This is a genomic window from Streptomyces albus subsp. albus (assembly GCF_000725885.1).
GTDB lineage: Bacteria > Actinomycetota > Actinomycetes > Streptomycetales > Streptomycetaceae > Streptomyces > Streptomyces albus.
In genome coordinates this window covers 115344-171655 of the sequence record NZ_JODR01000011.1, presented here as the reverse complement: position 1 = coordinate 171655, position 56312 = coordinate 115344, and the positions used below count along the sequence as shown (strand labels likewise).

The 56312-nt window shown below is 71.9% G+C and carries 53 protein-coding genes (2 of these 53 cut by a window edge); 18 read left to right on the top strand and 35 right to left on the bottom strand.

The annotated features are described in order from the left end of the window. On the top strand, positions 1-1633 hold the 3' portion of the coding sequence (locus IO40_RS0114530) for an LCP family protein (protein WP_016472750.1). The gene continues 191 nt to the left of window position 1, outside the view; the window shows 1633 of its 1824 coding nt (coding positions 192-1824); its start codon lies off the left edge, out of view; its stop codon occupies positions 1631-1633. A gap of 69 nt (positions 1634-1702) precedes the next feature. Beyond that, a complete protein-coding gene (locus IO40_RS0114525) occupies positions 1703-3448 on the top strand; it encodes an LCP family protein (protein WP_016472749.1) in 1746 nt (581 codons plus the stop codon). Positions 3449-3673: 225 nt separating this feature from the next. Here the strand turns inward: IO40_RS0114525 and IO40_RS0114520 are convergent, their stop codons facing one another. Next, positions 3674-4735 (bottom strand): glycosyltransferase family 2 protein, encoded by a 1062-nt coding sequence (locus IO40_RS0114520; protein ID WP_016472748.1) that lies wholly within the window; start codon positions 4733-4735, stop codon positions 3674-3676. Positions 4736-4924: 189 nt separating this feature from the next. Here IO40_RS0114520 and IO40_RS0114515 point away from each other — a divergent pair, with 189 nt between their 5' ends. Next, the gene (locus tag IO40_RS0114515; protein WP_234315503.1) at positions 4925-6340 is read left to right on the top strand and encodes an LCP family protein; all 1416 of its coding nucleotides are present in this window, start codon (positions 4925-4927) and stop codon (positions 6338-6340) included. A gap of 60 nt (positions 6341-6400) precedes the next feature. Here the strand turns inward: IO40_RS0114515 and IO40_RS0114510 are convergent, their stop codons facing one another. Continuing rightward, positions 6401-6937 (bottom strand): acyl-CoA thioesterase, encoded by a 537-nt coding sequence (locus tag IO40_RS0114510; RefSeq protein WP_030406370.1) that lies wholly within the window; start codon positions 6935-6937, stop codon positions 6401-6403. Between the two features lie 129 nt (positions 6938-7066). On the opposite strand from IO40_RS0114510, the gene IO40_RS0114505 reads away from it, so the two are divergent. Then, positions 7067-8374, top strand: coding sequence for an LCP family protein (locus IO40_RS0114505; protein WP_016472745.1), 1308 nt, complete (start codon positions 7067-7069; stop codon positions 8372-8374). 99 nt (positions 8375-8473) lie between these two features. Here the strand turns inward: IO40_RS0114505 and IO40_RS0114500 are convergent, their stop codons facing one another. Further along, on the bottom strand, positions 8474-8860 hold the full coding sequence (locus tag IO40_RS0114500) for a VOC family protein (RefSeq protein ID WP_016472744.1): 387 nt from the start codon (positions 8858-8860) through the stop codon (positions 8474-8476). Between the two features lie 99 nt (positions 8861-8959). Between IO40_RS0114500 and IO40_RS0114495 the strand changes: the two genes are divergently transcribed. Beyond that, on the top strand, positions 8960-9505 hold the full coding sequence (locus tag IO40_RS0114495) for a CGNR zinc finger domain-containing protein (protein ID WP_030406371.1): 546 nt from the start codon (positions 8960-8962) through the stop codon (positions 9503-9505). Between the two features lie 155 nt (positions 9506-9660). Here IO40_RS0114495 and IO40_RS0114490 read toward each other — a convergent pair whose 3' ends face one another. Beyond that, positions 9661-11004 carry a UDP-glucose dehydrogenase family protein gene (locus IO40_RS0114490; RefSeq protein WP_030406372.1) on the bottom strand — a complete coding sequence of 448 codons (1344 nt, stop codon included), beginning with the start codon at positions 11002-11004 and terminating at the stop codon, positions 9661-9663. Between the two features lie 160 nt (positions 11005-11164). Between IO40_RS0114490 and IO40_RS0114485 the strand changes: the two genes are divergently transcribed. Beyond that, positions 11165-12337, top strand: a complete 1173-nt coding sequence (locus IO40_RS0114485; RefSeq protein WP_016472741.1) for an acyl-CoA dehydrogenase — start codon at positions 11165-11167, stop codon at positions 12335-12337. Positions 12338-12598: 261 nt separating this feature from the next. Here the strand turns inward: IO40_RS0114485 and IO40_RS0114480 are convergent, their stop codons facing one another. Both IO40_RS0114480 and IO40_RS36970 read right to left on the bottom strand, forming a co-directional pair. Next, a complete protein-coding gene (locus IO40_RS0114480) occupies positions 12599-12880 on the bottom strand; it encodes a hypothetical protein (protein WP_016472740.1) in 282 nt (93 codons plus the stop codon). A 468-nt stretch (positions 12881-13348) separates the two neighbouring features. Beyond that, complete coding sequence (locus tag IO40_RS36970) at positions 13349-13828, bottom strand: ATP-binding protein (protein ID WP_016472738.1); 480 nt, start codon at positions 13826-13828, stop codon at positions 13349-13351. 242 nt (positions 13829-14070) lie between these two features. Between IO40_RS36970 and IO40_RS0114465 the strand changes: the two genes are divergently transcribed. The 3 genes from IO40_RS0114465 to IO40_RS0114455 are packed head-to-tail and all read left to right on the top strand — an operon-like array spanning position 14071 to position 15399. After that, positions 14071-14943 carry a helix-turn-helix domain-containing protein gene (locus tag IO40_RS0114465; RefSeq protein ID WP_031030386.1) on the top strand — a complete coding sequence of 291 codons (873 nt, stop codon included), beginning with the start codon at positions 14071-14073 and terminating at the stop codon, positions 14941-14943. 1 nt (position 14944) lies between these two features. Then, positions 14945-15172, top strand: coding sequence for a DUF397 domain-containing protein (locus IO40_RS0114460; RefSeq protein WP_016472736.1), 228 nt, complete (start codon positions 14945-14947; stop codon positions 15170-15172). Beyond that, the gene (locus IO40_RS0114455; protein WP_016472735.1) at positions 15172-15399 is read left to right on the top strand and encodes a DUF397 domain-containing protein; all 228 of its coding nucleotides are present in this window, start codon (positions 15172-15174) and stop codon (positions 15397-15399) included. The genes IO40_RS0114460 and IO40_RS0114455 overlap by 1 nt, the downstream gene beginning before the upstream one ends. A 201-nt stretch (positions 15400-15600) precedes the next feature. On the opposite strand, the gene IO40_RS0114450 is transcribed toward IO40_RS0114455, so the two are convergent. The 9 genes from IO40_RS0114450 to IO40_RS0114415 all read right to left on the bottom strand — a co-directional run bounded on the left by IO40_RS0114450 (position 15601) and on the right by IO40_RS0114415 (position 24781). Beyond that, entirely contained in the window at positions 15601-15789 is a 189-nt protein-coding gene (locus IO40_RS0114450; protein WP_016472734.1) for a hypothetical protein, read from the bottom strand. Positions 15790-15794: 5 nt separating this feature from the next. Then, positions 15795-15929, bottom strand: coding sequence for a hypothetical protein (locus IO40_RS39420; protein WP_258775798.1), 135 nt, complete (start codon positions 15927-15929; stop codon positions 15795-15797). Between the two features lie 553 nt (positions 15930-16482). Beyond that, entirely contained in the window at positions 16483-17316 is an 834-nt protein-coding gene (locus IO40_RS0114440) for a helix-turn-helix domain-containing protein (RefSeq protein WP_031175524.1), read from the bottom strand. Beyond that, complete coding sequence (locus IO40_RS0114435) at positions 17306-17830, bottom strand: DUF6879 family protein (RefSeq protein WP_030406380.1); 525 nt, start codon at positions 17828-17830, stop codon at positions 17306-17308. Before IO40_RS0114435 ends, IO40_RS0114440 begins: the two co-directional genes overlap by 11 nt. After that, on the bottom strand, positions 17814-18023 hold the full coding sequence (locus IO40_RS35865) for a hypothetical protein (RefSeq protein WP_016472730.1): 210 nt from the start codon (positions 18021-18023) through the stop codon (positions 17814-17816). Before IO40_RS35865 ends, IO40_RS0114435 begins: the two co-directional genes overlap by 17 nt. Positions 18024-18338: 315 nt before the next feature. Then, on the bottom strand, positions 18339-21617 hold the full coding sequence (locus IO40_RS0114430; RefSeq protein WP_031175523.1) for an amidohydrolase family protein: 3279 nt from the start codon (positions 21615-21617) through the stop codon (positions 18339-18341). A gap of 168 nt (positions 21618-21785) precedes the next feature. Beyond that, positions 21786-22985 (bottom strand): dipeptidase, encoded by a 1200-nt coding sequence (locus tag IO40_RS0114425; protein WP_016472728.1) that lies wholly within the window; start codon positions 22983-22985, stop codon positions 21786-21788. Next, complete coding sequence (gene purE, locus IO40_RS0114420) at positions 22982-23530, bottom strand: 5-(carboxyamino)imidazole ribonucleotide mutase (RefSeq protein WP_016472727.1); 549 nt, start codon at positions 23528-23530, stop codon at positions 22982-22984. Before purE ends, IO40_RS0114425 begins: the two co-directional genes overlap by 4 nt. A gap of 108 nt (positions 23531-23638) precedes the next feature. After that, on the bottom strand, positions 23639-24781 hold the full coding sequence (locus tag IO40_RS0114415) for a 5-(carboxyamino)imidazole ribonucleotide synthase (RefSeq protein ID WP_030406381.1): 1143 nt from the start codon (positions 24779-24781) through the stop codon (positions 23639-23641). Between the two features lie 432 nt (positions 24782-25213). Between IO40_RS0114415 and IO40_RS34845 the strand changes: the two genes are divergently transcribed. After that, entirely contained in the window at positions 25214-25855 is a 642-nt protein-coding gene (locus IO40_RS34845; RefSeq protein WP_016472725.1) for a GtrA family protein, read from the top strand. Here IO40_RS34845 and IO40_RS0114405 read toward each other — a convergent pair. Then, positions 25772-27061 carry an ATP-binding protein gene (locus IO40_RS0114405; protein WP_016472724.1) on the bottom strand — a complete coding sequence of 430 codons (1290 nt, stop codon included), beginning with the start codon at positions 27059-27061 and terminating at the stop codon, positions 25772-25774. The two genes, IO40_RS34845 and IO40_RS0114405, sit on opposite strands and share 84 nt — an antisense overlap. Positions 27062-27075: 14 nt before the next feature. Continuing rightward, positions 27076-27756: a response regulator transcription factor gene (locus IO40_RS0114400; RefSeq protein ID WP_016472723.1), complete on the bottom strand. Its 681-nt coding sequence runs from the start codon at positions 27754-27756 to the stop codon at positions 27076-27078. A 325-nt stretch (positions 27757-28081) separates the two neighbouring features. Between IO40_RS0114400 and IO40_RS0114395 the strand changes: the two genes are divergently transcribed. Further along, complete coding sequence (locus tag IO40_RS0114395; protein WP_016472722.1) at positions 28082-29608, top strand: peptide MFS transporter; 1527 nt, start codon at positions 28082-28084, stop codon at positions 29606-29608. Positions 29609-30202: 594 nt separating this feature from the next. On the opposite strand, the gene IO40_RS0114385 is transcribed toward IO40_RS0114395, so the two are convergent. The 5 genes from IO40_RS0114385 to IO40_RS0114365 form a co-directional block, all read right to left on the bottom strand. Then, positions 30203-31201: a neocarzinostatin apoprotein domain-containing protein gene (locus tag IO40_RS0114385; RefSeq protein WP_030406384.1), complete on the bottom strand. Its 999-nt coding sequence runs from the start codon at positions 31199-31201 to the stop codon at positions 30203-30205. Then, positions 31198-32322 carry a COG1470 family protein gene (locus tag IO40_RS0114380; RefSeq protein ID WP_016472720.1) on the bottom strand — a complete coding sequence of 375 codons (1125 nt, stop codon included), beginning with the start codon at positions 32320-32322 and terminating at the stop codon, positions 31198-31200. Before IO40_RS0114380 ends, IO40_RS0114385 begins: the two co-directional genes overlap by 4 nt. Positions 32323-32331: 9 nt before the next feature. Continuing rightward, positions 32332-33114, bottom strand: coding sequence for an LPXTG cell wall anchor domain-containing protein (locus IO40_RS0114375; protein WP_031175519.1), 783 nt, complete (start codon positions 33112-33114; stop codon positions 32332-32334). A 181-nt stretch (positions 33115-33295) separates the two neighbouring features. Further along, entirely contained in the window at positions 33296-33772 is a 477-nt protein-coding gene (locus IO40_RS38775; protein WP_016472718.1) for an ATP-binding protein, read from the bottom strand. Between the two features lie 485 nt (positions 33773-34257). Next, a complete protein-coding gene (locus tag IO40_RS0114365) occupies positions 34258-34656 on the bottom strand; it encodes an STAS domain-containing protein (RefSeq protein WP_030406387.1) in 399 nt (132 codons plus the stop codon). 260 nt (positions 34657-34916) lie between these two features. Here IO40_RS0114365 and IO40_RS0114360 point away from each other — a divergent pair, with 260 nt between their 5' ends. Continuing rightward, positions 34917-35909, top strand: a complete 993-nt coding sequence (locus IO40_RS0114360; protein ID WP_016472716.1) for an RNA polymerase sigma factor SigF — start codon at positions 34917-34919, stop codon at positions 35907-35909. 383 nt (positions 35910-36292) lie between these two features. On the opposite strand, the gene IO40_RS0114355 is transcribed toward IO40_RS0114360, so the two are convergent. The 6 genes from IO40_RS0114355 to hutU form a co-directional block, all read right to left on the bottom strand. Next, the gene (locus tag IO40_RS0114355; RefSeq protein ID WP_031175518.1) at positions 36293-36781 is read right to left on the bottom strand and encodes a MarR family winged helix-turn-helix transcriptional regulator; all 489 of its coding nucleotides are present in this window, start codon (positions 36779-36781) and stop codon (positions 36293-36295) included. Beyond that, the gene (locus IO40_RS0114350; protein ID WP_167344770.1) at positions 36778-38223 is read right to left on the bottom strand and encodes an MFS transporter; all 1446 of its coding nucleotides are present in this window, start codon (positions 38221-38223) and stop codon (positions 36778-36780) included. Before IO40_RS0114350 ends, IO40_RS0114355 begins: the two co-directional genes overlap by 4 nt. A 132-nt stretch (positions 38224-38355) precedes the next feature. Beyond that, positions 38356-39552 carry an imidazolonepropionase gene (hutI, locus tag IO40_RS0114345; protein WP_016472713.1) on the bottom strand — a complete coding sequence of 399 codons (1197 nt, stop codon included), beginning with the start codon at positions 39550-39552 and terminating at the stop codon, positions 38356-38358. Positions 39553-39643: 91 nt separating this feature from the next. Further along, positions 39644-40975 carry a formimidoylglutamate deiminase gene (locus IO40_RS0114340; protein ID WP_031030410.1) on the bottom strand — a complete coding sequence of 444 codons (1332 nt, stop codon included), beginning with the start codon at positions 40973-40975 and terminating at the stop codon, positions 39644-39646. 80 nt (positions 40976-41055) lie between these two features. Continuing rightward, on the bottom strand, positions 41056-42258 hold the full coding sequence (locus IO40_RS0114335) for an allantoate amidohydrolase (protein ID WP_031175516.1): 1203 nt from the start codon (positions 42256-42258) through the stop codon (positions 41056-41058). Between the two features lie 77 nt (positions 42259-42335). Further along, a complete protein-coding gene (gene hutU / locus IO40_RS0114330) occupies positions 42336-44006 on the bottom strand; it encodes a urocanate hydratase (protein WP_016472710.1) in 1671 nt (556 codons plus the stop codon). A gap of 298 nt (positions 44007-44304) precedes the next feature. Between hutU and IO40_RS0114325 the strand changes: the two genes are divergently transcribed. Further along, positions 44305-45018, top strand: a complete 714-nt coding sequence (locus IO40_RS0114325) for a type 1 glutamine amidotransferase domain-containing protein (RefSeq protein ID WP_016472709.1) — start codon at positions 44305-44307, stop codon at positions 45016-45018. A gap of 37 nt (positions 45019-45055) precedes the next feature. Continuing rightward, complete coding sequence (locus tag IO40_RS0114320) at positions 45056-45979, top strand: aldo/keto reductase (RefSeq protein WP_016472708.1); 924 nt, start codon at positions 45056-45058, stop codon at positions 45977-45979. A 108-nt stretch (positions 45980-46087) separates the two neighbouring features. On the opposite strand, the gene IO40_RS0114315 is transcribed toward IO40_RS0114320, so the two are convergent. Next, a complete protein-coding gene (locus IO40_RS0114315) occupies positions 46088-47266 on the bottom strand; it encodes a PP2C family protein-serine/threonine phosphatase (protein ID WP_016472707.1) in 1179 nt (392 codons plus the stop codon). Positions 47267-47555: 289 nt separating this feature from the next. Between IO40_RS0114315 and IO40_RS37645 the strand changes: the two genes are divergently transcribed. Beyond that, positions 47556-47957, top strand: a complete 402-nt coding sequence (locus IO40_RS37645) for a VOC family protein (protein ID WP_016472706.1) — start codon at positions 47556-47558, stop codon at positions 47955-47957. 4 nt (positions 47958-47961) lie between these two features. Then, positions 47962-48978: a maleylpyruvate isomerase N-terminal domain-containing protein gene (locus IO40_RS39805; protein ID WP_418952582.1), complete on the top strand. Its 1017-nt coding sequence runs from the start codon at positions 47962-47964 to the stop codon at positions 48976-48978. Positions 48979-49005: 27 nt separating this feature from the next. Here the strand turns inward: IO40_RS39805 and IO40_RS0114300 are convergent, their stop codons facing one another. The 5 genes from IO40_RS0114300 to IO40_RS0114280 form a co-directional block, all read right to left on the bottom strand. Further along, the gene (locus IO40_RS0114300) at positions 49006-49857 is read right to left on the bottom strand and encodes a MurR/RpiR family transcriptional regulator (RefSeq protein WP_016472704.1); all 852 of its coding nucleotides are present in this window, start codon (positions 49855-49857) and stop codon (positions 49006-49008) included. Positions 49858-50236: 379 nt separating this feature from the next. Beyond that, the gene (locus IO40_RS0114295) at positions 50237-51475 is read right to left on the bottom strand and encodes a Gfo/Idh/MocA family protein (RefSeq protein WP_016472703.1); all 1239 of its coding nucleotides are present in this window, start codon (positions 51473-51475) and stop codon (positions 50237-50239) included. 7 nt (positions 51476-51482) lie between these two features. After that, positions 51483-52346 (bottom strand): carbohydrate ABC transporter permease, encoded by an 864-nt coding sequence (locus tag IO40_RS0114290; RefSeq protein WP_033229420.1) that lies wholly within the window; start codon positions 52344-52346, stop codon positions 51483-51485. Continuing rightward, positions 52339-53340, bottom strand: coding sequence for a carbohydrate ABC transporter permease (locus IO40_RS0114285; RefSeq protein WP_016472701.1), 1002 nt, complete (start codon positions 53338-53340; stop codon positions 52339-52341). Before IO40_RS0114285 ends, IO40_RS0114290 begins: the two co-directional genes overlap by 8 nt. Next, on the bottom strand, positions 53337-54623 hold the full coding sequence (locus IO40_RS0114280) for an ABC transporter substrate-binding protein (protein ID WP_031175514.1): 1287 nt from the start codon (positions 54621-54623) through the stop codon (positions 53337-53339). The genes IO40_RS0114285 and IO40_RS0114280 overlap by 4 nt, the downstream gene beginning before the upstream one ends. A 164-nt stretch (positions 54624-54787) precedes the next feature. On the opposite strand from IO40_RS0114280, the gene IO40_RS0114275 reads away from it, so the two are divergent. After that, complete coding sequence (locus tag IO40_RS0114275) at positions 54788-55213, top strand: hypothetical protein (protein WP_030406399.1); 426 nt, start codon at positions 54788-54790, stop codon at positions 55211-55213. 119 nt (positions 55214-55332) lie between these two features. Here the strand turns inward: IO40_RS0114275 and IO40_RS0114270 are convergent, their stop codons facing one another. Further along, on the bottom strand, positions 55333-55860 hold the full coding sequence (locus IO40_RS0114270; RefSeq protein WP_016472698.1) for a sugar O-acetyltransferase: 528 nt from the start codon (positions 55858-55860) through the stop codon (positions 55333-55335). A 115-nt stretch (positions 55861-55975) separates the two neighbouring features. On the opposite strand from IO40_RS0114270, the gene IO40_RS0114265 reads away from it, so the two are divergent. After that, positions 55976-56312, top strand: the start of a protein-coding gene (locus tag IO40_RS0114265) for a LysR family transcriptional regulator (RefSeq protein ID WP_016472697.1). 593 nt of this gene lie beyond the right edge of the window; 337 of the gene's 930 nt are visible here — the first part of the coding sequence; it begins with the start codon at positions 55976-55978; its stop codon lies beyond the right edge, outside the window.

Here is a 56312-nt window from a genome sequence, read left to right as displayed (position 1 = left end):
TTCCGAGGCCGGTACGTCCGAGGAGGCCGCCTCGGCGGGCCGGCGGTCCGGCTCGGGGGGCCGCTCCGGCGGGCGGAGCCGCTCCGGCGACCGGGCCGGCTCCCGCTCCGCCCGGCGTGCGGAGGCCAAGCTGCCGGCGCAGCGCCGCGCCCGTGCCTCCGAGCGCTCCGCGGCCGACGGCCGGGGCAGCGGCGGACGCGGCCGGCGGAAGGCCAAGCGGCGGCTGTCGAAGAAGCAGAAGACGCTGCGGATCGGCGGTGGCGTCGTCGGCTTCCTCCTGGTGGCGGGCTGTGTCGGCGGCGTCGTGGTCTACCAGCGGCTCAACGGCAACATCAACAAGGTGGACGTCGGCGAGGAGAACCCCGCGGTCAAGAACGGCCCGGTCAACATCCTCGTGATCGGCACCGACGCCCGTGAGGGCAAGGGCAACACCGGTTACGGCGACGCCGGCAGCGTCGGCCACGCGGACACCACGTTCCTCTTCCACGTCTCCGAGGACCGCACCAACGCCACCGCGCTGTCCATTCCGCGCGACATGATCACCGACATCCCCGAGTGCGAGACCACGGACGAGAAGGGCACCAAGCGGGTGGTGCCCGCCGAGCAGGGGGTACGGTTCAACACCAGTCTGGGCCAGGAGAACCGGGACCCCGGCTGCACCTGGCGCACCGTGGAGAAGCTGACCGGTGTGGAGATCGACCACTTCATGATGGCCGACTTCAACGCGGTCAAGGAGCTGTCCACCGCGGTGGGCGGTGTCGAGGTGTGCGCGGGCAAGGACATCAACGACCCCAAGTCGCATCTGAAGCTGAAGGCGGGGCGGCACACGGTCAAGGGCGAGCAGGCGCTCGCGTTCGTCCGTACCCGGCACTCGGTGGGCTTCGGCAGCGACCTGAGCCGGATCAAGCTCCAGCAGCAGTTCCTCTCGTCGATGATCCGCAAGATGAAGTCCGGGGACACGCTCACCAACCCCTCGAAGCTGTTCAAGCTGAGCGACGCGGCCACCAAGGCGCTGACGGTGGACACCGGCATCGGCAGCGTCAAGAAGCTGATGGACCTGGCCAACGACCTCAAGCGGGTCAACACCGACAAGATCACCTTCACCACGGTGCCCGTCGTGGACAACCCGCAGGACCCCGCGACCGTCGTACTGAACAGGGCGAAGGCGGAGCCGTTGTTCGAGATGGTCCGGGAGGACAAGTCCCTGACCAAGACGGACAAGGGCAAGAAGAAGAAATCGGCGAAACCGAAGGGCGAGATGGCGCCCGCCTCCGAGGTGGATGTCTCCGTGCGCAACGGCGGCGGCCCCGCCCAGGCCGCCGCGGCGACGGCCCAGTGGCTGCTGGACGAGGGTGCGGGCAACGCGGCCTCCGGCGGCAACGCACCCGCCCAGGACCGGACGACGTTGCAGTACACCTCCGGCCAGGAAGAGCAGGCGAACCGGCTCGCGCACATGCTGAAGCTGTCGGCGTCGGCGCTCAAGAAGACGGCCGGCACCGGATCGGGAACGAGCATGACGCTGACACTCGGCAAGGACTTCACCGCACCCGGCGAGCCGGTCGACGGTTCCGACAAGGCGCCGCCCGGGGTCGAGAAGGTCAACGCCGGCGACAAGAACGTATGCGCGAAGTGACGTCCACCCCGCCGGCGCGTCCCGCCGGGTGCCGGCCACAGCACGACGTGAGTACCCCGGGGAGGTCCCGTGCGGCAGTACCGTACCGACGGCAGTGAGGGGGCACGGGACGGCGCCCCCAGCGCCGCCGACCGCGGCTGGGACGAGAGCCTGTACGAGGACCGCTCCGACGCGTCGGGGGCGCCCGGCGGCCGGCACGCCGATCCGGCCCGCAGGGGCCACCGTGCCGCGGAACCGGCGAAGCCCGCGCCGTCGTCCTCCGCCCGCACCGCCGAGGCCGCGGGGTCCGGTGGCGCCGGCACACGCGGTGCGCCGCGGGCGAAGCGGCGGCGGCGCGTCCTGCGCTGGTCGGCCACCGTGCTGGCGGTGCTCATACTCGGCACCGCGGGAGCGGGCTATCTCTACTACCAGCACCTGAACGGCAACCTGGACAAGGACGACCTCAACCTCGGCGACAGCAAGCTCGACAAGGCGGACCCCAACGCCGACGGCCAGACGCCGCTGAACATCCTGCTGCTGGGCTCCGACTCGCGCGCGTCCAAGGAGAACATCCGGCTGGGCGGCTCCCGCGCCGACCGGGACCGGCCGCCGCTGGCCGATGTGCAGATGCTGCTGCACGTCTCGGCCGACCGCAGCAACATGTCGGTCCTGTCGATCCCGCGTGACACACGGACGACGATCCCCAAGTGCACCGACCCGGAGGACGGGAAGGTCTATCCGGAGACGGTCGACAAGATCAACACCAGCCTCCAGCACGGCGGTCCGGGCTGCACCGTGGCCACCTGGGAGGAGTTGACGGGCATCCCCGTCGACCACTTCATGATGATCGACTTCTCGGGTGTCGTCTCCATGGCCGACGCGGTGGGCGGCGTCCCCGTGTGCGTGAACCAGAACGTGCACGACCCGAAGTCCAAATTGAAACTCAAGAAGGGCGAATCCGTCATCAAGGGCGAGCAGGCACTCAGCTGGCTGCGGACCCGGCACGGATTCGGGGACGGCACCGACATAGGCCGCGCCAAGGCGCAGCACATGTACATGAACTCGATGGTCCGCCAGCTGAAGGCGGGCACCAAGCTCACGGACCCGGGAAAGCTGCGCCAGCTGGCGGAGGCGGCGACCGAGGCCCTCACGGTGGACAAGGGCATCGGCTCCGTCAAGAAGCTCTACGACCTGGGCAACGACCTCAAGCGCGTCCCGACCAAGCGCATCACCATGGCCACCATGCCCTGGACGTACGGCCCCGGCGGCAGTTACGTGGTGCCGAAGGAGGGTGACGCGCAGCAGATCTTCTCCCTGATGCGCAACGACGTGGCCCTCGACGGCAAGGACAAGAAGAAGGCCGAGGCGAGCAAGTCGGCCCAGCCGACGGAGCCGTCCCGGCCGAAGGCCGAGATCCCCGTGAGCGTGATGAACGGCACCGGCACCGCGCTCCAGCGGCCGGTGACGGGCCGGGCGAGCGTCGTGGCGGGCGAACTGGCCCGCAAGGGCTTCAGCCAGGCGGTGGCCGACCAGACGCCCCAGTCGCAGGCGGACACCACCATCCGCTACGCCCAGGCCGAACAGCGGGGCGACGCACTGGCCGTCGCCAAGGCGCTGGGCATCCCCGAGCGGCTCGTCAAGCACTCCTCGGGCGTCCAGAGGGTGACCCTGGTGATCGGTGCCGACTGGCGGGAGGGCAACGCCTACCCCGCGTCCGGCGGGGGCACGGAGAAAGACGGCGACAAGGAGAGCCACAAGGCGCCGGACAGCGCGGACGCACTGCGGGGCGACGACAAGAAGGCCTGCATGGAGATCAATCCGAACTACACCTGGTGAACAGCCGCCCGGACGGCACAGGGCGGCGGTCACGTTCGTCGGGCCCACCCGGTGACGCGGCCGTGCCGTGCCGGTGACGAGGCCGGACCGTGCCCGGTGACCTCCGGACCCCGCCGGCGGCGGCCGGGAAACGGCCCCGCAAGGTGAGCGGCCACATGTAAGGGGCGCCCTCCCTGGGAGAGGGCGCCCCTTACATGTGGCCGGACGCGGGTCGCCCGCGCGGGGTCACTGTGCCTGTTGCGCGGTCAGTACCGGCTCACGGCGGCTGGCGATGACCTTGCGGGCCAGCTTCTTCGGGCTGGTCAGAAAACCCCAGCCCCAGGACATGTGCATGGTGGCCAGCGCCAGGGGGATCTGCGCCCGGGCCTTGAGCGGCAGCCCCTTGCCGGCGGGCAGCGACCCGGCGACGATCGCCGCCAGATAACCGCCGGGCACCACCAGCCCCCACGGGGTGACGGCCGCCCCCACCACGAGGCCCGCCGCGATGGCGCACACGGCGACCGGCGGCGCCAGGTAGCGCAGATTGATGGAACCGGAGTGGTAGCGGGCCACCACGTGCCGCCAACGTCCGTAGTTCTTGTACTGCTTGGCCAGGGCGCGCACGCTGGGCCGGGGACGGTAGGAGACCCGCAGCTCGGGCGAGAACCAGATGAGCCCGCCCGCCTCGCGGATGCGGTAGTTCAGCTCCCAGTCCTGGGCCCGGATGAACTCCTCGTTGTAGCCGCCCTGTTGTTCCAGCACCTCGCGGCGGAAGACGCCCAGGTACACCGTTTCGGCCTGGCCGGCGGCGCCGCCGGTGTGGAAGGCGGCGTTGCCCACGCCGATCCTGGACGTCATCGCCGCGGCGACCGCGTCCTCCCAGGCGTTCTCCCCCTCCGCGTGCATGATGCCGCCCACGTTGGCCGCGCCGGTCTCCTCCAGGAGCCGCACCGCGGTGGCGATGTAGTCGGCCGAGAGCATGCCGTGCCCGTCCACCCGGACCACCACCGGGTGCCGGGACGCCTTGATCGCGGCGTTCAGTCCGGCCGGGGTGCGGCCCGTGGGGTTGGGCACCGTGTGCACGCGCGGGTCCTCGGCGACCAGCTCGGCGGCGATCTCGTCCGTGCGGTCCGTGGAGGGCCCCAGTGCGATGACGACCTCCAGCTCACCGTCGTACCGCTGCTGGAGGATGTGGTGCACCGCGTTGCGCAAGTGCCGCTCCTCGTTCAGCACCGGCATGATCACGGAAACGGGAGGCGGGGCCGCGCCCGCGGGGGTGTCCGGGGTGGCAGGGTTCTCGCGAGTCACGGCGCTCACGTTACCGCGATCGGGGGAACGGTCCGCACGCCCGCGCCTCAGCGGGCTCCGCCGCGGGAAGGGACGGCGTGTACGCACGATCCGGAGATCGTACCGGCATACAGTGTGGGGACTCTCCGTTGCTCACGCGTCACCGACAGTACCTCTCCTGTTCATTTCTCTCTGCGGAAGGTGGCCACCTTGCCTCGAAGCGCCCCCTCCCCCAGCAAGGGCAGGCCCCGGTGGGGCCTGCGGATCGCCACGGCCACCTCGGTGCTGCTGCTGGCCGCGGGCGGTGTCGGACACGCGATGGTCACGGGGCTGAGCGCGGACGTACGCCGGGTGGACCCCTTCGGAGGGCTGACGGAGCGGCCCGGGGGCGACAACGGCGTCAACTTCCTCGTCGTGGGGACCGACCGCCGCGACGGGCTCTCCAAGGAGCAGAAGAAGCGGTACAACCTGGGCGGCACCGCCTGCGACTGCACCGACACGATGCTGCTCGTCCACCTGTCGGCCGACCGCGACCGGGCCACCGTCGTCAGTCTGCCCCGCGACACGTACACCGAGCTGCCGCCCCACAAGGACCGCGCCACCGGCAAACGGGTACCGGGCCGGCCGGCGAAGCTGAACGCGGCGTACACCGCCGGCGGCCCCGGGCTGACCGTACGCACCGTCGAATCCCTCACCGATGTGCACGTGGACCACTATCTGGAGATCGACTTCACGACCTTCATGAACACCGTCGACGTGCTCGGCGGCGTCCCCGTGTGCACGGAGGAACCGCTCAAGGACAGCTACTCCGGTCTCGACCTGCCCAAGGGCACCACCAAGCTCGACGGCGGCCAGGCCCTCCAGTACGTCCGGGCCCGGCACCTGGACGGCGGCTCCGACCTGAGCCGGATGAAGCGGCAGCAGCGGTTCCTCGCCTCGGTGATCAACCGGGCCACCGACACCGGGGTGCTGATGAACCCGGTGCGCTTCAACAAGGTGGCCTCCACCCTGCTGGAGTCCGTCCGTGCCGACCGGGGCTTCGGCACGGAGCAGATGATGGATCTCGGGAAGGCCATGCGCGGGTTCGAGCCGGCCTCCTCGGAGTTCGCCTCCGTCCCGCTGGCCGACACCGACCACCGGGTGCCGGGCCTCGGCTCGACCGTCACCTGGGACCGCCCCAGGGCCCGGAAGCTCTTCGCGTCGCTCCGCGAGGACCGGCCGCTGTCCGGGCCCGCGGAGCCCTCCAAGGGCGGCCCGCCACAGGTGGAGGTCGATCCGCGGTCCGTCCGGGTGGAGGTCGCCAACGCCACCGGACGCCAGGGGCTGGGCGCCCGTGTCGACCGGGACCTGCACAAGACCGGCTTCGCCACCACCGGCACCGCCCGCAACGCGCCGCACCGCGACGACGGCCGCACCACCGTCACCTACGACCCCGGCTGGGACCGGTCGGCCCGCTCACTGGCCGCCGCCCTGCCCGGCGCCCGCCTGGTGAAGAAGGCCGACCACGGCCCCCGGATGACGGTCACGATCGGCGACCCCGACCAGAAGGTGCGCAAGGTCCTCGCCCCCGACCCGGACAGCCCCACCGAGGCGCCCCTGCGCGGCGACGAGGCCGACTGCGGCTGACCCCGCCGGGGCCGCCGCCGTGCCGGGACAGTGCGCGGGGCAGTCGCTCCCGCAGGGCCGTCACCGCGCGACGCGGCTGGCCCGCAGGTCCCTGATGGCGCGGCGGCGGGCCAGCCGGTGGGTGCGGCGGATCTGCGCCTCCTGGTAGCGGCGCCGGTCCTGCTCCGTCTCCGGTATCACCGGCGGCACCGGCCGGGGCTTGCCGCTCTCGTCGATCGCGGCGAAGACGAGGTACGCCGAGCCGACGTGGGTGGCCGGCGTCGACTCGTTCCAGCGCTCGGCCAGCACTCGGACGCCGATCTCCATGGAGGTCCGCCCCGTCCAGTTGACCTGGGCCTTCACATGAACGAGGTCGCCCACCCTGACCGGCTCCAGGAAGACCATCTCGTCCATGGAGGCGGTCACCGCCGGGCCGCCCGAATGGCGCCCGGCCACGGCGCCCGCCGCGTCGTCGGCCAGTTTCATGATCACGCCGCCGTGCACGGTCCCGTACAGATTCGTCTCGCTCCCCGTCATGATGTGGGACAGGGTCGTGCGGGAGGCGGACGTCGGCTTGCCCGGAAGCTCACTGTGCGCCGTCTGCGGCTGATCGGTCATGCGCCCCACCATATGCGTCAGGGAGAACCCGCTCAGAGCGCGGCATTCTGCATCAGAATCGCTACAGGAAGACCCCGAAGTGGTACCCGCCCTGTGTTCCTCCACCCGAGTGCAGGCACACTGCGATGCATGAATCAGTGGCCCGACGGTTGGACCGACAGCTCGCGGGGCCGGGAGGGTCGTGGCCGCGGCGCGCCCCGCCCCGACCCCACCCGTGTCATGCCGCACACCTCGGCCCCCGGCGTACCCCCGCAGACGCGGGGCCCGGGCCAGGGTTCGCAGCACGGCAGCAACTACGACCCCGGATACGGACGCGGCCAGGGCCGGGACGGTTACGACGCCGGTCACGGACAGCCGCCCGGCGGTTACGACTCCGGCTACAGCGAGGGCCAGGTCTACGGCGGCGGCCGGGGCGGCACCGGTGCCCCGCAGCGCGGCGCGGGGCCGCGCCCGGACTGGCGGCGCCGGTTCAAATGGGGGCTGATCACCCTTGTGGTGGTCGTTCTGGCGTGGTCGGTCGGCACCTATTTCTGGGCCGACTCCAAGCTGCGCCGGGAGGTGGACCTCAGCATCGTCGAGGACCGCCCGGAGGGCGGGGACGGCACCAATTATCTGATCGTCGGCTCGGACAGCCGTGAGGGCATGACCGCCGAGGACCGGAAGGAACTGCACACGGGCGGCCCCACCGATCAGGGCCGGACCGACTCGATCATGATCCTGCACGTCGGCGACAACGGGAACACGATGATCTCCCTGCCGCGCGACTCGGACGTCGAGGTTCCTTCCTACACCGGTTCGGAGTCCGGCAAGCACTACCCGGCCCAGGGCCGCCGTACGAAGATCAACGCGACCTACGCCGAGGACGGTCCCGCGCTGCTCGTCCGCACGGTCGAGCACAACACCGGCCTCAAGATCGACCACTACGCGGAGATCGGCTTCGGCGGCTTCGCGAAGATCGTGGACGCGGTCGGCGGTGTCGAGATGGACATCCCGCGCGACATCAAGGACAACAAGTCCGGCGCCGACTTCAAGAAGGGCAAGCAGACGCTCGACGGCCGCCAGGCCCTCGCCTTCGTCCGCACCCGCTACGCACTGCCCGGCAGCGACCTGGACCGCACCAAGAACCAGCAGAAGTTCCTGTCCGCGCTGGCCAACCAGGCCGCCACCCCCAGCACCGTCCTCAACCCGTTCAAGCTCTACCCGACGATGGGCGCCGGCCTGGACACCCTCAAGGTCGACAAGGACATGAGCCTGTGGAACGTCGCCTCGATGTTCTGGGCCATGAAGGGCGTCTCCGGCGGTGACGGCAAGTCCATGAACATGCCCATCGCCGGCACTGCGCCCAACGGGAACCTCCAGTGGGACAAGGCCAAGGTCAAGCAGCTCGTCGACCAGCTCAACAACGACGAGAAGGTGACCGTCACCTCGGACCGCTGAGGCAGCCGCCGCCCGAGCACCCGCCGTCAGCCACTGTGGCCGGACCCGTCACGGGTCCGGCCACAGGCGTTTGCCCACCCCGCCGGGGCGTCGCTGAGCTCAGCGGTCCACCAGGCACAGACAGAACGGATGGCCCGCCGGGTCGGCGTAGACGCGGAAGCTGCGAGCACCGTCGCCGTCGTCCTGCACCAGGCGCGCGCCCAGCTCCAGCACCTCGCGCTCCGCCTCCTCGATGCGGGCCGGCGGCACGTCCAGGTCCAGATGGAACTGCTGCGAGTGCTCCGCGCTGGGCCACTCGGGCGGTACGAAACCGGGCGCCTCCTGGAAGGCCAGCCGCCGGCGCCCCTCCTCGTCCACCACCTCCGTCCACGAGCTGTCGCTCCTCGCCTCGTCGATCTTCCAGCCGAGCATGCGGGCGTAGAAGTCGGCGAGACGCCGGGTGTCCGGGCAGTCGAGTACGACCACGCCCATCGTGGGGACGGCCATCGTGCATCCTCTCGTCGCGCGTGCGTTACCTCTTGCGAGCGGTAACCGGTAACCGCGTCGGTTACCTCATGATGCGGGTCCGCCGGTAACGTGGCAACAGTGGGAGACAGAAAGGCACCGGAATCACTCCTTCTGGTGCAGGAGTTGGCCAACACCCTGGACATCGAGTCCGGCACCGACCGCCTGCGCACGGCGGACGACCTGGAGCGTTTCAGCCACGACCACGGGTTGACCGCGCTACGGCTCGACAAACACGACCTGGCGGGCCTGCGGGAGCTGCGGGAGGCGCTGCGGGCCGCGTGCCTCGCCCACACGGGTGCACCGGTACCGCCCGAGGCGGCCGAGGCCCTAGCCCGGCACCTGGGCGAAGCGCCGCTCACCTTGCGGATCGGCCCACAGGGCGAGGCCGGGCTGCACCCCGCTCCCGGGCTCACCGGGCTGCCGGCCCTCACCGCCCGGCTCGCCGCGGGTGTCGCAGCCGCGGCGGCCGACGGCACCTGGCAGCGTCTCAAGGCGTGCGAGGCCCACACCTGCCAGTGGGTCTACTACGACCGCAGCCCGGCCGGCCGCAGCCGCTGGTGCAGCATGGCCGTCTGCGGCAGCCGGGCGAAAATGCGCACCTACCGGGCCCGTCGCGCCCCCTGAGCCGGGCCTCCGGGGCGGCGGACGAGTGCAGCAGACGGGGGGCGCCGGACGGTCGGCGCCCGGGCGACGTACCCCGAACGGCCGACGGCGGACGGTAGCCCCCGTACGACGTACGCCGGGCGGCCGGCGCCGGGCGGTTCAGAACACCGGACGGTTCAGAGCGTGGGGCGCCCCAGCGCGCGGAAGGTCCAGCCGGCCTTCCGCCACGGCACCGGGTCCAGCGTGTTGCGCCCGTCCAGGATGTGCCGGGAGGACGCGACGTCACCGAGGGCGGCGGGGTCCAGTTCCTTGAACTCCGCCCACTCCGTCAGGTGCAGCACGACATCGGCGCCGCGGACGGCGTCCAGGGCCGAGTCGGCGTAACCGAGAGTGGGGAAGACGGCACGGGCGTTCTCCATGCCCTTGGGGTCGTACACCGTCACCTGCGCACCCTGGAGGTGCAGCTGGCCGGCGACGTTGAGCGCGGGCGAGTCCCGTACGTCGTCGGAGTCCGGCTTGAACGTGGCGCCCAGCACGGCGATGCGCTTGCCCAGCAGTGCGCCGCCCAGCGCCTCACGCGCCATCTCGACCATCTGCGCGCGCCGCCGCATGTTGATGGAGTCGATCTCCCGCAGGAACGTCAGCGCCTCGGAGGCGCCGAGCTCGCCCGCGCGGGCCATGAACGCGCGCAGGTCCTTGGGCAGGCAGCCACCGCCGAACCCGATCCCGGCGCGGAGGAACTTGCGGCCGATGCGGTCGTCGTGCCCGATGGCCTCGGCGAGCTTCACGACGTCACCGTCGGCGGCCTCGCAGATCTCGGCCATGGCGTTGATGAACGAGATCTTGGTGGCGAGGAAGGAGTTGGCCGCGGTCTTGACCAGTTCCGCCGTGGGGAAGTCCGTGACCAGGAAGGGCGTGCCCTCCGCGACGGGCGTCGCGTACACCTCGCGCAGCAGTGCCTCGCCGCGCGGCCCGGCGACGCCCACCACGATGCGGTCCGGGTGCAGCGTGTCCTGCACCGCGAAGCCCTCACGCAGGAACTCGGGGTTCCACGCCAGTTCGGCCTCGGCACCGGCGGGGGCCAGCTCCGCGATGCGGGCGGCGAGCCGTGCGGCGCTGCCGACGGGGACGGTGGACTTGCCCACCACGAGAGCGGGTCCGTGCAGGTGCGGGGCGAGGGATTCGACGGCACTGTCGACATAGCTCATGTCGCAGCCGTACTCCCCGTGCTTCTGTGGGGTGTTGACGCACACGAAGTGCACGTCACCGAAGGCGCCGATCTCCTCCCAGGAGTCGGTGAAGCGCAGCCGCCCGGAGGAGCCCTCGACGCCGGCGACGTGGGAGCGCAGCAGCTCTTCGAGCCCGGGCTCGAACATGGGGGCGTGGCCCTGTTCCAGCTTGCGCATCTTCTCCGGGACGACGTCCAGCCCCAGCACCTCGAAGCCGAGCTCGGCCATGGCGGCGGCGTGGGTGGCGCCGAGGTAGCCGAGACCGATCACGGTGATCTTGGGCGAGGCCATAGAGGTGCTCCTTGTGACGGCTGAACGCTGCCCGCGAGCATAACGGGGACGCCTTTGTCGTGAACCTCACGTACCCCGGCGGAGGTCGCGGCCACTAAAATTCGGGTTACTTAACGGTAATTAGCAGTGCCCCGGCAGGCTCTCAAAGGAGTGAGACACCTTGGCGTCTGATTTCGACCTCTACCGGCCGTCCGAGGAGCACGAGATGCTCCGCGACTCGGTGCGCGCGCTCGCCGAGGCGAAGATCGCTCCGCATGCCGCAGCGGTGGACGAGGAGTCCCGCTTCCCGCAGGAGGCACTGGACGCGCTCGTCGCCAACGACCTGCACGCCGTGCACGTACCGGAGCAGTACGGCGGCGCGGGCGCCGACGCGCTGGCCACCGTCATCGTCATCGAGGAGGTCGCCCGGGTGTGCGGCTCCTCCTCCCTCATCCCGGCGGTCAACAAACTGGGCTCCCTGCCGGTGATGCTCTCAGGCTCCGAGGAGCTCAAGAAGCGCTACCTGGGCCCGCTGGCCAAGGGCGACGCGATGTTCTCCTACTGCCTGTCCGAGCCGGACGCCGGCTCCGACGCGGGCGGCATGAAGACCCGGGCGGTACGCGACGGCGACCACTGGGTGCTCAACGGCGTCAAGCGCTGGATCACCAACGCCGGGGTCTCGGAGTACTACACGGTGATGGCCGTCACCGACCCCGACAAGCGCACCAAGGGCATCTCCGCGTTCGTCGTGGAGAAGGGCGACGAGGGAGTCTCCTTCGGCGCCCCCGAGAAGAAGCTCGGCATCAAGGGCTCGCCCACCCGCGAGGTGTACCTCGACAACGTGCGCATCCCCGCCGACCGCATGATCGGCGCGGAGGGCACCGGATTCGCCACCGCGATGAAGACCCTCGACCACACCCGCATCACCATCGCGGCCCAGGCCCTCGGCATCGCCCAGGGCGCGCTCGACTACGCCAAGGGCTACGTGGCCGAACGCAAGCAGTTCGGCAAGCCGATCGGCGACTTCCAGGGCGTCCAGTTCATGCTCGCCGACATGGCCATGAAGATCGAGGCCGCCCGCCAGCTCACCTACGCGGCAGCCGCCCGCTCCGAGCGCGTCTTCGAGGGCGGCGACGGCGCCAAGGAGGACCTGACCTTCTTCGGCGCCGCCGCGAAGTGCTACGCCTCCGACGCCGCCATGGAGATCACCACCGACGCGGTGCAACTCCTGGGCGGCTACGGCTACACCCGCGACTACCCGGTGGAACGGATGATGCGCGACGCGAAGATCACCCAGATCTACGAGGGCACGAACCAGGTCCAGCGCATCGTGATGGCACGGAACCTGCCGTAGCAGGGTTTTCGCAGCTCAGCGGCTGGCTCGGGCGGCCATGGGTGCTGTGGCCGGCTTCCGGTCCGTTCGCGGCCGTCCCGTCCCGGGGTGCTCCGAAGTGTTCCCGGGCACCTGCTGGGGAGCCCCTGGGGTGACACTCGACCGGGCACGGCACCGCACTGTCACCTGACCCGCACAAGCACAGCAGCCCCCGGCATCGCGCCGGGGGCTGCTCGCGTGGGTCGGATCAGGCGGCTTCGGCCCGCTCCGTGGGTCCGCCGGTCACCTCTTCAGGTCGATCCACCACTCGTCGTTCTCGTCCAGCCAGCAGGAGTAGCCGGCGTACTCCTTGCCCGGCCCGGAGATGGCCGCGCCGATCTGCTTGCACATCTCCAGGGTGCCGACCTTGTAGGTGTCGTAGTTGTCGTTGGCCGCCTGCGTCGTCGCGGACGAGGCGGTCACCTGCGACACCGTCGTCGCGGCCGTGGCCGCGGTGGTGCCGAGGCCGGCGAAGGCCACGACTCCGGCCACGACGACTGCCGCATTCGAAAACTTCTTGCGCATACAAGTCTCCTCAATGGCGCGGAACACGCACCTGTCACTGAACGGGGCGGAAGGGGCTTCTTCTCGCCGTTGCGCCGGAGTGAGATGCCGGTACCGGCCAGCGAGTTCACGGGCCGTTGCCCCCGAGACCGAACCGTGATCTTCCGGGGCGGTCCGTCAGCCGCTTCTCAGCCTCCTGGAGTTCGCCGGTGCGCCCGCATGGTGGTCCCCTTCACGGTCAGTGGCGCCACGCGTATTTCATCTCCTTGACGGGTCACCGCCCGGCCGAGCCGGGAGAGAGCCGTCCGGCCCCGGGGTCCGGGCACGCAAGTCCCTTCTGTCTCAGTCGCTGGAGGGCGGCCAGGGCGCGGAACTGCCGGTGTTCGTACGCGGTGGCGGGGCGCAGGCGGGTTCGCTCGGCCGTCCAGGACATGCCGCTGGGGCGGCGCAACTTCACCCGGAACCCCTCGACTTCCTCAACGACGGCGATCATCTCCGGCTTGGGGTCGTGGACGAGGACCCCAGGTCGCAGCCATGTGCGGCGCGGCTGACCGCTGTACCGGCGTTCAGGGCGCAATGAAGCCACACCCACTTCCCTCCTGTCGTGAGCGTGTAGCCGATGTCGAAGGCCAGCTCCCGCAACAGCCACAGGCCGCGGCCCGACTCCGCGAGGTGGTCCGGGGTCGTCACACGCGGCGCCTCGTGCGACCGGTCGAAGAGCCGTACGCACAGCACCTCGCCCTCCACCGCGACGACGAGCTGACATTGAGGCTCCGCCACGTGCTTGCACACGTTGCCGAGCAGTTCTGTCACGCCGAGGCGTGCCACATGGACAGCGTCGTGGTCAGCCCCGAGAGCCCGGGCAGCTATGCCGACCTTGTGCCGCCACTCACCGATGTCGTGGCGGGCCGCCAGTAACGGCCATGAGTGTTGGTAGTCGGTACGTGGGGGCTGAGCTGCGACGTTCATGCCTGGAACCTCCAGAGCTGGTCGGCGCACGCTCGGTCGCGCATGCCGAGTGGACCGCGAGTCACGCCTTGAGCGCGCTGCGTCACAGTCGGCATCATTCGGCTCCGCCGGTTCTCCCGTCAAGCCACTGCATGGCAATCTGCCAAACTTCCGCTCGGCAGGGTTACGGCATCCGTGCAACAGGAGAGCTTGAACCCGTCGGCCTGTACTCTCGACCGGGCGGAGAGAGGGGAGTTGGGAACGTGTCCGTCGTCCAAAGCGGTAGTCCGCTCGCGGCCCGACGCAGGCTCGGACAAGAGCTGCGGCTTCTTCGTGACAACGCAGGGAAGACCACCGAAGAGGTTGGTGCGCATCTCAACTGCCACAACTCGAAGATCAGTCGGCTGGAGCTGGGCAAGCGGGCCTGCACCGAGCGGGACTTCGAGGCCCTGATGGACTTCTTCGATGTCGACCGGGAGAAGTACCACGAACTCCGCGAGCTGATGGTCCGAGGCAGGCAGCGCGTACCTCCGTGGTGGCACGCCTACAACGATGTGATCTCTGCGAACTACGCCGAGTTCCTGGCGTACGAGGCGGAAGCAGCGAGCTGCTTCGAGTACCAGCCCATCTTGATCCCGGGCCTGTTGCAGACCGCGGAGTACGCCCACGCTGTGACGGGCGTGAGCTTCACAGCACTCGGTCCGGATCAGGTTGAAGGTCTGGTCGAAGTTCGGATGGGGCGCCAAGCGCGACTTCGTGATGACGCCCCGCTGAACCTCGAAGCCATGGTCACCGAGGCAGCGCTGCGCTTCAACGTCGGTGGTGACGACGTGATGCGGGCGCAGCTGCGCAGGTTGAAGGAAGTTGCCGAGCTGGACAACGTCTCCTTGCGAGTCCTCCCGTTCAGCGCAGGGGAGAAGGCCGCTACCACCGGCGCGTTCACTCTATTCAGCAGCGGGAAGGATGCGGACATAGACGCCGCCTTCACCGAGTCCGCTGACAACACGTCCCATTTTCGGGACGACAAGCTCGCGTTGAGGCAGCTCAGTCGCCTCTTCCGAAACCTGACGAGCGCAGCGATGACCGAAGAGGCTAGCATCGAGTTGGTTGACCGTATCGAGAAAGAGCGGGATTGAAATGAGCATCATGACCGACCTGTACGCGGCCGACCTCTCCGGCGCGACGTGGCGCAAGAGCAGCTACACAGCCGGCAACGGCCAGTGCGTCGAGGTCGCCGACATCCCGAACACGGACGGCACCGCTGTCCGCGACTCCAAGAACCCTCACCTCCCCGCCGCGCGGGTCTCTCGCGCAGCCTGGCAGCTCTTCGTGTCCGCCGCAGCCCGGGGCGAGTTCGAATCCTGATGGAAGCACGCCAGAAGGCTGACCTGTACGGACTCGACCTCAGCAACGTCGTCTGGAAGAGCGCGCCGGGCAGCGATCCGGACAACCGGATCGAGGTGGCCGATCTCCCGGGCGGCGCGAAGGCGCTGCGGAACCCCTCAGACCCCGAGGGGACCGTACTGCGGTACACGGCGGCCGAATGGCAGGCGTTCGTCAACGGAGCCCGAGACGGCGAGTTCGACCGATAAGCCCGGCAACCAGGCAGACCCCGCCGGGTCATCACCTCGAAGGCTCGGCGGGTTTCCCCCTGTCCCGCCGCCGGAGCCGAACGGTGATCATTCCGGCCCGTCCGGGGCCGCCCCGGGCCGTTCGTCCAGGTCGGGGCGGAAGATTTCAGCCAAGGAGCGCCCCTGCCCCTTCCGGCAGGGGCGTTCCTCCGTCTGCGGGACTCACACGAGGCTGACCCCGGCCTGGGCCTTGATGGTGCTGACGGCCTCTTCGGTGAGCCACCGCAGGGGGACCACGGTCCACCGCTTGCCCTTGCGCATGACCACGGCGTTGCCGTCCCTGGTGCGTCCGACGTGGACGAAACCGTGATCACGCCGCAGGTCCTTCGCCAGGTTCTCACCGTGGATCACGGGCTTTACTTCCCTTCGCGGTCCTCGTCGTCCGCCATGCTGCTGTGGACGTCCCCGTTCTGAGAGACACGAGTGTCGGGATCAGTCACCTGGTCCTGATTGGCGTACGGGTCCCACTCGTCCTCGTTCTTCTTACCCATTCTCACGCGCTCCTTCCGGTTGAGCACCGAGACGGCACGGATGCAACCCGCGCCGTCGACAACCACCCCGGCCGCCCGCCCTTCTTGTGCTGAGCGGCCGGGACCTGCGGCTTCCCATCAACTCGGCAGCTGGCACGCCGGGACACTCAAGCCCGCGTCACCGACTCCGCCGGCACCACCCATTTCCTCCGCCGTGCTCGGGCCGGGCCAACACGGTCGGACAAAGACGTTGCAGTCAGTCACGCTGGGCCAGTCACCGCCCACCCGCGCCGATTCCGCACGTTTGCCAGCTCCGCGCACCCCGCGCGACCGGGAACCGGCGCCGGTTCACGGTCCGTGCTCAGCGGTAGCCCTACGGACCCACCCGGACAGGTACTCGGCTCGCTCATGCCGACGCACCCTTCGAGAGCGGCGTACGGCGGGAGCGCCCAGGCGCCTTTCTGCCGAACTCGGACCGTTCATCATTCCGACTGCCTCCCCGCGATCCTTCGGATTCGATGCTGCCCCGGGGCAGGGCAGGACCCTCCCATTATCAGCGTTGTCGGGTAAGTGATCAGGCGCGGCAGTCTGCGGCCCACTCTGCGAGTAGCGCTCTCATTTCATCGCCGAAAAATGCATGGCTCTCGTACGCGCAGAACACTTCAAGATGCTCAGCGATATCTATGGCGTCCTGAAAAACGATACGCCCGGTAAACGTCTCGACGGTTGCCAATCGCTGGTCGTACACGGTGAAAGTGTTCATCGGACCACGACTGACAACCGTTCCTGTCGGGATGACCCCGATACGCACATTGGGCAGGTGGGAGATCGAGGCGATCCGATCCATCTGGACGGCCATCGCCGCGCGCGGGACCACGGCCCACCTGACAGCTTGTTCCGTCAGCAGGAACGTGAAGTGTTTAGCGCTGTCGTAGAGGACTGCTTGTCGCTCCAGCTTCCTTGCGACCGTCTTGCTGGTGTCCACCGGGGAGTGACTGAGGCCGGCCCTGATGTATTCAGGCGTGGCCAGCAGCCCCGTCACCATCGCCGGCAGGAAGTAGCGAAGTGTGGTGGCTTCCCGTTCGAGACCGGCCAGCTCTGCTTGCCGTTTCTCCAGCCCCCTGCGCCAAGACGCACGCTTGCCTTGCCACTCCGTACTTGCTAGGCGCGCGAGGGCGGCGACTTGTGTGGCGAGTTCCGGAGGCGCGTCGAGAGCCTTGAGGATCAACTCGACGTCAACAAGACCGGGGGTGACTCGCCCGGTCTCGATGTTGCTCAGCTTGGTCTGGGAAATATTGCAGCGAAGAGCGAGCCAGACCTGAGTCCGCCCGGCTCGCCGACGCATGCTGCGGAGCGTTTCTGCCAGGTCGGCCTTCGCCTGACCCAGCCGGCCGGGGTCAAGCGTCAAGGGCCTTCACGTACTCCTCGAAAGGCACTGCGTGCTCCAGAGCGAGCCGCTTCCACTCCCGATACGGCGCGGTATCCCCTTCATACGATTCACGATTGATCTGGGTTCCATCCGGACGGAAGTTCAGGTGCGCGATGCGGGAGTCGTCGAACATCCACCAGTCGCGGCCCGAAAGCGGCAATCCGAAGGTGTCTCGCGTCACATCCAGGATCCTGATGTCTTCCCCTGCCGCGATGTTTCCTGGGATTCCCCAGGCGAATTGGTACCGCTGATAGTCGGTAAGGGGTCGGCGCACGATGCGGACACGGCCGATGCGCTTTCCGGACTCGACGTATCCGCGAACGCGTTCATGCCAAAGGGCATTGTGGTCGGCAGGCTTGTCCTCACCACGCAGGAACCGGGCCACATTGGCCTGCTCCTTGGGAATGGTGTACGTGGGCTGCGTCTCGAACCGCCATGCTTCATGCTCGAAGGCGTCGAAGAACCGGCGCCATTCCTCACCATCCAAGAGCACGAATGGCCTCCCTCAGAACGTGCTCGGGAATCTCCACCAATCCTTCCCCGGCGGGTGGGGCGAACGCGTCGGACACGCTGCCCTGGAAGACGAACGAACCGCTCGCGGTCCGGTAGACATTCGGGCAATCGTCGTCGTCACAGTCAGGACCACCGACGTTGCCGGTAAGGCGAGTCAGTTCCTCACGCGCCATGGTTCCCCCTCGGCCGCAGAGACGATCCCTGCCACAGTGAGGACGGTAGGACGATCCCGGGCTCCGGTCCATGGCACATCGCCCATATTCGCGTTGTCGGGTAGGCGATCACGGAAGGTACACCGCGAAGAGTGTCCGGCCCATCGTGATGGCGCGGAACCTGCCGCAGCGAGGCCTTTCCAGGGCTCGGTCCATGTGGCCGGCGTGGTGACAGCGGCGGTCCCCGCCCGTGCAGTGCGCACTGTCTTTCACCGCGCGGGGGGCCAGCGGCCCCAAGGGGCCGGCACCCCGGAAAGGTGGCGGCCCCTTGGTGGGTCAGTGGCCCAGGTCGCAGCAGCCGTCGCGGCGTTGCTGGCGGCTGACGTGGTGCCAGTGGGCGGCGGCGCCCTGGGGGTGGGACTGCGTGCCGGACCAGGCGTCCAGCAGGTCGCGCTGCTCGTACGGTACGCCGCCGCGGATGGTGGTGACCGTGTTGACGAGGGTGTCGAAGTCGCTCAGCGGGTCGCCGTCCACCAGGGTGAGGTCGGCCAGCTTGCCCTCTTCGACGGTGCCGAGCTGTTTGTCCAGGCCGAAGACGCGGGCGGGCAGCAGCGTCGCCGTGCGCAGCGCCTCGTGCGGGGCGAGGCCGGCCCGGTGGAGGGCCCGCAGCGCCAGGTGGAGGTGGAGGCCGACGGGTACCAGGGGCTGGTCGGTGCCCAGGGCGACGGTGCCGCCTGCGGCGAGGACCCGGCGGTAGACGGCCGTCTCGGTGTCGAGTGTGGCCAGTTCGTCGTCGGTGGGCGGGCGGGCGGCCAGTTCGCGGACGGCCTGGACGTCCCACGGCGGCATCAGCCGCCGCACCCGTTCGTCGTCGGCCAGCCCAGGGTCGGCGCCCAGCAGCGGGGAGGCGGGGAAGGGGGTGGCCACCAGGTGGAAGTCGCCCGGGGTGGTGTAGATGCCGATGACGTCCTCGTAGGCGTGCCCGGTGGCGGTGGTGGCGTGGCCGAACTCCAGCCGCTGGGTGGCCTGGAGGTGGGTCGTCAGGTCCTGGCCGATCTGGATGCCGGGGGTGCACAGGTGGCTGCCGGAGCGGACGCCCAGTTTCTCGTGGGCGTAGGCGGCGGCCTCGCGCATGGCGTCCGCCGGGGCCCTCACGTATGTCTTGACGAAGTCCCAGTCGAGGGCGCCGCCGCGCTCCAGTGAGCGGCGCAGGCCCTTCCGGGTGCGGTGGGCCCTGCCCATGCTGTAGGCGACGCGGGAGCCGTCGAGCAGTTCGCCGGTGGCCAGCAGCCGGGGGCCGGCCAGGGCTCCGGAGGCCACGGCCTCGCGCAGCCGGGCCTGTTCGTATGCGAAGCCGCCGAAGGAGACGGCGGTGGTGATGCCGTAGGCGAGCTGGGTGACGGTCTGCCGGCCGCCGTAGGTGGTCTGCCAGGGGTGGGTGTGGGTGTCCCACAGGCCGGGCAGCACCGTCAGCCCGGAGGCGTCGACGCGGCGCTGGGCACGGCGCCCGCCGCGGTGCGGGGCGATCTCGGTGATGCGCCCGTCGCGCAGCACGATGTCCACGTCCTCGCGGACGCCGGGTCCGGTGCCGTCCCACAGCCGTCCGGCGTGGACGACGGTCTCCTTGGGGGCGGGCCGCCGCCAGGACAGCTCCAGGCGTACGGTGCGGGGCTTCCCCCCGGTGACGGGCACGCGCCGCAGGGTGCCGGCGGACAGGTACAGCAGGGTGCGCGAGTCGCCGGACCAGGAGGGGTGGTCGGCGCTCTCGTCGGTGAGCCTGCGAGCCTTGCCCGCGGGGCTGCCGTCCTCGGCGACGGGCAGGACCCACAGCGCCGATTCGCAGACGGCCGCCATCCAGCGGCCGTCGGGTGACCAGACGGGCCCGGAGGCGTAGCGGTCGGCGAGGGAGGCGTGTTCGGCGAGCGGGTGCAGGGCGTCCTCGCCGCTGTCGGCGTCGACGACGCGGATGAGGTTGTAGCCCTCGCGGAACCGCTGGTTGAGCCGGTTGCGGTCGCACAGGGCGATGCGGCTGCCGTCGGGTGACCAGCTGGGCGGGCCGGGGATGCCGCCACCGCCCATGGGCGCGGCCAGGACACGTTCACGGCCGCCGGCGAGGTCCTTGACGACCAGGTTGCCGGCCATGTCGAGGCAGGCGAGCCGGCTGCCGTCGGGTGAGAGGGTGCCGAAGACCCGGCCGCCGTCGGCCAGTTGCCGGTCCTTGCCGGTGGACAGCTCGTGTCTGCGGACGGCCAGCAGCCCGTCCCGGTCGTCGCTGTAGAGCAGCGCTTTGCCGTCCCGGGTGAAGGAGGGCGCGCACACGTAGCGGGTCGCGCGGGCCCGTACGAGCGGGCGGGGCCGGCCGTGGCCGTCGGTGCGGGCCAGCCAGAGGGTGTTGAGGGCGACGAAGGCGACGTGTTCGCCGTCCGGGGAGAGGACGGGCTGCTGCACGCCGCGCACCCGGTGGCGTCCGGGGGCCTCGAAGCCGTAGTCCTTGACGTGGTAGCGGGGCCGGGTGGTGGCCAGTTCGGCGGTGAACGGGATGCGTTCGGTGGTCTGGGGCCGGTTCGGGCGCAGCAGCCGGAAGGTGCCGGAGATGTTCAGCAGCAGGGTCTCGCGGTCCGCCCAGCGGGGCGGCACCGGCGCCAGATCGCCTTCGACGGGCACGGCCTCGCCGTCCACGACCAGGGTGCAGGACGCCGCGGGTGCCGGGGTGGTGCGCAGGTAGGCGATCTTCCCGGACGGGGAGACGGCGGGCGTCATCAAGGAGACGCCCTTGGTCTTGTCCTCGTGTTCGGTCCGTACGTCGCCGCTGCCGTCGGCGGCGACGGACACGAGGGTGCGGGAGACGAGGGTGGGGCCGCTCTCCCCCTTGACGACGCCGCCGCGTACGCACAGCACGCGCTCGCCGTCGACGGACCAGGCGGGGTCGAAGTCCTCCCAGGCGCCGTCCTGGAGGGGGCCGTCCTGGTCGTCGTTCCCGGTCAGCCGCATCAGCTTGCCGGTGCGCAGGTCGAGCACCCAGATGCGGTAGGGGCTGCCGGCCACCGGGTCGCCGCGGCGTTCGGAGGCGAAGGCGATCCGGGTGCCGTCGGGCGACCAGGCGGGGCCGCGGTCGTCCCACGGCCCGTCGGTGCGCTGGGTGAGCGCGGAACCGTCGGGGCGCAGCGTCCAGATGTGGAAGCCGCCGCCGTGGTAGGCGCACACGGCCAGCGTCTTGCCGTCGGGGGCGAGGACGGGCCGGGTGGGCTCCAGTCCGGGGACGCTGAGGGGGCGGGCCTTGCCCCCGTTGCGGGGGATGGACCAGAGGGTGTTCTGCATCTCCGCGATGAGCCGGCGTGCGCCGGGCACGAGGGTGGCTGCGCCGTTGGTGGCGGCGGAGAAGGTGACGGTGCGCGAGCGGGCTGCGGCCTGTGCCGCTCCGGGTGCGGCGGCCGGTGCGGGGGCCGCCGTGGCGGGCGCGGCCGGGGCGGCGGCGCCGACGGGGAGGGCGCCGCCCGCCGCGGCCGAGACCTGGAGGAGGGTGCGCCGGGCGAGGCTGCCGCGCTCGGCTTCGGAGACGGTGGGGGTGTCGGGGGCGGAAGCGGTGGGCGAGCCGGACGGTTCCGAGGTGGCCAACGGTCCTCCCTGGACGCAAGGAGTGGGCCCGCTGATGCTCGCGGGCCCCCAGGGGCGACGTCAAGGAGGCGGTGACCGCCACGCCGTCCGGGGGCCCGCTGCCCGAGTTCCGCCGTAAGCCGGAAGGTTGACTTCGCGTCAGTCGTCGAGCCGGAGCGTGGTGACGCGTCAGCCGTCGAGCTGGTCGATGGTGGCGATCGAGGGGCCGCGCCGCAGCTGGAGGGTGCGGGCCACCTCCTCGGCCTCGCGCAGCACGCGGACCGCGTTGGACCAGGTGAGCTTCGCCAGGTCCGCCTCCGACCACTTGCGGTCGAGCAGTTCGGCGACCAGGTGGGGGTAGCCGGCGACGTCCTCCAGCTGGGCCGGGGTGAAGGGGGTGCCGTCGTAGTCGCCGCCGAGGCCGATGTGGTCGATGCCCGCGACCTCGCGCATATGGTCGAGGTGGTCGGCGACCGTACCGGCGTCGGGGACGGGCCGCGGGTTGGCCGCCTCGAACTCGCGCTGCACCCGCCGGGCCTCCTCGCCCAGATCCAGGGGGTCGAGCCCGTGTTCGCGCATGTTCTCGTCGGCCGCCCGGGTCCAGGCCACCGCCTCGGGCAGGATGAACTTCGGGACGAAGGTGGCCATGGCCACGCCCCCGTTGGCGGGGAGCTGGGCGAGCACGTCGTCGGGGATGTTGCGCGGGTGGTCGCACACGGCGCGGGCCGAGGAGTGCGAGAAGATCACAGGCGCCTCGGTGACGCGCAGCGCGTCCCGCATCGTCTCGGCCGCGACGTGCGAGAGGTCCACGAGCATGCCCAGCCGGTTCATCTCGCGGACGACTTCCTCACCGAAGCGGGACAGCCCGCCGGCGCGCGGCTCGTCGGTGGCCGAGTCCGCCCAGTCGAGGGAGTTGTTGTGGGTGAGCGTCATGTAGCGCACGCCGAGGCGGTACAGGGCGCGCAGCGTGGCGAGGGAGTTGTCGATGGAGTGGCCGCCCTCGGCACCCATCAGCGAGGCGATCCGCCGCTGGGCGTGCGCGGCCTCCACGTCCTGCGCGGTGAACGCGAGCTGGAGGTCGTCGGGGTACCGCTCGGCCAGCAGCCGGACGGCGTCGATCTGCTCCAGGGTGGCGCTCACCGCGGCGTCGCCGGTCAGCTCGCCGGAGACGTAGACGGACCAGAACTGGGCGCCGACGCCGCCGGCCCGCAGCCGGGCCAGGTCGGTGTGGAGGGTGGCGCTCTGGTCCCGGGCGATGTCGAGCTTGTCGAGGTCGTAGCGGGCCTGTTCGCGCAGCGCCCACGGCAGGTCGTTGTGGCCGTCCACGACGGGGTGTTCGACCAGCAGGGCACGGGCCCGCTCCAGATTCGGGCTGGTCTTCCGCGTCATCGTCCGCCTCCCGCCTGGCCGCCGAAGCCGAACCCGGTCTCGCCGGCCGCCTTGGCGCGCAGCCGCTTGCCCTTCTCGGTGGCCTGCGCGTTCAGCTCCTGCTGGAAGTCGCGCATCCGGGCGCGCAGCTCGTCGTCGTGGGCGGCGAGCATCCGGGCGGCCAGCAGTCCGGCGTTGCGGGCGCCGCCGACGGACACGGTGGCCACGGGAACCCCCGCGGGCATCTGCACGATGGACAGCAGCGAGTCCATGCCGTCCAGGTACTTGAGCGGCACGGGCACCCCGATGACGGGCAGCGGGGTGACCGAGGCGAGCATGCCCGGCAGGTGGGCGGCGCCGCCCGCGCCCGCGATGATCGCCTTGAGGCCGCGGTCGGCGGCGTCCTCGCCGTAGGCGAGCATCTCGCGGGGCATCCGGTGCGCGGAGACGACATCGACCTCGTAGGGCACCTCGAACTCGGCGAGCACCTTGGCCGCCTCCTCCATGACGGGCCAGTCCGAGTCGGACCCCATGACGATCCCCACCTGGGGGGTGACAGTGCTCAATGCGGCTCCTTGGTTGTGGGGCTCTCGGTTCCCGGGGCCGTACTCACTCCGCGGCTCCCGTACGGCACCCGGCCTTCCGCACGGGCTGCCCCCGTACGGGAGGCGGGGTCACTCGGTGATGGTGCCGCGCAGATACCCGGCGGCGTGCGCGGCCCGCTCCCGTACGTCGGCGAGATCGTCACCGCAGACGTTGACGTGCCCCACCTTGCGGCCGGGCTTCACCGTCTTGCCGTACATGTGGATCTTCAGCTGGGGGTCGCGGGCCATGCAGTGCAGATAGGCGGAGTACATGTCGGGGTAGTCGCCGCCCAGCACGTTGCCCATCACCGTCCACGGCGCCCGGCAGCGCGGGTCGCCCAGCGGCAGGTCGAGGACGGCCCGCAGGTGGTTGGCGAACTGGGAGGTGACCGCGCCGTCCTGCGTCCAGTGGCCGGAGTTGTGGGGGCGCATGGCCAGTTCGTTGACCAGCACCTCGCCGTCCCGGGTCTCGAACAGCTCGACCGCCAGATGGCCGACGACGCCCAGTTCGTGCGCGATCCGCAGCGCGAGTTCCTGGGCATGCACGGCGGCGTCCTCGGCGAGCCCGGGCGCGGGGGCGATCACGGTGTCGCAGACGCCGTCCACCTGGACGGACTCCACGACGGGGTAGGCGACGGCCTGGCCGTGCGGGGACCGTACGACGTTGGCGGCCAGCTCGCGGGCGAAGTCCACCTTCTCCTCGGCGAGCACGGGCACGCCCGCCTTGAAGGGTTCGGCGGCGGCCGGGTCGTCGGCGCCGCGCACCACCCACACGCCCTTGCCGTCGTAGCCGCCGCGCACGGTCTTGAGGACGACGGGGAATCCGTCACCGTCGCCGGCCGCGGGGCCCTCGGCCGCGAAGGCGGCGACGTCGGCCGGTGAGCTGACGATGCGGTTGCGCGGCGCGGGGATGCCCAGCTCGCCCAGCCGGGCCCGCATGACGCCCTTGTCCTGCGCGTGCACGAGCGCGTCCGGACCGGGGCGCACCGGGATGCCGTCCGCTTCGAGCGCACGAAGGTGCTCGGTCGGGACGTGCTCGTGATCGAAGGTGATCACATCGCAGCCCTGCGCGAAGCGCCGCAGCGTGTCCAGATCGCGATAGTCGCCGACGACGACGTCGTTGACGACCTGTGCGGCCGAGTCCTGCGGAGTATCGGAAAGGAGCTTGAACTTGATGCCGAGCGGGATGCCCGCCTCGTGGGTCATACGAGCGAGCTGGCCCCCGCCGACCATGCCGACTACCGGGAACGTCACGCCACCAGGGTACGGGGCGCGTCACGGGCCCCCGCCCGCCCCTGCCGCCCCGGCCCGGCCCCGGCATCCTCCGCGCCCGGCTCGCCCGGCTCGCCCGGCTCGCCCCGGTTGGGCCGTGCGCCGGGGGTGGCCACCGCGCTCCGGAGCGCGGGAGCGGCGCCTTGCGGTCTGTCGTCGATGTCACGTCCCGCCCCGCCACCGGGCCGACCAGCGGACTTCCCGCCGCCCGCGTACCGGACCGCCGCCCTCGGGTGTGCGAAGTCCCCGCGGCGGTGAGACGATGCGAAGCCGGCCCCGAGCCGCGGCCCTGCCGTTCGCGCCCGGGGCCCCCCATGAGGCTGGTTAGCATGGGGCAGCCTCTGACGCCGACCGGAACGGGGCCGAAGCATCACTATGGGTGAGAGGCGCGCTATGCGCCCGAGACTGGAACGCCTGGTGGGCGAGCTGGTGAAGTTCGGCGCGGTCGGCGCGCTGGGCTTCCTCGTCAATGTGGCGATCTTCAACCTGTGCATCCACAGCTTCCAGCTCGCGCCCATCCGCTCCGGCGTGATCTCCCAGGTCGTCGCCATCGGCACCAACTACCTGGGCAACCGTTACTGGACCTACCGGCACATCGACAAGAACCGCATCCACCGCGAGACGATGCTGTTCTTCTTCTTCAGCGGTATCGGCCTGGTCCTGGAGAACGGCATCCTCGCCCTGTCCCACTACGGCCTCGGCTACACCTCGCCGCTCGCCGACAACGTCGCCAAGAACGTCATCGGCCTGTGCCTGGGCACCCTCTTCCGCTTCTGGGCGTACCGCACGTGGGTCTTCCGCGTGGGACAGCAGCAGGACGAGCGGACGGAGCGTGCGCCGCGGCGGGACGAGGCGGACGACGCGGACGGGGACGGCGCCGGCCCGGGCGCCGAGGGCCCCCTCCCGGGCAGCGTCTCAGGCGGTGTCTCGGGCAGCGTCTCAGGCGGTGTCTCAGGCAGTGGTGCCGGCCGCGTCGAGGTCGGCGGCGTCGCGGCTGAGGAACAGCGCGAAGACCGGCGGCAACTGCTGAAGTAGCTCCAGCCGGCCACCGTCCGCCTCCGCCAGATCCCGGGCGACGGCCAGCCCGAGCCCGGTGGAGTTGTGGCCGCTGACCGTCCGCTCGAACACCCGGGAGCCCAGCGCCTCGTCCACACCCGGCCCCTCGTCGGTGACCTCCACCACGACCTGGTTGCCGGTGACCCGGGTACGCAGCGCGACCGTGCCGTCGCCGTGCATCAGCGAGTTCTCGATCAAGGTGGCCAGCACCTGCGCCACCGCCCCCGGGGTGCCCACGGCGCGGAGTCCCGTCTTGCCCGAGCGGACCAGGGCCCGTCCCGCGCTGCGGTAGGCGGGCTTCCACTCCTCGATCTGCTGTTTGACGACCTCGTCCAGATCGAAGCCGACGGCCGAGCCCGTCCGCGGGTCGCGGGAATTGGTCAGCAGCCGCTGCACCACGTCGGTCAGCCGCTCGACCTGGGCGAGCGCGATGGTGGCCTCCTCCTTGACCACGGCCCGGTCCTCCGGCGCCTCGCCCTCGGAGGTCGCGATGATCTCCTCCAGCCGCATGGACAGCGCGGTCAGCGGGGTGCGCAGCTGGTGCGAGGCGTCGGCCGCCAGTCGCCGCTCGGCGGTGAGCATCCGCCCGATGCGGTCCGCGCTGGCGTCCAGCACATCGGCGACCCGGTCCAGCTCGGGCACCCCGTAGCGGCGGTGCCGCGGGCGCGGATCGCCCGAACCGAGGCGCTCGGCGGTCTCGGCGAGGTCCGTCAGCGGTGCGGCCAGCCGGTGCGCCTGGCGGACGGCGAGCGCGGCTGCGGCGATCACCGCGAGCAGCGCCACCGCCATGATGATCAGCAGGGTGCGGCCGACCTCCGCGCGCACCTCCGAGCGGGACGCCTGGACGGTGACGCGTTCGCCGTGCGCCCCGGTCTGCCGGGACTCCACGACCTCGCCGGCGGGCCGTCTGCCGACCTCGATGGTCTTGCGGTCGGGCATCTCGACCCGGATGTAGCGCACGTACCGGTCCTTGGAGGCGGTGACCCCGATCGACGCCTTGGTCACCCGCTCCCCCGCCATCAGCCGGCTCTCGACGGTGGACACGAGCCGGGTCGCCTCGGCCCGGACGTTGTCCCGGGTGCTGTTCTCGATGGTGCGGGACTCGACGATCACCAGGGAGATGCCGAAGACCGCGACGACGACGAGGACGACGGCGAGCGTGGACAGGATGAGCCGACGGCGCACGCGCGGGGGTCTTCCTAGCTCTTCTCGAAGCGGAACCCGACACCGCGCACGGTGGCGATGTAGCGCGGGTTGGCCGCGTCGTCGCCGAGCTTCTTGCGCAGCCAGGAGATGTGCATGTCGAGCGTCTTGGTGGACGACCACCAGGTGGTGTCCCACACCTCGCGCATCAGCTGGTCGCGGGTGACCACCCGGCCCGCGTCCCGCACCAGCACCCGCAGCAGGTCGAACTCCTTGGCGGTCAGCTGGAGCTCCTCGTCGCCCATCCAGGCGCGGTGGGACTCGACGTCGATGCGCACCCCGTGGGTGGCCGGGGGCTGGGCCGGCTCGGCGGGAGTGCCGCGGCGCAGCAGCGCCCGCACCCGGGCCAGCAGCTCGGCGAGGCGGAACGGCTTGGTGACGTAGTCGTCGGCGCCCGCGTCCAGCCCGACGACGGTGTCCACCTCGTCGGCACGCGCGGTCAGCACCAGGACGGGGAAGGTGTGGCCCTCGTTGCGCAGCCGCCGGCACACCTCCAGGCCGTCCATGCCGGGCAGCCCGAGATCCAGCACCACCAGGTCGATGCCCTCGCGCAGTGCGGCGTCGAGCGCGGTGGGGCCGTCCTCGCGGACCTCGACCTCGTATCCCTCCCGGCGCAGGGCACGGGCCAGGGGCTCCGAGATCGATGCGTCATCCTCGGCGAGCAGTACACGGGTCATGCACCGATGGTAGTCCGCGTGGCGGAACGCCAGGGGAAGACGGTGTGCTCCCGGGACGGCATTGACGATCTACAGGTGAAGTGGACACGCCACCAAGGAAAGGCGTGGAAGGTTCCCTGTTTCACCTGCGAGGTATGTCACAAGCCCTTCCCTGCTCCCCGCGCCGGTGACTTATGGTGAATGCACTCATGTAGTGAACGTCAAGGACTCCTGGCGCCACAGCAACATCGGCCGGGGGTCCTTTTCCGTGTACGGGATGGTCCGCCCCGCAAGCAGCGCCGCTGGAGAGTGCGGCCCCCGTAGCGCAACGGCAAGGAACACGCATATGGCGCCCAGCCTGACGAAGGACGCCCCCGGTACCACCGGTGGCAAGACCTTCTTCGGCCACCCACGAGGTCTGGCCACACTCTTCCTGACGGAGATGTGGGAGCGGTTCAGCTTCTACGGCCTTCGCGCCCTGCTTGTCGTCTACCTCGTGGCCGGCGGCCCCGACGCGGGCGAGGGCGGTGCGGGCGGCCAGGGCGGCGGTCTCGCCATGAACCTGGCCACCGCCACGGCGATCTACTCCGTCTACAACGCCATGGTCTACCTGCTGACCATGCCGGGCGGCTGGTTCGGCGACCGGCTGTGGGGCCCCCGCAAGACCGTCGCCATCGGCGCCGGGATCATCATGCTCGGCCACCTCACGCTCGCCCTGCCCGGCGAGGGGCCGTTCTTCATCGGTCTGGCGCTGGTCGCCACCGGGTCCGGCCTGCTCAAGGCCAACATCTCCAAGATGGTCGGCGACCTGTACAACGGGCCCGACGACCCGCGCCGTGACGGCGGCTTCACCGTCTTCTACATGGGCATCAACGCCGGCTCGTTCGTGGCGCCGTTCATCATCGGCACCGTCGGCCAGACCTACAACTGGCACCTGGGCTTCGCGCTGGCCGCCGTCGGCATGGCCCTCGGCCTGATCCAGTTCCTGCTCGGCTCGCGCCACCTGGACCCCAGGAGCAGCCAGATCCCCTCGCCGCTGTCGGCGCAGGAGAAGTCGGCCATGCTGCGCAAGTCGCTGCTGTGGCTGGTCGTCGCCGTGGTCTTCTACGGCGTCGTCGTCGCCACCGGCACCTTCACCCTCAACTGGGCGATGGTTCCGCTCACCGTGCTGGGCCTGATCATCCCGATCGGGATGCTGGTGCGGATCAAGCGCGACAAGGAGCTGAGCCGCGCCGAGCAGGGCCGGATGACCGGCTACATCTGGTTCTTCGCCGCCGCCGCGATCTTCTGGATGATCTACGACCAGGGCGCCTCGACGGTGCAGGCCTTCGGCGACGCCAAGACCTCCACGTCGATCATGGGCTGGCACTTCCCCTCGACCTGGTTCCAGTCGATCAACCCGCTGTTCATCATCCTGCTCGCCCCGGTCTTCGCCTCCCTGTGGCTGGCGCTCAACCGGCGCGGCAAGGAGCCGACGACCACCGGGAAGTTCGCCTTCGCGCTGGTGATGACGGGCGCCTCCTTCTTCGTCTTCATCCTGCCGATGAGCATGGCCTCGGACGGTACGAAGGTGAGCCCGCTGTGGCTGGTGCTGATCTTCCTGATGCACACCGTCGCCGAGCTGTGCCTCTCGCCGGTGGGCCTGTCGGTCACCACGAAACTGGCCCCCGCCAAGTACGCCAGCCAGCTGATGGGCGTCTGGTTCCTGGCCGTCACCGCGGGTGACAGCATCACCGGCCTGCTGTCCATCGGCGGCGCCGACCTGAGCACCACCGGGGTCGTCGCCGTGGAGGCCGCCTTGGCCGTGCTCGCGGGCTTCGCGGTCTTCATGTACCGCCGCCAGATCACCTCGACCATGAGCGAGGTGCAGTAGCCCGCCGCGCACTCACCCGGCCCCCTTCCGCCCCCTCGCGGGACGGAAGGGGGCCGTCGCGTTCCCGCCGCGCGGTGCGGCGCCGGTGGTCCCGACGCCGCCGCCGCGCGGTTCCGTCTTGGTGGCCCCGGCCCGCCGTTCGGCCTTGGCGGCCCCGGCCCGGCGCTCGGCCTTGACGGCCCCGGCCCGGCGTCGGGTCTTGGCGGTCCGGCCTTGCCGTTCGGTCTCGTGGTCCGGTCCCGCCGCTCGGCCTTGACGGTCCCGCCCCGCCGTTCGGCCACGACGGCCCCGCCGCGCCGTTCGGCCTCCTGGTCCGGTCCCGACGTCCCGCCTTGACGGCCCCGCCCCGACGTTCGGCCTCGTGATCCGGTCCCGACGTTCGGCCCTGACGGCCCCGGCCCGACGTTCGGCCCTGGCGGCCCCGGCCCGACGCTCGGCCTTGACGGCCCCGGCCCGACGACCCGTCTTGGTGGTCCCGCCGCGCCGTTCGGCCCTGACGGCCCCGCCGCGCCGTTCGGCCACGACGGCCCCAGCCCGACGACCCGTCTTGGTGGTCCCGCCGCGCCGTTCGGCCTTGGCGGCCCCGCCCCGACGTCAGGTCTTGGCGGTCCGGTCCCGACGTTCGGCCTTCGTGGTCCGGCCGCGCCTTCCCGGTCGCCCGGGGCCGTCCGGCGTTCCGGAGCCGTCTTCCGCCGTCCCGGGGCTGTCCGGTGGGACGGGGCGCAGGCGGTTGACGAGCAGCATGCCCAGCCGGAAGATCCCCGCCGGCACCACCACGCACAGCAGGATCCAGAAGAGGGTGACCCCCCAGGGCCGGCCCACGTCCCAGGGCTGCTCCGTCAGGGTGCGCCGGTCCAGCCGGGCCGCCACCGCGTAGTCACCGTGCGCACCGGCCGCCAGCTCGACATCCAGCTCGATCCGCCGCTTCTGGCCCGGATCGACGGTGCCGCGCCACTGCTGCCGCTCCCACTCGGGCGCCAGGACGCCGTGCGAGGTGCCCACCTCGAAGACCGGGTTCCTGGCCCGCTCGGAGCCCAGGTTGCCGACGGTCAGCACCAGCGTCCGCTGTTGCGGGGCACCGAACCAGTTGAGCACCCCGCTCTCCCCCTCCAGCCGCGCCGCCAGCACGGCCAGCCGGCCCCCGGAACGCCGTTCGGGCAGCGGGGCGACGGGATGGCCCGCGACCTTGAAGCCCGCGTCGGCCGCCGCGTAGTCGCCGGTCACCGTGGCGGCGCGCACCACGCACGGGCACGGCTTGGGCGGCTCCGCGACCGGCAGCTTGCCGGTGAAGCGGCCCTCACCGTCCGTGGTGACGGCACGTCCCTCCGCGTTGGCGCAGCTGTTGGTGCCGCCGATCGCGTTCTGGCCGCACAGCAGCAGGGTGAGCAGGGTGCCGGGCCGCCAGCCGCTGCCGCGCACCGTGACGGTGGCCCCGGCCCCGGCCTCGTCCTGGGAGAGGGTCAGCCGCGGCTTGCGCGCGGTCTCCGCCGGGGCGGGGCCGCCGCCCGCCGCCGAGGCGGAGGCCGCCGCCGGCAGCAGCAGCCCCGCGAGGGCCGCCACGAGACACACGGTCCGTCGGACGCTGGTCGTCACTTCGCCGCTCCCGTCAACTCGTGCTGTCCGCCGCTGCCGTCCCCGCGCTCCCCCGCCTCGTCACCGTCCGCCCCGCCGTCGTGGCCGCTCCGGCCGGCTCCCCGGCCGCCGCGCCCGCCGCCGGTGCGGCCCTCGGAGGGGCCGTCGCGGGCCGGGTCCGGGCCGCCGCCCGCACGCCGTCTGCCGCGCAGGTACCAGCCCGCGCCGCCCGCCCCGAGCGCCAGCAGCAGTCCGCCGGCCCAGCCCCAGGGCACGGCCGTGTACGAGGTGGTGGCCACGTCCCGGGCGCCGCCGTCCGCCGTGACGGTGAGCCGTACGTCGGCCACGTCCAGCCGGGGCGGATCACTCCAGCGCTCGTGGCGGGTGACCCGCTGGCCGGGCAGCAGCTCGACCGGCAGCGGACGGGACGCGTGCCGTGTCAGCGGCCCGAACAGCCCGTCCACGCGCACCGCCAGCCGGGGCCGCAACGCGGTGTTGCCCCGGTTGACCAGCGTGTAGCTGATCCGGGCCGTACCGTCGTCCCGACCCGTGACGGAGACGTCCTCGACGCCGAGCGCGGCCAGTGTCGGGCCGCTCACCCGCAGGTGGACGCGGACACCGGCGGTGCGCTCGCCGTCGCTGACGACGACCGCCGCGGGATGGTCCCCCGGCACGGCCTCGCGGGGCACCGTCACGCTGAGCGGCACCTGGGCGCGGGTGCGCGGCGGCACCTCGACGGTGTCCCGGGCGAGCGCCAGCCACTTCCCGGCCCCCTCGCTGCGGCCCTCCTCCCGGACGGCGAAGTCGCCGCCGCCCCGGTTGTAGGCGTCGGCACCGCGCAGCCGGAACGTACGGGGGCGGTCACCGGGGTTGGTCAGGGCCAGCACATCGGTGAGCACGGTGCCGGGCGGTCCCTCCAGATAGAAGAAGGACCGCGCGTCCGCCGTGGGCGCCCCCTCCGGTGGCTGCGGCGCCGCCGTCCAGGAGTCGCCGTCCCGGTCCGCCCCGGCGCCCACGCCGCTCGCCGCCCCGCACACCCACAGCAGGGCGAGCAACAGTCCTAGCAGCCCCCGCGCCACCGTCCGCCCGGCGCCGGGGTGCGGGGCCGGCGTGGCACGGGGACGCGGGGGTGCGGCTCGCATCGGCACGGGTCAGGGCCGGACCGCGGCCCTGCGCCGGGTGACCCACAGGGCGCCTCCGACGCCGGCCAGGAGCACGGTCCCGCCGAGGGTGCCCAGGGCCACCGCCGAGTCGGTGGGTCCGGTCTTGGGCAGCTCGCCGCCGCCGGAGGCGCCCCCTGACGTGGAGGCCGACCCGCCGCCGGCCGTGGCGCCGCCCGTACCGCCGTCCGAGCCGCCGCCCGTCGCCCCGCCGGAACCGCCCGACCCGCCGTCCGAGCCGCCGCCGCCCGCCGCGGTCACGTCCAGGGTGAGGGAGGGCTTGGGGTTGTTCTTGGGCTCACAGGTGGTGGTGGTGCCCAGCGCCTTGATGGTGAGGGTGCTCGCGGTGAAGGTGACCTTGCCGGTCTTCTTCGGCGTGTAGGTGCCGGACAGGTCCGGGATCTTGATGGGTGTGTTGGCGGGGATCTTCTCCTCGTTGGGCGGGCCGCTCACGGAGACGGTGCCGGTCTCCGCACCGCCCAGCTTGATCTTGGCGCTGGGGTTCATGGCGCCCTTGCCCAGCTCGATGGGGCTGGAGGAGACGCCCTTCTCGAAGGACATGGTGAGCTTGTAGCCGCTGCCGCTCTTGACGCCCTTGATGTCGATGGGCGAGACGGCGCCCTTGTCACCGATGGGCGTCTTGCACTGGTAGTCCACGTCGACGGTCGTGGCGCTCGCGGCCGGGGCCGTCAGCAGCACGGCTGATCCGGCGACGAGGGCCGCCACCGCCGTGGCGGCGACCGTGCGGGCGGAGTGTGGCTTGCTGTGGGACACGGGGGTTCCCCCTTCATCCGGACTCGCAAGTTACTGACGACACATCAGATTCGGCTGCCGACAGTAGCCCCGCCCCCTTGCCGAGGGAAGAGAGTTCGCACCGCGTGCGCGAAAACGTCAGGGCCCGGTGGCCACTGTGGCCACCGGGCCCTCGTCGTACGCAGGGGCTCCGCGGTACGCGTCAGCTGGGCGCCGCCAGCTCCGCCCACACGGTCTTGCCCGGTCCGTCCGGATTGCGCACCACACCCCAGTCCAGACACAGCCGCTGGACGATGAACATGCCGTGCCCGCCGGGCCGCCCGGCCCGGTGCGGGGTGCGCGGGGCGGGGGAACCGCTGCCCAGATCGACGATCTCCAGCCGGAGCACCTTGGAGTCGGCGCCGACGCGCAGCTCCTCGGGCCCGTTGGCGTGCAGACAGGCGTTGGTCACCAGCTCCGAGACGACGAGCAGCACATCCTCGGCCGCGGCCCGCTGATCGGCCGTGGCCGCGGGCAGCCAGCCCCAGTCGTGCAGGGCCTGGCGGGTGAAGTCCCGCGCGCGGGGCACGGCACCACTCGCTCCGACCAGCCGCAGCCTGCGTACCTGCCGCATCGGCCGGCTCGGCTGGCGTGCGGCTCCGGCGGCGGCCGAGGCCGCACTCTCCGCAGCGGTCCCCATGGCGCCTTTCCCCCCTTCGGGTTCGGGTGCGGACGTGGAAGCAGCCGCGGAATTCAAGACTCCGGAGATCGGCCCACGCCCAGTATCCGTACCGGCCCGCACCTGCGCGTCAGCGGCCCCCGCCTCGACGGAAGGGCCCCCGTCGGACGGCACCGCGACCGGGCCGGCCCCCGCCTCGGCGGGCCGCTCCCCCGCGGTCCGAGCCCGCGCGTCCCCGGCCGCGCCGCACCCCGGGCCCGCGGTCGCCGGAGTGCCATCCGGCTCCGGACCGCGGTCGCCCGCCGGTTGCGGCCGGGTGGTGCTCATCAGTGGTTCACCTCACCGATCACCGGTTCACGATTCGCCGTCCCACGTCGGCCCGCCACCGGCGGACCCTTGACGCGCTGTACACGAATGACTGACAGATTCGTTGGACTCCTGCCCGGACGCACCGTGAGAACACTTACGGATTGAGCCGGACCTGTGTGATGCGTGCAACGCGCTGGTCACGCGTCGGGCTGGGGTGACGCGCCCGACGGGTGCCGGAGCGCCGACGCGAGATCCTCGTGCACGGTGAAGACCGCGTTGGCCCCCGTGATCTCGAAGACCCGCGCGACCACCGGCTGCATCGCCGCCAGGTGCACACCGCCCCCCGCGGCCTCCGCCTTCAGCCGGGCGCCGAGCAGTACGTTCAGCCCCGTGGAGTCGCAGAACTCCAGCCGCGAGCAGTCGACGACGAGACGGCTGTACCCGTCGTCGACGCTGCGCTCCAGAGGCTCGCGCAGCAGTTCCGCGGTGTGATGATCGAGCTCACCGTCCGGGGTCACCACGGCACTCTCTCCCTCGTGCCGTACGTCGACCGTCAGCCGGCCCCGGCTTGTGCTGCCGGGCATCCCGCGGTCCATGCACACCCCTTCTGATCGCGTGAGGGCCTTCACTGCTTCCCCCGTGAGGCGGTTCGAACCCTACGCCCTCGGCGGCGTTACCGGTAGCCGAACATTGCACGAAACCGGACGTCACGGGACGTAACGAACTTGCTCTGCCTGTGGAGAAACAGGTAGGTCTAGTACAGATACCGAACCAACGTCGGCCTTGGAGGCGCCGCACCCCGTAGTGCACGTCACGGCTTCGGCAGCCATATGCCGAGAAACCATGGAGGACAGCCATGTCACCCCGGCTCGCCAACGGGATATCCGACCCCGCCCAGACGCAGGTCGCGACCACTCCCGCCGTCCCGGAGCAGTTCAGCCCGGACCAACTGCCGGATCCCCAGTCCCTGCCCATCGACGTCCCCGACGGTGACCGGGCGAGCACGGAAGCGATCGCCGAGGCGGTGGAAGCCGACCTCTTCGACCAGCTCCAGCTCCCTGAGATCCCACCCTATGACGAGGTCGGCCCGCTGGACGCGCGGGCCCTGTCCAAGACGCTCTTCCGGCGCCTGGAGACCCTCGAAGAGGGCACCCACGAGTACGCGTACGTCCGCAACACGCTCGTCGAACTCAACCTCGCACTGGTGAAGTTCGCCGCCTCCCGGTTCCGCTCCCGCAGCGAGCCCATGGAGGACATCGTCCAGGTCGGCACCATCGGCCTGATCAAGGCGATCGACCGGTTCGAACTCGACCGCGGCGTCGAGTTCCCCACCTTCGCGATGCCGACCATCGTCGGCGAGATCAAGCGTTTCTTCCGCGACACGTCCTGGTCGGTGCGCGTACCCCGCCGCCTCCAGGAACTCCGGCTCGACCTGGCCAAGGCCGGCGACGAACTCGCCCAGACCCTCGACCGCGCACCGACCGTCGAGGAACTGGCCAAGCGGCTCGACATCTCCACCGAGGAAGTCGTCGAAGGCATGGCGGCGAGCAACGCCTACACCGCCAGCTCGCTCGACGCCCAGCCCGAGGAGGACGACAGCGAAGGGGCCCTGGCCGACCGCATCGGCTACGAGGACCACGGACTCGAAGGCATCGAGTACGTCGAATCCCTCAAACCCCTGATCGCCGAACTCCCCGCCCGCGACCGCAGAATCCTCTCCCTGCGTTTCGTGGCGAACATGACCCAGTCGGAGATCGGCGAGGAACTGGGCATCTCCCAGATGCACGTCTCCCGTCTCCTCTCGCGCACCCTGGGCAAGCTCCGCAAGGGGCTGTTGGTCGAGGAGTGACGCGGGGCGCCGCACACCTTCGGGTGTGCACGGCGACTCCGCGTGCCGAGGGCCCGGCCGGACCCGTCCCACGTCCGGCCGGGCCCTCGGCCTTTCCGCACGCCGGAACCTCGGCCTTTCCGCACACCGGGACCTCGGGCCCTTCGGCATGCCGGGACCTCGGTTTCCCGGGCGCCGGGACCTCGGTTTCCCGGGCGCCGGGACCTCTGCCCTCCGGCACGCGAAGTCCTGGGCTTTCCGGACGCCGGGCGCCCGGCCGTTCCGCACGCCCGGCCCTCGGCATTCCGGGCACCCGGCCCTCGGCCCTCCGGCACGCCCGGCGGCCACCCGGCGCCGGGCCGTGACCGTCCGGCGAGCGTGGGCCCATGCCACGTGTCCGCCGCTCAGTCCGGTGGGGGGCCGTGCAGCGCGTCGTCCAGGATGCGCTCCAGGGTGCTCAGATCGGCCTGGGGCAGACCCCGCAGCGCCGGCGGCGGGGTGTCGGTGATCCGCCTCATCTCGGCCACCGCGCGGGCCCCCGCCTCGGTGACCTCCACCAGCTTGGAGCGGCGGTCGGCCGGGTTCGGCTCCCGGGTGACGAGGCCGCGCCGCACCAGGTGGTCGACGGCCAGCGTGGTGTAGGGGGCGTCCGCGTACAGTGCCGCCGCCAGCGCGCTCAGGGTGAGGGGGCCCTTGTCGGCGATACGGCGCAGCGCCTTGGCCCGGAAGTAGCTCATGCCGAGTGTCTCCGTGACCTGTCTGCGCACATCGGCGGCCTCCAGCACGAGATGGCACAGCTCGCGCCAGACCCGGGCGGCGGTCTCCTCGGCCCCGCCCTCCTCCCGCGATGCCGCCGCCGCACTCTCTTCGCGGGCGCGGAGTGCTTCGCTCATCCCGCCGCCGCCTCGCTCCCGGCGCGGTCCGCCGCCCGCGGGGAAGGCGCCTGGGGGCTCTCGTCACCGAGCAGATGGGCGGTGCGCCGCGCGGTCCCGCGGGCCCACCGGCCGGTGGTCAGCGCGCCCAGCGCCAGCACGGAAAGGCCGCAGCCGGCCAGGATCCACCAGGCGGTGCGCTGCGCGTCCTGGAACCCGGCGGCATCGCCCAGGCCGCCGGCCCGGCCCGTGGTCGCCGCCGCCATCACCGCGCCGATGACGGCCACGCCCAGGGAGGAGCCGACCTGCCGGCTGGTGGAGGCCAGTGCGGCGGCGACCCCCGCCTGGGCGCGCGGCATCCCGGAGACGGCGGTGTTGGTGATCGGCGCGTTGACCAGGCCGAAGCCGATGCCGAACAGGACGTAGCCGACGAAGAGCACCCACAGCGGCAGGTCGGCCGAGGCGGTGCGGGCGAAGAGCAGTCCGCACGCCGTCATCCCGGCGCCGGCCGCCAGCAGCGGCAGCCGGGGGCCGCGGCTGCCCACCAGCCGGCCGGACAGCGGGGCGAAGACCAGCGTCATCACGGCCATCGGCAGAGTGCACAGCCCGGCGTGCAGTGCGCTCATCCCGCGTACCTCCTGGAGGTAGAGGGACGTCAGGAACAGGAAGCCGCCGAGAGCCGCGAACGCGCACACGGCCACCGCCGTGGCGCCCGCGAAGGGGACGCTGCGGAAGAAGCGGAAGTCGATCAGCGGCTCGGTGCGGCGCGACTCGTAGACCAGCAGACCCGCCAGGGAGAGCACGGCGGCTGCCGCGCAGCCCAGCACCAGCGGGGAGGCGGCCCCCTGGTGCGGGCTCTCGATGATGCCCCAGGTGAGGGCGCCCAGCAGGACGACCATCAGGAGCTGGCCCACCGGGTCGGGGCGGCGGGCGCGCGGCGCACGGGACTCGGGGACGTACCGCGTGGTCAGCAGCAGTGCGGCCAGGCCGACCGGGACGTTGACCCAGAAGATGGCCCGCCAGCCGCTCACCTCGACCAGGAGCCCGCCCAGGATGGGGCCGGCCGCCATGCTGATGCCGACGACGCCGCCCCACACGCCTATGGCGCGGGCCCGCTCACGGGGTTCGGTGAAGGTATTGGTGATGATCGACATGGCGACGGGGTTGAGCATCGAGCCGCCCACCGCCTGGAGCGCGCGGGCGGCCACCAGCCATCCGAGCCCCGGCGCCAGGCTGCACAGCAGCGAGCCGAGCACGAAGAGGCCCAGGCCCCAGCGGAAGACGCGGCGCCGCCCGATCCGGTCCGCCGTCGAACCGGCCAGCATCAGCAGGGCCGCCAGCACGAGGGTGTAGGCGTCCACCACCCACTGGAGCCCGGAGACCGAGGCGTGCAGATCGGCGCGGATGTCCGGCAGGGCCACGTTGAGGGCCGTGGTGTCCAGGCTGACGATCAGCAGCGACATGCAGCAGATCGCGAGCACCAACGCCCGGCGGCGCGGGCTGAGTTCGGTGTCGGTCAACGGGCCCCCCGTTTGCTTGTACTTCCACAACCTTTGTGAGTGTACAAGTACCCGCCGACAGCGGACACGGGTCCGTCAGACGGGCCGCCCGTCCGGCACCCGCTCTCCCCGGTGCCACACCTGGGCGACCAGCGGCACGCCCGGACGGTAGGAGAGGTGTACGTGCGAGGGGGCGTCCAGCAGCACGACGTCCGCCCGGCAGCCCGGTGCCAGCCGGCCCACGTCCGTACGCCGCAGCGCCCGCGCCCCGCCCGCCGTCGCGGACCACAGGGCCTCGTCCGGCGTCATGTTCATCTCCCGTACGGCGATCGCGATGCAGAACGGCATCGACGACGTGTACGAGGAGCCCGGGTTGCAGTCCGTGGACAGGGCGACCGTGGCACCGGCGTCGAGCAGGCGGCGCGCGTCGGGATAGACGGCCCGGGTGGAGAACTCGCAGCCGGGCAGCAGCGTCGCCACGGTGTCGCTGTGCGCGAGCGCGTCGATGTCCGCGTCGGTCAGGTGCGTGCAGTGGTCGGCCGACGCCGCCTCCAGCTCCACCGCCAACTGGACGCCGGGCCCGTAGGAGAGCTGGTTGGCGTGCACCCGGGGCGTGAGACCCGCGGCCTTGCCCGCCGTCAGGATGGCGCGGGACTGGTCGCCGTCGAAGGCGCCCTCCTCGCAGAAGACGTCCACCCAGCGCGCGTAGGGGGCGCAGGCCCGCAGCATCTGGTCGGCCACCAGCGCGGTGTACCCGTCCGGGTCGTCGGCGTACTCCGGCGGCACCACGTGGGCGCCCAGGTAGGTGACCTCGTCCACGCCCGCTTCGGCCGCCACGCGCAGCGCCCGGGCCTCGTGCTCGGGGGTCAGTCCGTAGCCCGATTTGGTCTCGACCGTGGTGGTGCCCTGGCGCCGCATCTCGGCGAGGTGGGCGGTGAGGGTCGCCGCGAGGGAGGCGTCCGACGCCTCGCGGGTCGCCTTGACGGTGGTGCGGATGCCGCCTGCGGTGTAGGGGCGGCCGGACATCCGGGCGTTGAACTCCTGGGTGCGGTCGCCCGCGTACAGCAGATGGGAGTGGCTGTCCACGAAGCCCGGGACGACCGCTCCGCCGCCGGCGTCGACGACCGTGTCGGCAGCCGGGGCCCGGTCGGCGGGGCCGGCCCAGGCGACCTTGTCGCCCTCCAGGACGAGGGCGGCGTTCTCGATCAGCCCCAGCGGGCTTCCGTCCCCCTGGGCGGGATCGTTGGTGACGAGCGAGGCGATATTGGTCAGGACCGTGCTGGTGTGCGGCATGGGGTGTCCTTGTGCGGCGGGTGGTCCCGGGCGCCCGTCCCCGCCCCCTCGCGGGGTTCCGCTTCCCGAGGGGGCGGGGCCGGGCCCGGGGTCAGGGGCGGAGGGCGGCGATGGCGTGGGCGAGGGCGCCGGGCACGTCGTCCACCAGGGTGTGGGCGCCGTCGCGCACGATGTGCCGGCCCCCCACCACGGTGTGCCGTACGTCGGCGGCCGTGGCGGCGAACACGGCCACCTCGGCGGCGAGCCGGGGGACGGGCCCGGCCGTGCGGACCGAGTCGAGTCCCACGGTGGTGAAGTCGGCCAGGGCGCCGGTCTCCAGCCGGCTCGACTCGGGCCAGCCCAGTGCGGTGTGCCCGCCCTCGGTCGCCGCGCGCAGCAGCTGCCCGGCGGTCCAGTGGCCGCGGGTGCGGCTGGCGAGGCGTTCGTCGAGCTCCAGCGCGCGGGCCTCTTCGAACAGGTCGATGACGGCGTGGCTGTCGCTGCCCAGCGACAGTGCGGCGCCCGCGCGGTCGAGCGCGGGGGCGGGGCCGATGCCGTCCGCCAGGTCGCGTTCGGTGGTGGGGCACATGCACACGCCGGTGCCCGACCGGCCGATCCGGCGGATGTCGTCCTTGTCGAGGTGGGTGGCGTGGACGGCGGTGGTGCGCGGTGTGAGCACGCCGTGCTCGGCCAGCAGCGCGGTCGGCGTCATGCCGTGCACGCCCAGACAGGCCTCGTTCTCGGCGGTCTGCTCGGACAGGTGGACGTGGAGGGGTGCGCCGCGCTCCTCGGCCCACTGCGCGACGGTGCCCAGCTCGCGGGCCGGGACGGCGCGTACGGAGTGCACGGCCGCCCCGGTGCGCACGTGGTCGCCCTGGGGCCGGAAGGCGGAGACGCGTTCGGCCCACGCCTGTGCGGTGCCGTCGCTGAAGCGCAGCTGCTGCCGCGTCGGCGCCTCGCCGCGTCCCTTGCGGCCGATGCCGGAGGCCAGGTAGGCGGTGTCCAGCAGGGTGATGCGGATGCCCGCGTCGGCCGCCGCGGCGACCAGGGCGTGGCTCATCGCGTTGGGGTCGTCGTACCGTTCCCCGCCCGGACCGTGGTGCAGATAGTGGAATTCACCCACACAGGTGATGCCGGCCAGTGCCATCTCGGCGTACACGGCGCGGGCCAGCGTGTAGTAGCTGTCCGGGGTGAGCCGGGCGGCGGTCTGGTACATGCTGTCGCGCCACGTCCAGAACGTCCCCGAGCCGACCTGGACGGTGCCGCGCAGGGCCCGGTGGAAGGCGTGCGAGTGCGCGTTGGCCAGGCCCGGCAGGGTGAGACCGCGCAGCACGGTGGCGCCGGGCGGGGGCGTCCCGACGGCCGTGCGGATGGCGCCGAGCCTGCCCTGTCCGGTCACCTCCAGCACGACCTGCGGTTCGACGGTGCCGTTGAGCCAGGCCAGTTCGCACCAGTAGACCTTCTCGGCCGGGGCGTCACCGGGGGCGGGCCCGGTGGCGTTGGGGTTCGTCCTCGTCCTCGTCGTCACACCAGGCCCTCCAGTACGTCGGCGAGCGCCACGACGCCCGCCGCACAGTCGTCCTCCTCGGCGAACTCGGCGGGTGAGTGCGAGACGCCGGTCGGGTTCCGGACGTACAGCATGGCCGTGGGCACCGAAGCGGACAAAATACCCGCGTCGTGTCCGGCGCCGGTCGGCAGCACCGGCACCTGTCCCCCGAGCAGTTCCACCAGCCGGTCGCGCAGCGCGTGGTCGAACTCGACCAGCGGGGTCGCCGACTCCCGTGTCACCTCGACGGCCACCCCGTCGCGCCCGCCGCGCTCGGCCGCCGCCGTCTCGATCTGCGCCACCACGGACGCCAGCGTCTCCTCGTCCGGAGCCCGCGAGTCGAGCCAGCCGCTGACCCGCGAGGGCACCGCGTTGACGCCGTTCGGCTCCACCGTCACCTTGCCGAACGTGGCCAGCGCACCCGCCAGCCGGGCCTTCTTGCGGGCGGCCAGCACCGTGTTCGCATAGGTGAGCATCGGGTCCCGGCGGTCCTCCAGCCGGGTGGTGCCCGCGTGGTTGGCCTCCCCGCGGAAGTCGAACCGCCAGCGGCCGTGCGGCCAGATCGCCGAGGCGACCGCGATCCGGTGGGAGCCGGCCGCCGCGCTGTCGGAGGCCGCCGCCAGGGTGCGGCCCTGCTCGATGTGGAGCTCCACGAACGCGCCGATGCGGGCCAGGCGTTCCGGTTCGGGGCCCAGGGCGCCCGGGTCGTGGCCGGCCGCCTCCATCGCCTGCGGTAGAGAGATCCCCTCCGCGTCCCGCAGCGCGTGGGCGCCCTCGCGGGTGAGGGAGCCCGTCAGCAGCCGGGAGCCCACGCAGGCGACGCCGAAGCGGGCGCCCTCCTCGTCGGCGAAGTTGACGACCGCGAAGGGCCGGCGGAAGGTGACGCCGCGGGCGCGCAGCTCGTCGTGCGCGGCGAACGCGGAGATGACGCCGAGCGGGCCGTCGAAGGCGCCGCCGTCGGGGACGGAGTCCAGGTGGGAGCCGGTCACCACGGCGTCGCCCGCGTCCTTGTCACCGGCCCACGCCCACTGGTTGCCGTTGGCGTCCACCTCGTAGGCCAGGCCGCGCGCCTCGGCCTGGGCGCGGAACCACGCCCGGCACTCGGCGTCGGGCCCCGTCCAGGCGAACCGCCGGTAGCCGCCGCTGCCCGCCCTGCCGATCGGCAGCAGCTCCTTCCACATGGCGTGGAAGCCGTCCCCTCGCGAGGAGGCCCGCCGGGCGGGCGCGGCGGTACCGGGCCGCTCCCTGTCGTGCGAGCTCACCGGTCGCCCTCCCGCATGGGGATGCGGACGCCGCGGGAGGCGGCGACGGCCTCGGCCTCGGGGTAGCCGGCGTCGACGTGGCGGATGACGCCCGTGCCGGGGTCGTTGGTCAGGACGCGGCGCAGCTTCTCACCGGCCAGGGCGCTGCCGTCGGCGACGGTGACCTGCCCGGCGTGCAGGGAGCGTCCCATGCCGACGCCGCCGCCGTGGTGGAGGGAGACCCAGGAGGCACCGGAGGCGACGTTGAGCATGGCGTTGAGCATGGGCCAGTCGGCGATGGCGTCGGAGCCGTCACGCATGGCCTCGGTCTCGCGGTAGGGGGAGGCGACGGAGCCGCAGTCGAGGTGGTCGCGGCCCAGCACCAGCGGGGCCGCGAGTTCACCCGAGGCGACCATGTCGTTGAAGCGCTCGCCGGCCGCGGCCCGTTCGCCGTAGCCGAGCCAGCAGATGCGCGCGGGCAGCCCCTGGTAGTGGACGCGTTCCCCGGCGAGCCGCAGCCAGCGGGCGAGGGACTCGTTCTCGGGGAACAGCTCCAGCAGGGCACGGTCGGTGGCGGCGATGTCGGCGGGGTCGCCGGAGAGCGCGGCCCAGCGGAAGGGGCCCTTGCCCTCGCAGAAGAGGGGGCGGATGTAGGCGGGGACGAAACCGGGGAAGTCGAACGCGCGCGCGTATCCGGCGAGCTGTGCCTCGCCGCGCAGGGAGTTGCCGTAGTCGAAGACCTCGGCGCCCGCGTCCTGGAAGCCGACCATGGCCTCGACGTGGGCGGCCATGGACTCGCGGGCGCGGCGGGTGAAGTCGGCGGGCTTCTCGGCGGCGTAGGCGGCCATGTCCGCGAAATCGACGCCGACCGGCAGGTAGGACAGCGGGTCGTGGGCGGAGGTCTGGTCGGTGACGATGTCGATGGGCGCGCCCTCGGCCAGCAGCCGGGGCAGGACCTCGGCGGCGTTGCCCAGCAGGCCGATGGACAGCGGCCGGCGGGCGTCGCGGGCCTCGACCGCCAGCCGCAGGGCCTCGGCGGTGTCCTCGGCGCGGACGTCGAGGTAGCCGTGGTCGATGCGGCGCTCGATGCGGGAGGGGTCGCACTCGACGACGATGGCCACGCCGTCGTTCATGGTGACGGCGAGGGGCTGGGCGCCGCCCATGCCGCCGAGTCCGGCCGTCAGGGTGATGGTCCCGGCCAGTGTTCCGCCGAACCTCTTCGCGGCGACGGCGGCGAACGTCTCGTAGGTGCCCTGGAGGATGCCCTGGGTGCCGATGTAGATCCACGAGCCGGCCGTCATCTGGCCGTACATCGTCAGACCGAGCTGTTCGAGGCGGCGGAACTCCTCCCAGTTGGCCCAGTCGCCGACGAGGTTGGAGTTGGCGATCAGTACGCGCGGGGCCCACTCGTGGGTGGTCATCACACCGACGGGCCGGCCGGACTGGACGAGCATCGTCTCGTCGCCGCGCAGGGTGCGCAGGGTGCGGACCATCGCGTCGAAGGAGGCCCAGTCGCGGGCGGCCTTGCCGGTGCCGCCGTAGACGACGAGTTTGTCGGGGTGCTCGGCGACCTCGGGGTCGAGGTTGTTCTGGAGCATCCGCAGTGCGGCCTCCTGCTGCCACCCGAGCGCGCTCAGCTCACTGCCGCGCGGTGCCCTGACCGGGCGCGGTCCCGCGGTGCTGGTCATATGACCCTGCCTCCTCGACTCCAGCCGTATCGGATCTATTCACCAACGATACGCAGTGAATAGATCTAGTCAACGGGTGCGCCGGACGGACATCCACCGGACATCCACCGGGCGGCCCCTCCCGGCCGGTGCCCGGGGGACCGGCACGTCCCGGTTCGCCGAAAAGCCCACCGGCGGTCCGGCATACGGATGGGACCCCCCGGGTACCGCACGTCAGCGCGCTCCCGCGCGGTACATCTCCCCCACACCCCCGCGAACCCGAAACCGCACATCCAGCCCCCACAGCCCGGAGAACGACATGTCGCAGATCCTTTTTGTGCTGACCGGCGCCCAGCACTGGACCCTCGCCGACGGCACCCAGCACCCCACCGGCTTCTGGGCCGACGAGGCGGTCACCCCCTACGAGGCGTTCAAGGCGGCAGGCCACCGGATCACGGTCGCCACCCCCGGCGGAGTGGTGCCCAGCGTCGACCAGGCCAGCCTCTCCGCGGAGGCGAACGGCTCCCAGGAGGCCGCCGACCGGGTGGCCCAGGGACTCGACGCCTTCGTCGAGCTGGGACAGCCGCTGAGCGTCGAGGACGTCCGCATCGACAGCGGCGGCGGCCCCGCCGGCTTCGACGCCGTCTTCTACCCGGGCGGCCACGGCCCCATGGAGGACCTGGCCACCGACAGCGACTCGGGCACCCTGCTGGTCCGCACCCTGGAGTCCGGCAGGCCGCTGGGCATCGTCTGCCACGGCCCCGCCGCGCTGCTGGCCGCCCACACCCAGCAGGGCGCCAGCGCGGTGCACGGCCGCCGGCTGACCGGCTTCACCAACGCCGAGGAACAGCAGACCGGCCTGGCCGCCAAGGCCAAATGGCTGCTCCAGGACCGGCTGGTGGAGGCGGGCGCCCACTTCGACGAGGGCGCCCCCTGGGAGCCGCACGTGGTGGTGGACGGCAACCTGGTCAGCGGCCAGAACCCGGCCTCCGCGGGCCCCGTGGCGGCGGAGGTCATCAAGATGCTTGGCTGAAAGCCCTACCGACCGTCACGACGAGGGGAACGTATTGATGACGACCCGCCCACCCTCCGACGACCGGCCCGCGGACGCCTCCGGCACCTTCCGCCTGGGCGGCGAACTGCCCGTCAACCGGCTCGGCTACGGCGCGATGCAGCTGACCGGACCCGGCGTCTGGGGTGAGCCGCGCGACCCCGGCGAGGCCGTCCGGGTACTGCGCCGCGCCGTCGACCTGGGCGTCGACTTCATCGACACGGCCGACTCCTACGGCCCGTTCGTGAGCGAACGCCTGATCCGCGAAGCCCTGCACCCCTACCCCGACGACCTGGTCATCGCCACCAAGGCCGGGCTGACCCGCGCGGGACCCGACGACTGGCGGCCGGTCGGACGCCCCGAATACCTGCGCCAGCAGTGCGAGCTGAGCCTGCGCCACCTGGGCCTGGAGCGCATCGACCTGTTCCAGCTGCACCGCATCGACCCCAAGGTGCCGGTCGCCGACCAGCTCGGCGAACTCTCCCTGCTCCAGCAGGAGGGCAAGATCCGCTTCATCGGGCTGTCCGAGGTCTCGGTCGCCCAGCTGGAGGAGGCCAGGAAACTGGCCACCGTCGTCTCCGTCCAGAACCTCTACAACCTCGCCGACCGCAGCGCCGAGGACGTACTGGAGTACGCGGAGCAGGAGACCGCGCGCGGGAACAGCCTCGCGTTCATCCCCTGGTTCCCCATCGCCACCGGCGAGCTGGCCCGCCCCGGCGGCCCGCTGGACGCCGCCGCCCGGCAGCACGAGGCCACCCCCTCACAGCTCGCCCTGGCCTGGCTGCTGCGCCGCTCCCCCGTGATGCTGCCCATCCCCGGCACCTCGCGGGTCGCCCATCTGGAGGAGAACACCGAGGCGGCCCGCATCCGGCTGACCGACGAGGAGTTCGCGGCGCTCTCCGACGCCGTCGTCGCGCCCCGCCAACCGGACAGCACCGGCTGACGGGGCGGAGGGCGGCCGGACGGGTCCCCGCCACCGGCCCGCGGACCGGGCGGCAGCGCGTACGAGGGGCACAGGACGCGCAGGTCCCCCGCCGGGCGGGACGGCGGCTCAGCCGTCCCGCTCCGGCCGCCCGTGCCAGTCCAGGCACATGACCAGCGCATCGTCCTCAAGCGGTCGCTCCGCGCGGTAGTCGGCCAGCTCCCGCAGTATCGCCACGGGAACCTGGCTGGCCGGCAGCAGCCGGTTGGCGGTCAGCGAGCGGGCCAGGGCACGCTCGCCGTACTTCTCGCCGCCCGCGCCCGGGGTCTCGTAGACGCCGTCGCTGCCCAGCAGCAGCCGGTCCCCGGGCAGCACCGTGAAGTGCTCCTCCCGGTAGACGGTGTCCTCGAACATGCCCAGCGGCAACTGGTGGTCGAAGTCGATCCGCTCGACCGTGCGCCCGCCCCGCAGCCGCCACATCTGCGGCGAACCCGCGTCCACCACCTCCACCTTGCCGGTGGCCAGCTCGACCCGCACCAGCAGTACCGACACATACGCCGACCCCTGGTGCTGCGCGTAGACGGCCTGATCGGCCAAGGTGGCCTGGCCGGCGAGGTCGAGCCCGGCCCGGCGGGCGTTGCGCAGCGCGCCGGCCGCCAGACTGGTCAGCAGGGCGGCGTCCATGCCCTCCCCCATGCCGTTGGTGACGCTCAGCGTCAGATAGCGGTCGGACGCCTCCCAGTCGAAGGTGTCGCCGAAGACGGCGTAGGCGGGCTCCAGATGGGCGCCGACCTCGAACTCGGGACGCACACAGGAGCGGCCCGGCAGCAGCTGCCACTGCATCTCCGCCGCCAGCGTGAGCCGGGTGACGCGGCGGGCCAGCAGGAACAGATCGGTGTCCCGTTCGGCGACGACGATCTCGTGCCCGAGCGCCTCGCACACCTCACGCAGCTTCGGCAGCAGCGGCCGGACCTCGGCACCGTCCGGCAGCTGAATCGACACGGTGCCCAGCCGGTCGCCGCGGATGGTCAGCGGCAGATGGACGACGACATTGCCGTCCACGTCACAGACCGGGTACGGCTCCTGCGCACCGAACGCCCGCCCCTGCGCACTGTCGTGCACCGGCACCGCGTCGCTCCCCGGTGCCTCGTTCTCCACCCGCTGGAGGGACGTCATGCCGTAGTCGATCATCCGGACCTCGACCCGGCCCGCGCCGTACCACGCGTGCAGGTGTTCGGCGGCCACGGAGACCAGGGCGTGCGGAGGCGCGGAGCGCAGCTCCTGCTGGAAGGCGGCGAATCTGTCCACGACGGTCCTGGTTCTGTGCGGGGCCCGCCGGCCGCCCCCGCCGGGGACCGCGCCGGCTCGGCCGGTTTCCGTGCCGCGTCCCCGGGGCGGAGCCCGCGTTCCGTCAGCCGGGATCCGGGTTCCGCGGGTGGTCACCGTACCGCAGGCCGGGCGGGGCGCCGGGTGTCCCGCATCACCCGTCCCCGGGAAAATCCGGACCGAGCGATGAGTTTCCGCGCCGCGGCCGGTCGGTCCTGTGAGTGCCGGTGCACAGGGCCCGGCGCCACCGGAGTGCGGGAGGCAGTACGTGATGACGGAGCGGAGGAACCCCCGGGTGGGCGGCATCGTGCTGGGGAGCACGGACCCCGAGCGGCTGCACGCGTGGTACCGGTCCGCGTTCGTCCCCGAGGAGACGGCGGACCAGGACGGGCCCGACGGCGGCCCGCTCTTCCTGGAACTGGGCGGCACCTATGTCATCTTCGAACGCCGCGACGACGTGGGCCGCAGGTCCGTGGAGCCCGGCCGTGTCCTGGTCAACTTCGAGGTCACCGGCATCCGCGACATGGAGAAGCGGCTCACCGAAGAGCTCAATCCGCGCTGGATCCGCCCGGTGGAGGCCGCCGACGAGAACGTCCTGCTGGGCACCCTGGAGGACCCGGACGGCAACTACGTCCAGCTCTTCGAGGCCACCGACGACGGCACCACCCCCTAGCGCCGTGCACCGGCAGGAGGAGGGCGGCAACCGGGAGCAGGGGCCTGGCCGGGAGGGGAGCCCTGGCCGGGGGGAGGGGCCCGTCCGGGAAGAGAGTCCCGTCCGGGGGAAGGGTCCTCTTCGGGAAGGGGGACCCGTCCGGGAAGGGGGAGCCGTCCGAGAGGAGGGTCCTGTCCGGGAAGGGCCCGTCCGAGGGGAGGGGCCCGTCCGGGAGGGACCTGTCACGGAGCCGGCCTCCGTCCGGGAGCGGGGGCCCTTCCAAGAGCGCGGCGGCGCCCGGGGCGGGCGTCCGGGGCGGGACGCGCCCTCGGGGCGAGGCGAACCTCCGGGGCGGGACGAGGGTGACGGCCGGGACGGGCATGCGGCGCGGGCCGCCGAGCTGCTGCGGCGCGCGGTCGCCTACGCGCTCGGCGCCGCCCAGACGGTGACCCCGGCCCTGCTGGCGCGGCCGACCCCGTGCGCCCAGTGGGATCTGGGCCGGCTGCTCGCCCACGCGGACGACTCTCTCGCGGCCCTCCACGAAGGCTTCACGGACGGCGCCGTCGCACTGTGTCCCCCGCCCCGCCCGGTCCCCGCACCCCGCGAAGCCACCCGGGACACAGCCATCTGCGGGGCGACCGCGTACGACCCCGCCGCCGCGTTCCGGCTGCGCGCGGCCCGCGCACTGGGCGTCCTCAGCGGTGTCCGCGCCGGCAGCGGCCCGCCCCGCCCGCAGCAGCCGGTCGTGGTGGCCGACGCCCCGCTGACCGCCACGGCCCTCGCGCTGGCCGGCGCGGTGGAACTGGCCGTGCACGGCTGGGACATCGCCCGCGCCGCCGGCCGCCCCGACCACGCCCTCCCGCTCCCGCTGGCGGCCCGTCTGCTGCCCGTCGCCCACCGGCTCGTCCCGCACGAGGGCGCCCGGCACCCGCTGTTCGGGCCGCCCGTCGCCCTGGGCCCCTCCGCGCCGCCGGACCACCGGCTGCTGGCCTTCCTCGGCCGGGACCCCCGCCCGACGGACACCGCCGCCAGGAGCAGCTAGCCCCGTGCCGGGCGGCGGCACCGGCGGTCACTCCGCGAACAGGCCCCGTTCGCTCGCCCTGGCGTCGAACTCCTCCAGCCGGGCCTGCGCGTCGGGCAGACCGTCGCACATGGCCTCCAGCAGCACCCGGCCCAGCATCATCGGGGAACAGGCGGTGTCGAAGGCGAGGGCGGTGCCGACGGCGGCGGGCAGCAGCAGATCGCCGGGGCGGGCGACGGGCGCGAAGGCGCTGTCCGCGACGGTGACGACCGTCAGCCCCGCCTCCCGGGCGTGGTCCAGCGCCTCCACCGTCTCGCGCGGGTGCCGGGGCAGGGCGAAGCACAGCAGCGCCGTTGCCCCTGCACGCACGCAGCCGTCGATGCGGTCCAGCAGCATGGAGCCGCCTTCGGTGAGCAGCCGCACGTCGGGGTGGACCTTGGCGGCGAAGTAGGCGAAACCGCCGGCCTGCGCCGCCGCGGCGCGCAGCCCCAGGACGGGCAACGGGCGGGAGGCGGCCAGCAGTGCACCGGCCCGTTCCACAGGTGCCGGGTCCGCCAGCAGTCCGGCCAGGTGCCGCAGGTTCTCGATCTCGGCGTGCACGGCCTGCTGGTACTCGTTGACGCCGTTCGCCGGGTCGCCGTCCGGTCCCGTCTCGGCGCCCTCGCCCGGTTCGGTCTCCCGCAGATGGCGGCGGAGCGCGGGGTAGCCGTCGAAACCGAGGGCCACCGCGAAGCGGGTGACCGACGGCTGGCTGACCCCTGCGAGATCGGCCAGTTCGACGCTGGAGAGGAACGGCGCGTCGTCGGCGCGGCGCACCATGCAGTGGGCGATGCGCCGCTGGGTGGGGGTCAGCCGGTGCCCCTCGAACAGCTTCAGCAACCGCGCGCTCGCGCTGCTCATCCCGCACCTCTCATACAGCCCGCTCCACCCTTGCATAACCCTATGCAGGGCCACACGGCTGCGGCAAGGCGGCCCACGGGGCGGAGCGGGAGGGCCCGGGCGGGCCACTCCACGCGGAATCGCCCCGGGACGGTCGTACGACTCCGGACCCGTACGAGACCCCCACCGGGCCGAACGGCACCGCCCCGAGCCGGAGCGCGAGCGTAGAGCGCATTCCACCGGACCGCGGTCGGCCCCGTCGGGCAACGGGCCACCACACCGCAGTCGGTCCCACCGGACGGCAGGCCGCCGCACCGCGGTCGGCCCCACGGGGCGGCGGGCCGCCGCAGAGCGGTCGGCCCCACCGGGCGGCAGCAGGCCACCGGCGGCGCTCCCCGGGTCAGCCCGCCTGGCCCTCCTCGAACCAGCGGGCCAGGTCCGGTGCGACGCGTTCCACCGTCACCGGACGGCCGCCGTCCCGGAGCGACTCGGTGGCCGCGACACCGGCCGCGACCGCCTCACGGGCGGCTACCGGGCTGGTGTCCGTCCGGCCGCCGGAGCGTACGAAGCGGAGGAACTCCGCGACCAGCAGCGGGTCGGAGCCGCCGTGTCCGCTCTCGTCGGGTGTCTCCAGCGGGACGACGAGGTCCGCGTCGGCGCGGTACCCGCTGCGGCGCTGCCACACCCGGACCTCGGCGCTGTCGCCGTGGTCCCCGAAGTTCTCCAGCCGGCCCTCGGTGCCGATGACGGTGTAGTTGCGCCAGTAGTCGGGGGTGTAGTGGCACTGCTGGTAGCTGGCGTGCACCCCGCCCTCCAGCCGCATCACCATCATGGACAGGTCCTCCACGTCGACCACCGGGTTGAGGCCGGTGTTGGACAGCGGCGGCCAGTTGTTCTCCGGGTCGAACCAGTCGGGCATCACCGCGCCGGGGGCCTGGCCGGAGCGGTCGGTGATGTCGCCGTAGACAGTTAGCCCGCCCAGCGCGGTGACCCGCTCGGTGTAGGCGCCGGCCAGCCAGTGGATGACGTCGAGGTCGTGGGCGCCCTTCTGGAGGAGCAGGCCGGTGGTGTAGCGACGGTCGGCGTGCCAGTCCTTGAAGTAGAAGTCGCCGCCGTGCCCCACGAAGTGCCGGCACCAGACGGCCTTGACCTCGCCGATCTCGCCACGCTGGATCAGCTCGCGCATGGTGCGCACCACCGGCATGTGGCGCATGTTGTGTCCGACGTACAGCCGGGCGCCGCTGGTGCGCGCCGCCTCCAGTACGCGGTCGCAGCCCTCGGTGGTGATGGCCAGCGGCTTCTCGACGAAGACGGCGACGCCGGCCTCCAGCAGCTCGACGGCGAGCTGTTCGTGGGTGTGGTCGGGGGTGATGACGAAGACGGCGTCCAGGTCCTCCGCGTCCAGCAGTTCGCGGTGACCGGTGTAGAGGTGTATGCCGTCGCCGAACCATTCGCGGGCGCGGGGGAACATCTCGGGCGCGAGATCGACGGCGGCCACCACCTGGGAGCCCTCGCCGGGACGGTGCGCCACCCGGGCGAGGGTGGCGCGCTGGCCGAGGCCGATGACGGCCAGCCGCAGATCGCGTTCGGGGGTGCGCGGGCCGCCGTCGGTCGCCGGGGCCGTGGTCGTGTCGGTCATGTGCAGCTCAGCCCTTCATGCCGGAGAAAGCGATGCCCTGAATGAACTGCCGCTGCATCGTCACGAAGACGAGGATCACCGGCAGGGTGGCCAGGACGGAGCCGGCCATCAGCACCGGGTACTCCGTCAGGTGGGCGCCCTGGAGGGAGGCCAGGCCGGCCGACAGCGGCATCTGCGCCGGGTCGGTGTTGACGACCAGCGGCCACATCAGGTCGTTCCAGGACCACAGGAAGGTGAGGATGCCCAGCGCCAGCAGTCCGGGCCGGGCCAGTGGCAGGGCGATCCGCCAGAAGACGGTGAACGGGTTGGCGCCGTCCAGCCGGGCCGCCTCCTCCAGTTCGGCGGGCAGCCCCAGGAAGAACTGCCGCAGCAGGAAGGTGCCGAACGCGCTGAACATGCCGGGCACCACCAGCGCCTGGAGGGAGTTGAGCCAGCCGAGGTCCTGCATGATCTGGTACTGCGGCAGCAGGAAGAGCTGGCCCGGCACCATCAGCACCGCCAGGAAGCCGAGGAAGATCGCACCGCGCCCGGGGAAGGGGATGCGCGCGAACGCGTACGCCGCCATGGAGCACAGCAGCAGCTGGGCGGCGGTGCGCAGCAGCGTCATCAGCACGGTGTTGAGGAGCTGGTCGGTGAAGGGGATGGAGGAGAAGACCGTCGCGTAGTTCGACCAGTCCCAGTGCTCGGGCAGGATCGTCGGCGGCACCCGGGTGGATTCGCCGAAGGTCTTGAACGAGGTCAGGACCTGCCACAGCAGCGGGAAGACGGTGACGACCGCGCCGACGGAGAGCACCAGGTGGGCCGGCCACAGGCGGCCCTCCCGGCGCGGGCGGCGGGCGGGACGCGGAGTGCGTGCTGTCGTCTCAGCCATAGTGGACCCACCTCTTCTGCAACCGGAACTGGAGGGCGGTGAGGGCCATGATCAGGACGAAGAGCACACACACGATGGCCGCGCCGTACGCGCGCTGGTTGTCGAAGAACGACTTCTGGAAGAAGAGCATCACGATCGTCTGGCCCTCGCTGTAGGCCGGGTTCGTGACGCCGACCGAGGTGTTGGCGCCCAGGATCATGTAGATGAGGTCGAACACCTGGAGCGACTGGATCACCGACAGGACCGTGGTGAAGAACAGGGTGGGGCTCAGCAGCGGCATGGTGACGGAGAAGAACTGCCGGACGCGCCCCGCGCCGTCCAGCGAAGCCGCCTCGTAGTAGTCCTGGGGTATGCCCTGGAGTCCGGCCAGCAGCAGGATCATGTTGTAGCCGACGGTCATCCACACCCCGACCGCCGCGACCGCGAACCGCACCACGCCCGGGTCGGAGACCCAGTAGGTGCCGTCGATGCCGAGCGCGGACAGGGCCTGGTTGAGGATGCCGACGTCGCCGTTGTAGAGCCACCGCCACACGACCGCGACCGCGGCGGGCATGGTGACGACGGGGAGGAAGTACAGGGTGCGGTAGAGGCCCGTGCAGCGCATGCCCTTGAGGTTGAGCAGCACCGCCAGCACCATCGACACGGGTATGCCCAGCAGCACCAGCGCCGTGTAGACGAGGCTGTTGAGGAGGGACTGCCACACCTCCGGGTCGTGCACCAGGGTGCGGTAGTTCTCCAGCCCGATCCATGTGGTGCCGCCGAAGGGCCCCCACTCGGTGAAGCTGTAGTACAGCGTCTGGAGCACCGGCCACAGATAGAAGACCGCCAGTCCCAGCCCCGCCGGGGCGATCAGCGCGTAGCCCCACCATTTGTCGCGGTACAGGAAGCGCCGCTCCCGCTTGCGCAGCGCCCGCTGGTCGGGGGCTGTGGCGCCGCCCCGCGCGGGCGGCGGCGCGTCACCCGTCACCGGTCGTGCCTCGGTCTCGACGCTCATGCCGCCCCCTCCTGGGCGAGCAGCCGGTTCATCGCCCCCGTGAGGGACCGCGAGACGTCGGCCAGGCTCTCGTTGCCGCTCCAGGCCCTGGACAGCAGCTGGAGTTCCTTGTGCGACCAGGCGGCGGTGTTGGTGGAGATCGGATACGGCACCGCGTACTCGACCGCGTCCAGATGCACCTTCAGGTCGAAGGTGGGCATCGCGTCGGCCCACGGCTGCTGGGTGCCGTTGCGCGCCGGGATGGCGGTGCCGTGCTCGGCCTGGATGAGCGCACCCTTCCGGCTCGACATGAACCGCACGAACTCCCGCGCCAGTCCGGGGTACCGGGTCCCGGCGTAGACGACGTTGGCCAGGCCGTGGATGACGCTGGCGCGCCGCCGCCCCTTGGGCAGCGGGGCCACCCCCACCTTGCGGCGCAGCGCGGGGTCGGCCCAGAACGTCGCCGCGTTGTACGAGCACTCGTACGTCATGGCCAGCTTGCCCGCCTGGAACATCTGGGTGGCGTCGGTGTCGGTGAGCTGCTGGAGGGTGGGCGAGGCCCGGTAGCGGTGGATCATGTCGATCCACAGCTTGAGCCCCTCCAGCGTCCGCGGGTCGGCGTAACCGGACTCGCGGCGGTCCTGGGAGATCACCCAGCCGCCGGCCTGCGGTATGGAGTTGTAGTAGTTCTCCTGGGCCCGCACCGGGGCGCCCACCCCGTAGACGCCGCGACGCCGGTCGGTGAGCCGCTGCGCGTTGTTGATCAGGTCCTGCCAGGTCCACGATCCGTCCGGGTGGTCCACTCCCGCCCGGTCGAACAGTTCCTTGTTGAACCACAGCGCGACCGTGTCGAAGTCCTTGGGAGCGCCGTACTGGGTGCCCTGCCAGCGGTAGAGCTCGACCAGGTCGGACGGGAAGGCCGCCGGGTCCACCACCGCGTCCGGTCCCTCGGTCTCCAGCGGCAGCAGCTGTCCGTTGGCCGCGTAGAGGCCGAAGTTGGGGCCGTTCATCCAGAAGACGTCGGGCGCCGACCCGCCCGAGCAGGCCGTGCGCAGCTTCGTCCAGTAGGTGGCGTTCGGCGTCAGTTGCACGTCCACCGTCACGCCCGGCCGGGTCCGCTCGAACTCCTTGGCGGCCTTCTTCATGGCGGGCAGCTGGTAGACGTCCCAGACGCCGTAGGTGATCTTTCCCCGCCGTGGGCCCGCGGCCACGGAGGAGGGTGTCGAGGGACTGCCGCAGCCTGCCGCGAGCGCTGTCGTACCGAACGTCGTCGCGGCGGCGCCGAGAAGGGAACGTCTGCGCACGCCGGGAGCCTTCCTTGGAGCCGGATGCCGGAAAGCTATGTGCTTGAAGATGACGCGTCAAGAGATCATTCGATCAGCTTCGCGCAAAATCGCCGCCGAGGACGGCGGTGAGCAGTGGTGCTAGCACCACTGCTCACCGCCGCCGCACCTCGTACTGTGAAGGCATGAGCGCACCCGACCCTGAGCTGAAGAGGGAACTCGACGCGACCCTCCAGACCCGCAAGGAGCTGGGACCCGAGTACGAGGACGAGCTGATCGACGGGTTCCTGGAGAAGGTGGAGCAGCGGCTCGACACGGTCGTCGAGAAGCGGGTGCGCCGCCAGCTCGCGGAGCAGCAGATGGTGCTGGCACGCGGCTCCGCCACGGGCCGCCCCGCATCGGCTTCGCCCGCCTACCCCGACGGCCTCGGCGCCCGGCTCGGCCTCGCCGTGGCCTCCCTCGTCCTGGCCATCCCGCTGTCCGCCATCGCCGTCGTCAACGCGGGGCTCACGGGCCTGTTCGTGTGCTGGGCCGGTGTCGTCGCGGTCAACGCCGTCCAGGCCAGCCGCACCTGGTTCGGCCCCGCCGACCGCCGCACGGACGACGGCTGACGGACGACGGCTGACGGCTGACGGACGACGGCTGACGGCTGACGGCTGACGGCTGACGGCTGACGGGGCAGCGGACCGTTGCCGGGGAGCTGCCGCGTGCGGGGAGTGGGGCAGCGGGCTCAGCCGGCCGTCTTGATCACCCGGGCGGGCACTCCGGCGACCACCGTGCCGGCCGGGACATCACGCGTGACCACCGCACCGGCGGCCACCACCGAACCGGCACCGATGGTCACCCCCTGCGTGACCACGGCCGCCGTCCCGATCCAGACGTCGTCCTCGATGACGACCGGGGCGAAGGAGAGGTACTCGCGGCGCTCGGCCAGGGGCAGTGGATGGCCTCCGGTGATGAGGCTGACCTTCGGGGCGATCATGACGCGGTCGCCGATACGGATGCCTCCCTTGTCCATGAAGGTGCATCCCTGGTTGACGAAGACTCTCTCGCCGAACGTCGTGTTCAGCCCGTACTCGGTGAAGAACGGCGGGTAGATCGTCACCGACTCCGGCAGCGGGCCGCCGAACACAACCGACAGTAGTTCCGCTCGGCCTTCGCTGTCGCTGAAGGGAAGCACGTTCAGCCGGGACGTCGCATCCGTCACCTCCGCGATCCGTTCCGCATGACGCGCGAACTCCGGCGTACGGACGTACATGACCTGCTCTGTTCGGGTGGACATGCGGTGATCCCACCACCGCCCCGAAGTGGCGATCAAACAACCGTGCCCCACGGCAGCCACAACTGACGGTTGTGGGAATACCCTGGCCGGCGTGGATGTGGAAGCACTGCGGACGTTCGTGGCCGTCGCCGGGAGCGGCCAGTTCCAGGCCGCGGCCGACGAGCTGGGGATCAGCCAGCAGGCGGTCTCCAAACGGATCGCGGCCCTGGAAAGGCAGCTGGGGGCCACACTCCTGGTACGGACTCCCCGGGGCTCCCGGCCGAGCACGGACGGACAGGTCCTCCTGCCGCACGCCAAGAGAGTGCTGGCGGCCGTCGAACAGGCCGAGCAGGCCGTACGCCCCGGCAGCCGCCCCTTGCGCGTCGATGTCCTCAACCGGCGCATCTCCCCCGCGCAGGCCGTCTACCGGTTCTACCGCTCCCGCCCCG

Bases quoted from the DNA above. Each gene is read 5' to 3' on its own strand.
- IO40_RS0114510 (WP_030406370.1), bottom strand. From the start codon at position 6,937: ATGACCGATCAGCCGCAGACGGCGCACAGTGAGCTTCCGGGCAAGCCG.
- IO40_RS0114505 (WP_016472745.1), top strand. From the start codon at position 7,067: ATGAATCAGTGGCCCGACGGTTGGACCGACAGCTCGCGGGGCCGGGAG.
- IO40_RS0114500 (WP_016472744.1), bottom strand. From the start codon at position 8,860: ATGGCCGTCCCCACGATGGGCGTGGTCGTACTCGACTGCCCGGACACC.
- IO40_RS0114490 (WP_030406372.1), bottom strand. From the start codon at position 11,004: ATGGCCTCGCCCAAGATCACCGTGATCGGTCTCGGCTACCTCGGCGCC.
- IO40_RS0114480 (WP_016472740.1), bottom strand. From the start codon at position 12,880: ATGCGCAAGAAGTTTTCGAATGCGGCAGTCGTCGTGGCCGGAGTCGTG.
- IO40_RS36970 (WP_016472738.1), bottom strand. From the start codon at position 13,828: ATGAACGTCGCAGCTCAGCCCCCACGTACCGACTACCAACACTCATGG.
- IO40_RS0114460 (WP_016472736.1), top strand. From the start codon at position 14,945: ATGAGCATCATGACCGACCTGTACGCGGCCGACCTCTCCGGCGCGACG.
- IO40_RS0114455 (WP_016472735.1), top strand. From the start codon at position 15,172: ATGGAAGCACGCCAGAAGGCTGACCTGTACGGACTCGACCTCAGCAAC.
- IO40_RS39420 (WP_258775798.1), bottom strand. From the start codon at position 15,929: ATGGGTAAGAAGAACGAGGACGAGTGGGACCCGTACGCCAATCAGGAC.
- IO40_RS35865 (WP_016472730.1), bottom strand. From the start codon at position 18,023: ATGGCGCGTGAGGAACTGACTCGCCTTACCGGCAACGTCGGTGGTCCT.
- IO40_RS0114425 (WP_016472728.1), bottom strand. From the start codon at position 22,985: ATGACGCGGAAGACCAGCCCGAATCTGGAGCGGGCCCGTGCCCTGCTG.
- IO40_RS0114415 (WP_030406381.1), bottom strand. From the start codon at position 24,781: ATGGTCGGCGGGGGCCAGCTCGCTCGTATGACCCACGAGGCGGGCATC.
- IO40_RS34845 (WP_016472725.1), top strand. From the start codon at position 25,214: ATGCGCCCGAGACTGGAACGCCTGGTGGGCGAGCTGGTGAAGTTCGGC.
- IO40_RS0114400 (WP_016472723.1), bottom strand. From the start codon at position 27,756: ATGACCCGTGTACTGCTCGCCGAGGATGACGCATCGATCTCGGAGCCC.
- IO40_RS0114395 (WP_016472722.1), top strand. From the start codon at position 28,082: ATGGCGCCCAGCCTGACGAAGGACGCCCCCGGTACCACCGGTGGCAAG.
- IO40_RS0114380 (WP_016472720.1), bottom strand. From the start codon at position 32,322: ATGCGAGCCGCACCCCCGCGTCCCCGTGCCACGCCGGCCCCGCACCCC.
- IO40_RS38775 (WP_016472718.1), bottom strand. From the start codon at position 33,772: ATGGGGACCGCTGCGGAGAGTGCGGCCTCGGCCGCCGCCGGAGCCGCA.
- IO40_RS0114365 (WP_030406387.1), bottom strand. From the start codon at position 34,656: ATGGACCGCGGGATGCCCGGCAGCACAAGCCGGGGCCGGCTGACGGTC.
- IO40_RS0114360 (WP_016472716.1), top strand. From the start codon at position 34,917: ATGTCACCCCGGCTCGCCAACGGGATATCCGACCCCGCCCAGACGCAG.
- IO40_RS0114355 (WP_031175518.1), bottom strand. From the start codon at position 36,781: ATGAGCGAAGCACTCCGCGCCCGCGAAGAGAGTGCGGCGGCGGCATCG.
- IO40_RS0114350 (WP_167344770.1), bottom strand. From the start codon at position 38,223: ATGTCGCTGCTGATCGTCAGCCTGGACACCACGGCCCTCAACGTGGCC.
- hutI (WP_016472713.1), bottom strand. From the start codon at position 39,552: ATGCCGCACACCAGCACGGTCCTGACCAATATCGCCTCGCTCGTCACC.
- IO40_RS0114335 (WP_031175516.1), bottom strand. From the start codon at position 42,258: ATGTGGAAGGAGCTGCTGCCGATCGGCAGGGCGGGCAGCGGCGGCTAC.
- hutU (WP_016472710.1), bottom strand. From the start codon at position 44,006: ATGACCAGCACCGCGGGACCGCGCCCGGTCAGGGCACCGCGCGGCAGT.
- IO40_RS0114325 (WP_016472709.1), top strand. From the start codon at position 44,305: ATGTCGCAGATCCTTTTTGTGCTGACCGGCGCCCAGCACTGGACCCTC.
- IO40_RS0114320 (WP_016472708.1), top strand. From the start codon at position 45,056: ATGACGACCCGCCCACCCTCCGACGACCGGCCCGCGGACGCCTCCGGC.
- IO40_RS37645 (WP_016472706.1), top strand. From the start codon at position 47,556: ATGACGGAGCGGAGGAACCCCCGGGTGGGCGGCATCGTGCTGGGGAGC.
- IO40_RS0114300 (WP_016472704.1), bottom strand. From the start codon at position 49,857: ATGAGCAGCGCGAGCGCGCGGTTGCTGAAGCTGTTCGAGGGGCACCGG.
- IO40_RS0114295 (WP_016472703.1), bottom strand. From the start codon at position 51,475: ATGACCGACACGACCACGGCCCCGGCGACCGACGGCGGCCCGCGCACC.
- IO40_RS0114290 (WP_033229420.1), bottom strand. From the start codon at position 52,346: ATGGCTGAGACGACAGCACGCACTCCGCGTCCCGCCCGCCGCCCGCGC.
- IO40_RS0114285 (WP_016472701.1), bottom strand. From the start codon at position 53,340: ATGAGCGTCGAGACCGAGGCACGACCGGTGACGGGTGACGCGCCGCCG.
- IO40_RS0114275 (WP_030406399.1), top strand. From the start codon at position 54,788: ATGAGCGCACCCGACCCTGAGCTGAAGAGGGAACTCGACGCGACCCTC.
- IO40_RS0114270 (WP_016472698.1), bottom strand. From the start codon at position 55,860: ATGTACGTCCGTACGCCGGAGTTCGCGCGTCATGCGGAACGGATCGCG.